General features: G+C 44.5%; 57 protein-coding genes and 1 riboswitch (2 of these 58 cut by a window edge). Of the genes, 13 read left to right on the forward strand and 44 right to left on the reverse strand.

Going from position 1 to position 57,671, the window contains the following annotated elements; genetic code table 11:
• The 12 genes from T546_RS0115770 to T546_RS0115825 all read right to left on the reverse strand — a co-directional run.
• Positions 1 to 256, reverse strand: the beginning of a protein-coding gene (locus tag T546_RS0115770; protein ID WP_026892451.1) for a M14 family metallopeptidase. It extends 680 nt beyond the left edge of the window; only the first 256 of its 936 coding nucleotides appear in the window; its start codon is at positions 254 to 256; the stop codon falls past the left edge of the window.
• Entirely contained in the window at positions 253 to 1,191 is a 939-nt protein-coding gene (locus tag T546_RS0115775) for a M14 family metallopeptidase (protein WP_026892452.1), read from the reverse strand. The genes T546_RS0115770 and T546_RS0115775 overlap by 4 nt, the downstream gene beginning before the upstream one ends.
• A 134-nt stretch (positions 1,192 to 1,325) precedes the next feature.
• A complete protein-coding gene (locus T546_RS0115780) occupies positions 1,326 to 1,934 on the reverse strand; it encodes a DUF1062 domain-containing protein (RefSeq protein ID WP_026892453.1) in 609 nt (202 codons plus the stop codon).
• Between the two features lie 158 nt (positions 1,935 to 2,092).
• Positions 2,093 to 2,389, reverse strand: a complete 297-nt coding sequence (locus T546_RS0115785; protein WP_026892454.1) for a CD3324 family protein — start codon at positions 2,387 to 2,389, stop codon at positions 2,093 to 2,095.
• 218 nt (positions 2,390 to 2,607) lie between these two features.
• A complete protein-coding gene (locus T546_RS0115790) occupies positions 2,608 to 3,267 on the reverse strand; it encodes a pentapeptide repeat-containing protein (RefSeq protein WP_026892455.1) in 660 nt (219 codons plus the stop codon).
• A gap of 84 nt (positions 3,268 to 3,351) precedes the next feature.
• Positions 3,352 to 5,484, reverse strand: coding sequence for a methyl-accepting chemotaxis protein (locus tag T546_RS23745; protein ID WP_051629892.1), 2,133 nt, complete (start codon positions 5,482 to 5,484; stop codon positions 3,352 to 3,354).
• A 224-nt stretch (positions 5,485 to 5,708) separates the two neighbouring features.
• A complete protein-coding gene (gene rlmH / locus T546_RS0115800) occupies positions 5,709 to 6,188 on the reverse strand; it encodes a 23S rRNA (pseudouridine(1915)-N(3))-methyltransferase RlmH (protein ID WP_024838719.1) in 480 nt (159 codons plus the stop codon).
• A 9-nt stretch (positions 6,189 to 6,197) separates the two neighbouring features.
• Entirely contained in the window at positions 6,198 to 7,226 is a 1,029-nt protein-coding gene (locus T546_RS0115805; protein ID WP_026892456.1) for an alpha/beta hydrolase, read from the reverse strand.
• Positions 7,227 to 7,250: 24 nt separating this feature from the next.
• Entirely contained in the window at positions 7,251 to 9,107 is a 1,857-nt protein-coding gene (locus tag T546_RS0115810) for a DUF6320 domain-containing protein (protein WP_026892457.1), read from the reverse strand.
• Between the two features lie 121 nt (positions 9,108 to 9,228).
• A complete protein-coding gene (locus T546_RS0115815) occupies positions 9,229 to 9,927 on the reverse strand; it encodes a response regulator transcription factor (RefSeq protein ID WP_024838722.1) in 699 nt (232 codons plus the stop codon).
• Positions 9,928 to 9,948: 21 nt separating this feature from the next.
• Positions 9,949 to 10,596: a ComEA family DNA-binding protein gene (locus tag T546_RS0115820; RefSeq protein WP_026892458.1), complete on the reverse strand. Its 648-nt coding sequence runs from the start codon at positions 10,594 to 10,596 to the stop codon at positions 9,949 to 9,951.
• Between the two features lie 102 nt (positions 10,597 to 10,698).
• Positions 10,699 to 11,124: a DMT family transporter gene (locus T546_RS0115825; RefSeq protein WP_026892459.1), complete on the reverse strand. Its 426-nt coding sequence runs from the start codon at positions 11,122 to 11,124 to the stop codon at positions 10,699 to 10,701.
• Between the two features lie 140 nt (positions 11,125 to 11,264).
• Positions 11,265 to 11,363: riboswitch (TPP riboswitch) on the forward strand.
• Between the two features lie 27 nt (positions 11,364 to 11,390).
• On the opposite strand from T546_RS0115825, the gene thiT reads away from it, so the two are divergent.
• Positions 11,391 to 12,062, forward strand: a complete 672-nt coding sequence (thiT, locus tag T546_RS0115830) for an energy-coupled thiamine transporter ThiT (RefSeq protein ID WP_026892460.1) — start codon at positions 11,391 to 11,393, stop codon at positions 12,060 to 12,062.
• 135 nt (positions 12,063 to 12,197) lie between these two features.
• Here thiT and T546_RS0115835 read toward each other — a convergent pair whose 3' ends face one another.
• Both T546_RS0115835 and T546_RS0115840 read right to left on the reverse strand, forming a co-directional pair.
• On the reverse strand, positions 12,198 to 13,649 hold the full coding sequence (locus tag T546_RS0115835) for an MFS transporter (RefSeq protein WP_026892461.1): 1,452 nt from the start codon (positions 13,647 to 13,649) through the stop codon (positions 12,198 to 12,200).
• 54 nt (positions 13,650 to 13,703) lie between these two features.
• Positions 13,704 to 14,156, reverse strand: coding sequence for a MarR family winged helix-turn-helix transcriptional regulator (locus T546_RS0115840; protein WP_026892462.1), 453 nt, complete (start codon positions 14,154 to 14,156; stop codon positions 13,704 to 13,706).
• A 158-nt stretch (positions 14,157 to 14,314) separates the two neighbouring features.
• Between T546_RS0115840 and T546_RS24705 the strand changes: the two genes are divergently transcribed.
• Positions 14,315 to 15,877 (forward strand): class I SAM-dependent methyltransferase, encoded by a 1,563-nt coding sequence (locus T546_RS24705; RefSeq protein WP_051629893.1) that lies wholly within the window; start codon positions 14,315 to 14,317, stop codon positions 15,875 to 15,877.
• 85 nt (positions 15,878 to 15,962) lie between these two features.
• Here the strand turns inward: T546_RS24705 and T546_RS0115850 are convergent, their stop codons facing one another.
• The 16 genes from T546_RS0115850 to argC form a co-directional block, all read right to left on the reverse strand.
• Positions 15,963 to 16,673 carry a response regulator transcription factor gene (locus T546_RS0115850; protein WP_026892463.1) on the reverse strand — a complete coding sequence of 237 codons (711 nt, stop codon included), beginning with the start codon at positions 16,671 to 16,673 and terminating at the stop codon, positions 15,963 to 15,965.
• 1 nt (position 16,674) lies between these two features.
• Complete coding sequence (locus T546_RS0115855; RefSeq protein ID WP_026892464.1) at positions 16,675 to 19,368, reverse strand: sensor histidine kinase; 2,694 nt, start codon at positions 19,366 to 19,368, stop codon at positions 16,675 to 16,677.
• 45 nt (positions 19,369 to 19,413) lie between these two features.
• Positions 19,414 to 19,971, reverse strand: coding sequence for a potassium-transporting ATPase subunit C (locus tag T546_RS0115860; RefSeq protein ID WP_026892465.1), 558 nt, complete (start codon positions 19,969 to 19,971; stop codon positions 19,414 to 19,416).
• A gap of 14 nt (positions 19,972 to 19,985) precedes the next feature.
• Positions 19,986 to 22,037: a potassium-transporting ATPase subunit KdpB gene (kdpB, locus tag T546_RS0115865; RefSeq protein WP_026892466.1), complete on the reverse strand. Its 2,052-nt coding sequence runs from the start codon at positions 22,035 to 22,037 to the stop codon at positions 19,986 to 19,988.
• Between the two features lie 20 nt (positions 22,038 to 22,057).
• Positions 22,058 to 23,743 (reverse strand): potassium-transporting ATPase subunit KdpA, encoded by a 1,686-nt coding sequence (gene kdpA / locus T546_RS0115870; protein WP_026892467.1) that lies wholly within the window; start codon positions 23,741 to 23,743, stop codon positions 22,058 to 22,060.
• Positions 23,740 to 23,829 carry a potassium-transporting ATPase subunit F gene (locus T546_RS26470; protein ID WP_034599612.1) on the reverse strand — a complete coding sequence of 30 codons (90 nt, stop codon included), beginning with the start codon at positions 23,827 to 23,829 and terminating at the stop codon, positions 23,740 to 23,742. Before T546_RS26470 ends, kdpA begins: the two co-directional genes overlap by 4 nt.
• Before the next feature lie 333 nt (positions 23,830 to 24,162).
• A complete protein-coding gene (locus tag T546_RS0115880) occupies positions 24,163 to 25,002 on the reverse strand; it encodes a bifunctional 5,10-methylenetetrahydrofolate dehydrogenase/5,10-methenyltetrahydrofolate cyclohydrolase (protein WP_207641330.1) in 840 nt (279 codons plus the stop codon).
• Between the two features lie 16 nt (positions 25,003 to 25,018).
• Positions 25,019 to 25,651, reverse strand: coding sequence for a cyclodeaminase/cyclohydrolase family protein (locus tag T546_RS0115885; protein WP_026892469.1), 633 nt, complete (start codon positions 25,649 to 25,651; stop codon positions 25,019 to 25,021).
• A 70-nt stretch (positions 25,652 to 25,721) separates the two neighbouring features.
• On the reverse strand, positions 25,722 to 26,606 hold the full coding sequence (locus T546_RS0115890) for a helix-turn-helix domain-containing protein (RefSeq protein ID WP_026892470.1): 885 nt from the start codon (positions 26,604 to 26,606) through the stop codon (positions 25,722 to 25,724).
• 256 nt (positions 26,607 to 26,862) lie between these two features.
• Positions 26,863 to 27,282 carry a GNAT family N-acetyltransferase gene (locus T546_RS0115895; RefSeq protein WP_026892471.1) on the reverse strand — a complete coding sequence of 140 codons (420 nt, stop codon included), beginning with the start codon at positions 27,280 to 27,282 and terminating at the stop codon, positions 26,863 to 26,865.
• A 246-nt stretch (positions 27,283 to 27,528) separates the two neighbouring features.
• On the reverse strand, positions 27,529 to 28,728 hold the full coding sequence (locus tag T546_RS0115900; RefSeq protein WP_330371938.1) for an aspartate aminotransferase family protein: 1,200 nt from the start codon (positions 28,726 to 28,728) through the stop codon (positions 27,529 to 27,531).
• Positions 28,718 to 29,614, reverse strand: coding sequence for an acetylglutamate kinase (gene argB, locus T546_RS0115905; RefSeq protein WP_026892473.1), 897 nt, complete (start codon positions 29,612 to 29,614; stop codon positions 28,718 to 28,720). The genes T546_RS0115900 and argB overlap by 11 nt, the downstream gene beginning before the upstream one ends.
• Before the next feature lie 27 nt (positions 29,615 to 29,641).
• A complete protein-coding gene (argJ, locus tag T546_RS0115910; protein ID WP_034599616.1) occupies positions 29,642 to 30,865 on the reverse strand; it encodes a bifunctional glutamate N-acetyltransferase/amino-acid acetyltransferase ArgJ in 1,224 nt (407 codons plus the stop codon).
• Between the two features lie 17 nt (positions 30,866 to 30,882).
• Entirely contained in the window at positions 30,883 to 31,257 is a 375-nt protein-coding gene (locus T546_RS0115915; RefSeq protein ID WP_026892475.1) for an ACT domain-containing protein, read from the reverse strand.
• A 10-nt stretch (positions 31,258 to 31,267) separates the two neighbouring features.
• Positions 31,268 to 31,714: a GNAT family N-acetyltransferase gene (locus T546_RS0115920; protein ID WP_026892476.1), complete on the reverse strand. Its 447-nt coding sequence runs from the start codon at positions 31,712 to 31,714 to the stop codon at positions 31,268 to 31,270.
• A gap of 32 nt (positions 31,715 to 31,746) precedes the next feature.
• Positions 31,747 to 32,787 (reverse strand): N-acetyl-gamma-glutamyl-phosphate reductase, encoded by a 1,041-nt coding sequence (argC, locus tag T546_RS0115925; protein WP_026892477.1) that lies wholly within the window; start codon positions 32,785 to 32,787, stop codon positions 31,747 to 31,749.
• Between the two features lie 223 nt (positions 32,788 to 33,010).
• On the opposite strand from argC, the gene T546_RS0115930 reads away from it, so the two are divergent.
• Positions 33,011 to 34,234, forward strand: a complete 1,224-nt coding sequence (locus tag T546_RS0115930; protein WP_026892478.1) for an argininosuccinate synthase — start codon at positions 33,011 to 33,013, stop codon at positions 34,232 to 34,234.
• 77 nt (positions 34,235 to 34,311) lie between these two features.
• Here the strand turns inward: T546_RS0115930 and T546_RS0115935 are convergent, their stop codons facing one another.
• The 6 genes from T546_RS0115935 to nifS form a co-directional block, all read right to left on the reverse strand.
• The gene (locus T546_RS0115935; RefSeq protein WP_026892479.1) at positions 34,312 to 34,785 is read right to left on the reverse strand and encodes a GNAT family N-acetyltransferase; all 474 of its coding nucleotides are present in this window, start codon (positions 34,783 to 34,785) and stop codon (positions 34,312 to 34,314) included.
• 43 nt (positions 34,786 to 34,828) lie between these two features.
• Positions 34,829 to 35,716 carry a patatin-like phospholipase family protein gene (locus T546_RS0115940; protein WP_026892480.1) on the reverse strand — a complete coding sequence of 296 codons (888 nt, stop codon included), beginning with the start codon at positions 35,714 to 35,716 and terminating at the stop codon, positions 34,829 to 34,831.
• Between the two features lie 159 nt (positions 35,717 to 35,875).
• The gene (locus T546_RS0115945) at positions 35,876 to 36,994 is read right to left on the reverse strand and encodes an N-acetylmuramoyl-L-alanine amidase (protein WP_026892481.1); all 1,119 of its coding nucleotides are present in this window, start codon (positions 36,992 to 36,994) and stop codon (positions 35,876 to 35,878) included.
• Positions 36,991 to 38,070, reverse strand: coding sequence for a tRNA 2-thiouridine(34) synthase MnmA (mnmA, locus tag T546_RS0115950; protein ID WP_026892482.1), 1,080 nt, complete (start codon positions 38,068 to 38,070; stop codon positions 36,991 to 36,993). The genes T546_RS0115945 and mnmA overlap by 4 nt, the downstream gene beginning before the upstream one ends.
• 98 nt (positions 38,071 to 38,168) lie before the next feature.
• Complete coding sequence (gene nifU, locus T546_RS0115955; RefSeq protein ID WP_026892483.1) at positions 38,169 to 38,606, reverse strand: Fe-S cluster assembly scaffold protein NifU; 438 nt, start codon at positions 38,604 to 38,606, stop codon at positions 38,169 to 38,171.
• Between the two features lie 63 nt (positions 38,607 to 38,669).
• The gene (gene nifS / locus T546_RS0115960) at positions 38,670 to 39,854 is read right to left on the reverse strand and encodes a cysteine desulfurase NifS (RefSeq protein ID WP_026892484.1); all 1,185 of its coding nucleotides are present in this window, start codon (positions 39,852 to 39,854) and stop codon (positions 38,670 to 38,672) included.
• Positions 39,855 to 40,022: 168 nt separating this feature from the next.
• Here nifS and T546_RS0115970 point away from each other — a divergent pair, with 168 nt between their 5' ends.
• The 6 genes from T546_RS0115970 to asrC all read left to right on the forward strand — a co-directional run bounded on the left by T546_RS0115970 (position 40,023) and on the right by asrC (position 45,940).
• A complete protein-coding gene (locus T546_RS0115970) occupies positions 40,023 to 41,570 on the forward strand; it encodes a putative polysaccharide biosynthesis protein (protein ID WP_026892485.1) in 1,548 nt (515 codons plus the stop codon).
• Between the two features lie 49 nt (positions 41,571 to 41,619).
• Entirely contained in the window at positions 41,620 to 42,306 is a 687-nt protein-coding gene (locus tag T546_RS0115975; RefSeq protein WP_026892486.1) for a Crp/Fnr family transcriptional regulator, read from the forward strand.
• Positions 42,307 to 42,389: 83 nt separating this feature from the next.
• Positions 42,390 to 43,157, forward strand: a complete 768-nt coding sequence (locus T546_RS0115980) for a formate/nitrite transporter family protein (protein ID WP_026892487.1) — start codon at positions 42,390 to 42,392, stop codon at positions 43,155 to 43,157.
• Position 43,158: 1 nt separating this feature from the next.
• A complete protein-coding gene (asrA, locus tag T546_RS0115985; protein WP_026892488.1) occupies positions 43,159 to 44,178 on the forward strand; it encodes an anaerobic sulfite reductase subunit AsrA in 1,020 nt (339 codons plus the stop codon).
• Complete coding sequence (gene asrB / locus T546_RS0115990) at positions 44,168 to 44,962, forward strand: anaerobic sulfite reductase subunit AsrB (RefSeq protein WP_026892489.1); 795 nt, start codon at positions 44,168 to 44,170, stop codon at positions 44,960 to 44,962. Before asrA ends, asrB begins: the two co-directional genes overlap by 11 nt.
• Positions 44,963 to 44,977: 15 nt before the next feature.
• On the forward strand, positions 44,978 to 45,940 hold the full coding sequence (gene asrC / locus T546_RS0115995; protein WP_026892490.1) for a sulfite reductase subunit C: 963 nt from the start codon (positions 44,978 to 44,980) through the stop codon (positions 45,938 to 45,940).
• A gap of 117 nt (positions 45,941 to 46,057) precedes the next feature.
• Here the strand turns inward: asrC and T546_RS0116000 are convergent, their stop codons facing one another.
• Both T546_RS0116000 and T546_RS0116005 read right to left on the reverse strand, forming a co-directional pair.
• Positions 46,058 to 46,390 carry a phage holin family protein gene (locus tag T546_RS0116000; RefSeq protein WP_242842247.1) on the reverse strand — a complete coding sequence of 111 codons (333 nt, stop codon included), beginning with the start codon at positions 46,388 to 46,390 and terminating at the stop codon, positions 46,058 to 46,060.
• A gap of 145 nt (positions 46,391 to 46,535) precedes the next feature.
• Positions 46,536 to 47,447, reverse strand: a complete 912-nt coding sequence (locus tag T546_RS0116005) for an AraC family transcriptional regulator (RefSeq protein WP_026892492.1) — start codon at positions 47,445 to 47,447, stop codon at positions 46,536 to 46,538.
• A 125-nt stretch (positions 47,448 to 47,572) separates the two neighbouring features.
• Between T546_RS0116005 and T546_RS0116010 the strand changes: the two genes are divergently transcribed.
• Positions 47,573 to 48,760, forward strand: coding sequence for an MFS transporter (locus T546_RS0116010; RefSeq protein ID WP_026892493.1), 1,188 nt, complete (start codon positions 47,573 to 47,575; stop codon positions 48,758 to 48,760).
• 2 nt (positions 48,761 to 48,762) lie between these two features.
• On the forward strand, positions 48,763 to 49,608 hold the full coding sequence (locus T546_RS0116015) for a histidinol-phosphatase HisJ family protein (RefSeq protein WP_026892494.1): 846 nt from the start codon (positions 48,763 to 48,765) through the stop codon (positions 49,606 to 49,608).
• Here the strand turns inward: T546_RS0116015 and T546_RS0116020 are convergent.
• Positions 49,600 to 50,694 (reverse strand): CdaR family transcriptional regulator, encoded by a 1,095-nt coding sequence (locus T546_RS0116020; RefSeq protein ID WP_026892495.1) that lies wholly within the window; start codon positions 50,692 to 50,694, stop codon positions 49,600 to 49,602. The genes T546_RS0116015 and T546_RS0116020 overlap by 9 nt on opposite strands.
• A 193-nt stretch (positions 50,695 to 50,887) precedes the next feature.
• Here T546_RS0116020 and T546_RS0116025 point away from each other — a divergent pair, with 193 nt between their 5' ends.
• Both T546_RS0116025 and T546_RS0116030 read left to right on the forward strand, forming a co-directional pair.
• On the forward strand, positions 50,888 to 52,033 hold the full coding sequence (locus T546_RS0116025; protein WP_026892496.1) for a glycerate kinase family protein: 1,146 nt from the start codon (positions 50,888 to 50,890) through the stop codon (positions 52,031 to 52,033).
• Positions 52,034 to 53,302 carry a GntP family permease gene (locus tag T546_RS0116030; RefSeq protein ID WP_026892497.1) on the forward strand — a complete coding sequence of 423 codons (1,269 nt, stop codon included), beginning with the start codon at positions 52,034 to 52,036 and terminating at the stop codon, positions 53,300 to 53,302.
• Positions 53,303 to 53,529: 227 nt separating this feature from the next.
• Here the strand turns inward: T546_RS0116030 and T546_RS0116035 are convergent, their stop codons facing one another.
• From T546_RS0116035 to T546_RS0116055, 5 genes are all read right to left on the reverse strand, one after another.
• A complete protein-coding gene (locus tag T546_RS0116035) occupies positions 53,530 to 54,729 on the reverse strand; it encodes an ATP-binding protein (RefSeq protein WP_026892498.1) in 1,200 nt (399 codons plus the stop codon).
• A gap of 337 nt (positions 54,730 to 55,066) precedes the next feature.
• Complete coding sequence (locus T546_RS23760) at positions 55,067 to 56,053, reverse strand: hypothetical protein (RefSeq protein WP_051629895.1); 987 nt, start codon at positions 56,051 to 56,053, stop codon at positions 55,067 to 55,069.
• A 15-nt stretch (positions 56,054 to 56,068) separates the two neighbouring features.
• Positions 56,069 to 56,680, reverse strand: coding sequence for a Fe-only nitrogenase accessory AnfO family protein (locus T546_RS0116045; RefSeq protein WP_026892499.1), 612 nt, complete (start codon positions 56,678 to 56,680; stop codon positions 56,069 to 56,071).
• An 18-nt stretch (positions 56,681 to 56,698) separates the two neighbouring features.
• Entirely contained in the window at positions 56,699 to 56,989 is a 291-nt protein-coding gene (locus T546_RS0116050; RefSeq protein WP_026892500.1) for a PqqD family protein, read from the reverse strand.
• A gap of 1 nt (position 56,990) precedes the next feature.
• A protein-coding gene (locus tag T546_RS0116055; RefSeq protein WP_026892501.1) for a TCP-1/cpn60 chaperonin family protein crosses the window boundary here: on the reverse strand, positions 56,991 to 57,671 show its 3' end. The gene runs 714 nt beyond the window's last position; 681 of the gene's 1,395 nt are visible here — the last part of the coding sequence; its start codon lies off the right edge, out of view; it ends in the stop codon at positions 56,991 to 56,993.

Below are 57,671 nucleotides of genomic sequence, written 5' to 3' on the forward strand. Positions count from 1 at the left end.
TTTTTCCCACATTCATGGACGCTGTATTAATGGTTGGGATTACTACGATCTCGTTGCCCTTAACAATGGCGCCTCTCTCCTCCAGTTCTTTTAGCTGGCGGATGAGCTGGGAGCATATATAGAGCTGCTGAACTTCATTTCCCCGGCATGCTCCCATGATGCAGACGGACTTGTCTCCCTTTCCAAAGTGATAGCCGTAGATGTCCATATGATCACGGTAGAGGTTGCTCACCGTAAAAATGGGTTCTTTTCTCATTCCTCTTCCCCTCCTAACACCCTGGCCAGCAGGGAACCGGTAGAAACCACCGGATATTCTCTTAAGGTGAAAACAAGACCGGAGATAGGAGATACCACTTCCTCCATGATCGTTCCGTCCAAAGGATTTAAGATCTGTCCCATTGGCTGGCCTTCTTTCACCACTCCCAGATGCTCTACAAAAGGCATGAAGATTCCAGCCTTTTCTGCATGGACAAGACCGAGCTTCCGGTTTAAGGATATCATAGGTTCCTTGGGAATAATGGTCTCTCCTGTCCACATGCCAAGCTCCTTCATCAGGCAGAAGATGCCCTCTGTTATCTGATGCCCGTAGCTTCTGGTGATCCGCATTCCCACGCCCATCTCTACCACAAAGGTAGGAACACCGATGCTGTTTAAGCCATGGGATAGAGTGGATTCAAGCACCGGAGCACTTTCATGAATCCACACAAGGTCCACGTTCATCTTTTTTGCATAGGAAAGCAAAGCCTCCGCCCGGCTTCCGCTCATTCTTATCTGAGGAATCTCTCTTAAGAATATATTGCTTGCATGAAGGTCTACACAAAAGTCTGAGCCTTCTATATCTGCCATGATCCGGGAGGCGATATGCTCTGTCACGGCGCCTTCCTCATCTCCTGGAAAAATACGGTTCATATCAATATCAAAGCCTGGCACTCCTCTGGTAACGGAATCTACCCCAAGAGGATTGAGGGCTGGATAAATATCTACAATTCCTTTTAAATGCTCTTTCTTTTCCCCAAGGAGCCGGTTCAGTTCATAGCAGACAAACTGCCCTTCCAGCTCATCACCATGAACCCCAGTGACAATGCTTAACCGCTTCTCATCTCCTGACAGCTTGTCCGGAGCGATTCTGTTCTTATATATATTCCAGCTCTCTCCTACAGGAAGCCCTACGGATACTACCTTTTCAATCATTCATCCACACCCTAACATTTCTATATTCTCATCAATAGCAATCATCTCCCATAAAATGCGGGTGATGCACCTTCTAAAAAAGGCAACGTATGCCCAAAATAGCGCCGCTGCCTAAGAAATAATATACCGTTTTTTTAAGAATTTGTCAATGAAGCCTGGTTCTCTAAAAGAATCTGAAGCACCATGGAGTCTCTGACTTTGCTTTTATGTGACAGGGGTTTTCCATTGGATCGGACAAGTCCATTTTCACACCATTTCTTTGCATGGTTTCTGGAAATGGAAAACTTCCGGACCAGCAGGGCATCCAATCTCAAATCGAATCCGGCAGGTACCCGTAATTCCACTTCCATGATTCCTTCCATATTGCTGGTGCATTCCATCTCCTTCTCGATTACCTGGTATTCCATCCGGTTCTGGGATATTTCTGCTTTATTCTTTATAAAAATTTCTTTGTCATTGCCATATTTCACTGCCAGGTCTTTGGAATTACTTAAAAACCCGTTGTATTCTTCCTTATTCACCCGCCCTGCATCTATCCGCTCCAGTACTGTCAGGTTATAGGTGGTATCACAGCATTCACACCGGAAGATCAGCCAGACATCAAGATGACTTCCATTGGCATTGACCCGGAATTTTTCGCTGTTTTTAAACTCCTTTTTTTCTTTGCACTTGGAACAGTTTTTTAAGATGGACGGCAGCTCTTTCGGCACAATGGTCCACTGGTTCCGTAAATTCTGATTCATAAGCTCCTCCAATCAGCATATCATTTACGGACTACTCTACCATGGCTGTCTTCCTGCTCCCACCTCATACTCGTTTCTGATGCAAAATGGAGAGTCTGGTTTGGATTACTCTGGTTCTATGCCCTAACCAATTACACAAAAAAAGACAGAGCATCATGTCATCTTTGATGCTTTGCCTTTTCCATATTTCTTTTTTCCTGCAGCACGATCCTCTGAATGCTTTTTTCCGATAGATAATATCGTTCTGCAAGGACACTGACGCAGGTGCCGGATGCGTAATCCCGAAAGATTGACCGGTCACGCCGGCATCTCTCTTCTCTGGCCCCGGTTCCCTCTCCCCAGGTCCTTTTGTTTTCCTGTTTTCTTGGAATATAAATATATTCCCCGTCTATATACTTCTGGATCATTTCCACCAGTTCCTCTGGCATGATCTCACTTGCTTTCTGATAGCGCATCGCTGCCTCCCAAACATATTTTTCTGTCCGGAATAGCAAAGGCTATACAATTACTTAATTCACTGCATAACCTGTGCTATGCAGTCTTTTTGGGTTCCATCATAGAATAATCGCCTCCTATTTTTTGTATCTATGGGCATTGATTGATTCTATTGTACCATAGGAGCACATAGATGAACACCTCAAATTCGAATCAGAACGAAGTTTGGGGCAGGATTTTAACTCTTAATGGTGACTCCAAGATATCTGGAAAGCTCTGCTGCCTGGTATAAATCAACAACAGCTCCACCTATCTCTTTCCCATCGTCAGAGAGAATCAGCCCTTTAATATTGCTGGTGGTAAAGTCGGTCCCTCTTAGCAGTGTCTTAAAAAAACTGGCTCTCTCTAAGTCCGCCCCATTCCAGATGACATCCTTAAAATGGCACTGGGTCAAAAAGCTGCCCCGCAGCTGGCTCTCTAAAAAACGGACATGCTCCAGCTTACAGGAATCTAAATTTGCATAATCAAGGTTACAGTCTGTAACCTTCATGTGAAGAATGGTGCTCCCGCCAAATATAGCCCCCATTCCTTTGCAGTGGCTAAACTCCGTCCGGTTAAAATAGCTGTCGGTAAATACACTGTTTGAAACATCACAGGAACGAAAGATCACATCGTTAAATTCTCCCCGCAAAAAGCTGCAGTCCTGAAAGCTGCAATTTTCAAATATAACGGAGTAAAAGCGCATATGAGAAAGCTCTTCCCCTGTCATATGAATATTTTTAATGAGCGTATGTCTGACCGCTTCTTCCTCCTCTTTTTGAAGAAAAAGCTGGTCAGCCTCTTCATACACCCATTCCATTTCTCCATTTAAAATGGGAGCAAGTAATTTCTGGGCCATGGATCATGGTTCTCCTTCCCTGTTTTCCTGCTATTATTATGCCATAATGAGGAAAGAGGGACAACCCTTTGATATCAATCTTTTTCAACCACGAAAATGAAATTTATCAACTTCCTCTTGTAGGTTTCCTGCCAGCTGGGACAGTTCCTCACTGGAGGAGGAAAATTCCTCTGCCGCTGCGGAATTGGTCTGTACCACACTGGATATCTGCTCCATTCCCTGAGTGATCTGATGAATGGCATCTGCCTGCTCTGCTGTCGCCTTTGTTATTTTATTCACAAATCGTTCCACCTCTTCTGCCCCTTTTACTGCCTCTGCGAGGATTTTGGCTTCCCGATCTGCGATCTGACTTCCTTTTTCCACTGCGCTCAGGGAATTTTCGATTAGAATGGCAGTACTTTTTGAGGCTTCGGAGGCTTTCAATGCCAGGCTCTGTACCTCTCCGGCTACCACTCCAAAGCCTTTTCCAAATTCTCCGGCATGAGTTGCCTCTACGGCTGCATTGAGGGCCAGGATCTTTGTCTGGTAGGCAATGTCTTCAATGGTTTTTATGATTTTCTTAATTTCCCCGGAGCTTACTTTAATCTCTGTCATGGCCTTTAACATTTCCTCCATCTGTTCGCTTCCTTTCATGATTTGTTGTCCGGTGTCTGAGACTCTTTGAGTGGCTTCCTTTGCATTTAAGGCATTCTCTTCTGACTGAAGGGATATTTCGCCAATTCCAGCCGCCTGCTCTTCCATGGAAGCGGCCTGTTCCGCTGCACCTTGGGCCAGGGCCTGGGCACCGGCTGATACCTGCTCTGCACTTGCGTAAAGCTGCATGGAGGAATGGTTCATTTCTTTTAAGGAATGTGTTAAGGTGCTGTTTAATTTACGAATAGACAACAGGATCTCGCTAAATTCTCCCTGGTAGCTTTCTTCTGCCTGGGTATCCAGATCGAAATTGCCGTCTGCCATTTCGCCTAAAAGGTACTGGATATCGGATAGCATGAGTTTTAGGTTATGGGACATTTTATCAAAGGTCTCTGCCAATGCTCCTATTTCATCGCCGGAGCGGTAGGTTACTTCTATGTCAAAATTCCCCTCCGATATTCCCGTTGCAGCGTCCACGACTGTTTTTAGTGAATCAAGGAGACGTCTTAATACCATAGGAAATACGATGAGAAGCATTACAAGAGCGGCGATACAAACAAGGCTTAGAAACAGCACTGTCTCATTGACTGACTGGTTCATATCCTTGACTGTTATGGTGGAAAGGGACCACCAGGTATCATTTCCTGCGTGAATGGGGTAGAAGAAACGCATCACTTCGGTTCCATCCTGCCTTACCGTTTTCATCTGAAAGGCATTTCCATTTCCCAGCATGGACTGGACCTTTGCATATTCATCCTCTAAGGGAATAAATTCCTGAAGGCTTTTTCCCATGTTGGCAGGGTCCTGGCTGTGGTAGACGATTGTTTGATTGCTGTCGAAGATTGAGGCGTACATGGAAGGGTATCTGTCGGTGGCTGCATCTACCTTTTTAAAATTCTCCAGGTTGATCTCTGCTACGCTGACGCCCTTTAACCGGTTCTTATAAAAAAAGGGTACGCCATAGGCAACCACAATATTACCGTCTTCTTTGATAGGTTCTGTTACATGAGGGGTACCGTATATGGCTGGTGTATGATAGTATTCCTGAGTGGAATACTGGTCGTATTCTCCATATGCCTCCAGCTCACCGGATTGGCTTTTCTTGCCTGCATAGATTCCGTAGTCTCTTAAATTGGGCTGAAACTGATAGGGCTCGAACAGAACAATCATGCTTTCTATATCGGGATTGCCTGCTACTGTGTTTCTAAGGGATTCACTTAAGTATTTTTCTGCGTCCCTTGCGATTGGAGTCAGGGTCTTATGATAGAACTGGCTTTCCAACTGTTTGACGTAGGTATCCGGTCCTGTAGGAATGACCGCCTGCATTGGTGTCTCTTCTGCAGACTCATAGGATCTTTCCATGTATTGCTTTACATTTACGGCTGCTTTATCGGCTTCATCAAAGATCTGCTGGATCTGAATGCCATTCATCTTTGCTTTGGTGTTCAACTCTCCCATAACGGTTTGAGATATGGCTTTTCTGGATAACACAGCTGTCATGGTGATTAGAAGTACAAAAACGGCCAGAAGTATGATTCCCAGAATGAATGACAGCTTTCGTGACAGATTTAATTTCTTTCCCATATTCCTTCCCCTTTGAATCCCAGATAAGGGATATTTGCATTGTGCTTGACCAGTTTGTTCAGGCTGCGCGGACGTTCATTGATTTTGGACGCGAAAAGGCCTGTATTCATATTACTTTAGGATATTCTATGGGGAATTGAGTTGTTACGGGGATGCGAAAGCTGATTCATAAAAAATGAGCAGGACTCTCTTTTACAGAAAGTTCTGCTCGTTTATACTTTTTATTATTTATGATAAGGCTCCCCACAAATAATCCGGTAGCTGCGGTAAATCTGTTCCAGCAATATCACCCGCATTAGCTGATGAGGAAATGTCATTCGGGAAAAGCTAAGCTTATAATCGGCCCGCTTTAGTACCGCATCTGACAGCCCAAGGGAGCCACCGATGACAAATACAATCTGGCTGGTTCCTCCGATTCCCAGAGAGTCGATTTTCTCAGATAGCTTGACGGAATCCAGCATCTCTCCTTCAATGGCAAGGGCAATCACATAAGCGCCATCTTTGATCGAGCCAAGGATCCGCTCCCCTTCCTTTTCCTTAATCTGGCGTTCCAGCACCTCGCCAGCATGATCCGGTGTTTTTTCATCCGGCAGCTGAATGATATCCAGCTTGCAGTAACGGCTCAGCCGCTTCGTATATTCTGAAATGGCGTCGGTGTAAAACTTTTCCTTGATCTTTCCGACTGTGACCAAAGTTATCTTCATGTAACTCTCCTATCCATCAAGCTCCTTTTTCATCATGGCGATGAGAAGCTTTGTTACGTCTCTTACTGTTTTTCTCTCTCCGTTTTGTACCTTACGGACTACTTTTCCATCCGGCTTTACGCTGATATGGTATATGATTCTTAAAAACTCCTCGGCTTCTTCCCAGGCTTCCCGGCTCTCTGGAATCAGGTCAAGGCCCATCTGAAATACATGGAACATGCCATCGTATACGGAAAGGCGGTGCTTGACTCCGGCTGCTTTCAGCTTTTTTGCGATGGAAAGGGTATCGCTTAAAAGGACCTCATAGCTTCCAGCCTGTAAAAGAACAGGAGGGAACTGGCTGAATTCGCCAAACAGAGGGGAAATGTAAGGATCGGCTGGATCGTTTTCTCCCACATAGGAAGAATCGTAAAGCATATTTCTGGTGGAATTTCCAAACAAAGGGTCTATCTCGTAGTTTGTCTTATAGCTTTCTCCGCTGTTTGTTAAATCTGTCCAGGCGGACATGGCAATGTAGCCGCCAGGGAGAGGCATATTGTGATCCTTTAAATAAAGACCAAGGGCAAGGCCTAAGCCTCCTCCCGCTGAATCCCCTGCGATTACAATGTTGGCAGGATCGTACTTTTTCTCCTCTATCAGCCATTGATAAGCAAACAGGGCATCCTTAAGAGCGGCTGGATAAGGATTTTCCGGTGCCACCCGGTAGTCCGGGGTCAGTACATCCCCTCCATAGCTGATCTTGGAATATCGGACGGCAAATCTCCGGTAAATGTTCTTCATGGGACCGATGTAGCCGCCGCCGTGAAGCTGTAAGATGACCCGGCCGGTAAAGACACCTACTGGCCTTAGATATTCCATTTTAAAATTCTCATTTTCTATGATTTCATATTCATAGCCAGCCGGACAGACCCAGGCAGGCTCTACGGGATTGCGTCTTAATTCCCCGGTCTGTATGGGCTCTTTTAAGGATGTTTCCATAACATTTTGCATCATTTCTCTCACCAGATTTCCTCTTACGCTTACATTTTTTCTTCTCAAAGCTATGAAGGCTCCTTTCTGCCCTTATATATGAAACCGCCGCTTTAATTCATTTTTGACGCTCCGGTCACCAAGTAAAATGGTGACAGCAAGGAGAATGACCGTCAAGGTAACAGCGACTATGGTAAGGGGCGGTCTGGTAATCAGGCCCGCTGCCCAAAAGATCAAAGGGATAAAGCTGAATACGGTGATAGCGATCTGATACATAAGATAGCTTTGCCAGTTCATTCGGTTTACCAGAATCAAAAAGACTACGGATAAATCAGCAAACAGAATGGTACTTGGAATACCGTAATTCACAGACCAGCCGCTGTAGCCGTTGGAATGATCGATGGCCACCCACAGCGCTTCTGCCGCCGCTGTCTGCAACAGAATCTTAGCACCCAGATTGGAATGATGCAGTAAGGAATATCGGACCGTAATCACCGCGTAAGCCATCAGACCTATGGCAATGACAGACCACATGGAACCGGAATAAGTAGCATAATTAATGATTCCCAGAATGAATGACATGAATATCATCAGGCCATAAAAAACATTGGCTATCTGCTTCATCTTCTCCTGATCGTAACGAATCTGGGGATACATTCCCTTATCGTCCCGCTTTTCCGGAACACCGTTGCTTTCCATTTTTACCGACACTCCTTCTGACTGTAAAAAGGCAAAGAAACGGTCCTGGAGTCTGGTATCCTGAAACACAGAGGTAAAGGTGACCACTACCTCACCACCATAGGAACAGACGGCACATTTTACCGGCTGCCGATTGGAGACTCCGATCAACATATGAAACCGTTCAACGTCTTCCCTGTATTCCTCTAACACATCAATAGGGCCTATGTTTGACAGAGTCATGGTATAGGCTTTATCATTTTTCCGGAACACGTAGTTAATGGCTCCCCATTTCACGAAGAGGGGAACAACCCGCAGATACCATTTTTTCTCGTTGGAAACATTATAGGAGATAACTTCCTCCATCCTTTCCTTTGTAATGTTATGATCCATCTGAGAGCTGACCCTTTCTAATATCTCCGAAAAGGTATGGTCTTTTCCGTCTGATAGATACTCAATCAGGGTAACTGCAAAAAAATTCGCCATGGTCTTGGAATCAAAAAAGGTTCTAAGATTAATGGGAATGCTGATTCCGATGGGAGCATTACTCGCTTTTTTCTCCAGAAATTCTTCATAGATAGACCAGATGAGAGCTGCCGTAAGAAACTTTGTAATACTGACATTGTAACGCTTTCCGGCCTCTTTAAGCTCCTTTAATCCCATATAGCCATGAAGGATATTTTCTTCATCAAGGGGAAGGGGCTCTCCTTTTATATGATAAGCCCTTTTTGAGCTGTATTTACGCTTTTCCGTCTTTTTGTAGTTTCTGACGTAGCTGTCTTCCACATTCATGGAAATATCCGGGGATATCTTCTGGGAAAAGCTATGCTCTGATTTCCAGCCTTTCTTTAAATCCAGATACCGATAGACTAATGCCTTTAAAAAATTCACGGCTCCCAGCCCATCTGTGACTGCATGAAAAACCTCCAGATTAATCCGTCTGTCATAATAGCTGACCCGGAATAAAAACTGGTGGCTGCTCCTTGGATCAATGTATTTACAGGGATAGGTGGTCTCCCTTTCGATGACAGGCATCCTCTTGTTATGTTCAAAATAGTACCAGAAAAATCCTCTTCCCAGCCTGACAGAAAATCCCTCAAACTCAGGAAGGACCTCTTCTAAGGCTGTCTGGAGGGTTCCAGGATCTATCTCTTCTTTTAATGTAGCTGAAATGCGAAACACGCTGCTTAAACTTTTGCTTGCTATAACCGGAAAGATCTTTGCCGTATTATCAAGTCTTCTCCATCTCTCTCCCTGGGGACTTCGTTTCATCCAGTCTGTGCCTCTCTTCTCGTTCCATATGGACGGTATATAATAGTGTTATCTTTTCCCATGATTTGGAAAAGACGGATTTCCCCGGTATGCGGCAGGAAATCCGTCTTATTATTCTACCCTAGACGCGGAAATAATAACCAACGCCCCACTTGGTATGCACATATTTCGGATCGCTTGGGCTGGGCTCTATCTTCTCTCTTAAACGGCGCACATGAACGTCAACGGTACGGACATCTCCTGTGTCCATGGCCTTATTCCCCCAAACAAACGTAAGAAGCTGTTCCCTGCTGTATACCTTTCCAGGATTGCAGGTCAAAAGCTCTAAAAGATCAAATTCCTTGGCGGTCAGGTTAATCTCCTTATCGCCAATAAAGACACGTCTGCTGTCCCGGTCCAGCTTTAAATCTCCGGCGGTAACAAGACGTCCTTCATCCTGACGGTCCCGTCTGCCCTTTTTGGCATTCCTTCGCATGATTGCCTTGATTCTTGCCTTTACTTCCAGAATATTAAAAGGCTTCGTAATATAATCATCAGCCCCGTACTCCAGTCCAAGAATCTTATCCATATCGTTGCCCTTTGCTGTCAGCATAATTATGGGCATCTCGGAAAACTCTCTGATCGCCTGACAGACCTCGTAACCATCAAACTTTGGAAGCATGACATCAAGTAAGACCACGTCATACTCCTTCTGCTTTGCCAGACTGATGGCTTCCTCTCCGTCATACGCACAATCGACGTCCATGCCATCCTGCTCCAGGCTGAATCTCATGCCCTTCACAATTAATTTTTCATCATCCACTACTAAAACACTTGCCATCTCACACCTCTGTCTTCTATCTTAAACCGTTATATCGTCTTTTATCTTTTGAAATGCTGCATCCTTGATTCCGGATATATTCATAATATCCTCGATCCGTTTAAATCCACCGTGGCTGTCCCGGTACTTTATGATGTCCCCCGCTTTGGCTTCTCCGACACCTCTTAAGGTCATCAGTTCTTCCTTTGAGGCAGTATTTAAATTAAGCTTGGAATCCTTCTTTCCGGTTTCTCCTGAATTCGGATTTCCAGCGGTCACTGCTTCTTCTCTGCTTAGGACCACAATCTTCATGCCGTCTCTGATCCGTTCCGCCATATTTAGCTGCTCCGGTGCTGCCTGGGGGGTGAAGCCTCCAGCCTTTTCCACGGCCTCAAATACTCTGCTTTCCTCTGAAAGCTGGTACACGCCAGGAGAAACCACCTCTCCGCAGATATGTATATAGCAGGGCAGACTCCCCTCAGCCTTAGTATCTGAGAAACTGCTGCCCTTAGATTCTTCTGATATCTTTTCCAGGGAAACAGTGCCTGAGGTTTCTTCCATCTCTTTTGTTGACGGTGATAATTTGGTACTATCTGTCCGTTGATAGGAAAACCTGCTTACGGAATAGCATATGCCTGAAATTAAAATACATAAAACGAGTAATATTAATTTCGCTTTCTTATATTTCATGATATCCCTCCTGTTACAAATTTTGGATAAAAAGGATACCATCTTCAGCCTATGTTATTATTCTACCGAAAGAAATACGTAAATACAAGCACTATTTCCAAATTAATTAAATATCATGATTCCGATGATAGCCACTACGGCACCAATCAGCTTTTTCCACTCAAATCCTACCTTTTCCACACCAAAGAGACCGAAAAGCTCAACGCCATAAGCCACGATGATCTGGGATACTACAATAACAAGGGCTGCTTTGGCAGGTCCTAAGGTACTCATGCTTCGAACTACCGTATAGGTGATGAACGCGCCGATGATACCTCCCACGAGCATGTATTTTGGATGCACATTAAGAAGGTCTGCAACATTCTCCCGGCCTGAAAAATACCATAAAACCAGACAGGTCAAAAATGCAGTGAGCTGCACCCAGCCTGTAGACACCCACATGCTGGTCTGTTTCGTCACACCTGTATTTAAGACTCCCTGGATGCTCATAAGTGCCCCTGATATGAGGGCGATTATAAAGCCTGTCATAAATAACCTCCTTTGTTCCTGTTTTCTTTTTCTGCTATATACTAGGTTGTGCCTTATTTTATTTTTTATGCAAATATTATCATTTGACACAACTTGACAAGGGATACCAATTGCGTTATACTCACAGCAACAAATAAATGTTCACACGCTAGGGGAGCCTCAGGCTGAGATTGGTCGTTACCTAACCCTCACTACTTGAACCGGTTAATACCGGCGTAAGGAAGCATCAGTAGTCCCCTCCTGCGCATATAAAAGGAGGTATTTTTATGTCTTTTTTTCTGAATTACTCCGCTGAGAATGCGGAATATATGCTGACCACGGCAGGATATGCAGCTGTGATCCTGTTGTTAGTGGCAGTCTTTTTTGGTTTTCAGTTCTTTTCAAAGTCCCAGGATATAACGCCTCATGTAAAGACCCAGCGTATGGTTTACTGTGCAGGCGCCATGGCTCTTTCTCTGGTGACTTCCTTTATTAAATTCGCCTCACTTCCATTTGGAGGCTCCATCACCCTGTTTTCCATGCTGTTCATCTGCCTCATTGGCTATGTCTTTGGATTAAGAACAGGAATCATGACAGGAGTTGCTTATGGAATTTTGCAGTTTATCATGAATCCATATATATTCGCTCCCATTCAGGTGCTCCTTGATTATCCTCTGGCATTCGGTGCCCTTGGGCTTTCTGGCTTCTTCCGCAATAAAAAGCATGGACTGGTGGCTGGATATATCACAGGCGTTATGGGACGATATCTCTTTCATGTAATTTCCGGTTACATATTTTTTGCTTCTTATGCTCCGGAAGGTACCAATTCCATGATTTATACCCTTGTATATAACGCCACTTATATTCTTCCAGAGTTAATTGTAACCGTTATTATTCTTTATATGCCTCCTATATTTAAGGCAATTACCCAGGTAAAGCGGCTGGCAGTGAATGAATAAACCATAGCTCATAGAAAAAGCTTTTTTAAAAAACAGGAAATAAAAAAAACACCTTGATCGGCCTTTGAAACTCCGTATCAAGGTGTTTTTTTATGTCAACTAATATTTATATCTATCTGTCGAAGCTCCAATTTCCTAATTTGTCTCCAAATTTACAGAGGTATTTCTCTTTCGCTTCTGATTAAAAAGGCGTACTGCTGTTAAAAATGCTCCGATCCCGCATACAGCTGCAGCAAGCAGATAAACACTTCTCATTCCATAGATAAAAACATCGTCACGTCCCTTGATATAATCAGATACATCATATCCTACCAAATGGCTCATTCGGCTATAGAGAATGATAACAGCAAATGTCACTCCGCTGATCAAACCAAGATTTCGAATAAGGGCATTGACGCTGCCGCAGATTCCCAGCATATTTTTCGGAGCCGTAGACATGGTGATGGAGTTATTGGGGGACTGGAACAGACCGTTTCCCACGGACATAACCGCCAGATACACCACTAAAACTGAAATCTCTGTTCGCTCCGTTAAGGTTGACATAAGACAAAGTCCTATTCCGGTCAGGCTAAGACCTGCAAAGGTAAGGATCTCTGACCCTATCTTATCTGACAGATATCCGCTGAGCGGAGCTACCACCGCCAGAATGACAGGAGAGACCATTAAAATAATTCCCGTAAATGCCGGAGAATACTTTAAAGTATCCTGAAGATAAAATGGCAGGATAATGGTAGCGCTGCTCAGTGCCACAAAGGATAAAAAGGCGCATAAGATACTGATGGAAAATAAGCTGTTGCGAAACAGGCTAAGTGGCAGAAGTGGAACCTCTGTCCGGCTCTCCAGATATAAAAACAGGAGAAATGACACCAGGAAAAAGAAAAATCCACCGAGAATCAAAGGACTCCCATATCCATAATTCCTGCCCATAATCAGGGAGAAGAACAGGGAAGCAATGGAAAAGAAGAAAAGAACACTTCCCCTTCTGTCAAATGGCTGTCCTGCTGCCTTCTTGGATCTGGGAAGAATCTTAATTCCCAGAATATAGACGATAATTCCAATGGGCACATTAATTAAGAAGATATACTCCCAGGCAAAGGAATGGATGATAAAGCCGCCCAGTGGCGGGCCTGCCATGGAGCCAAGGGCTACCGCAGTTCCTGAAATACCAAGAGCTTTTCCTCTCTCATTCACCGGAAAGACCTGAGTGATGATACCCTGATTGGTTCCCATAGCCGCCGCTGCTCCCAGGGCCTGAATTCCTCTGGAAATAATCAGCTGCATAAAGCTGTGGGAGATGCCGCAAAGCAGGGAGCCAGCGGTAAATACCAGGACTCCGTAAAGGAAAATCCTTGTCTTTCCTAAAAAATCACCCAGCCTTCCAAAAATTAAAATAGTTCCCACTACCACCAGAAGATAAATGGTGACCACCCAGGCAATTGCTTCCGAGCTTACCGATAACAGCTCTGACATCTGGGGCAGAGCCACGTTTACGATGCTGCTGTCTAAGGTCGCCATAAAGGTGAGCAGCACTACATTGATTAAGATCAGCATACGGTTTTTGTATACTTTTTCATTTGTTTGTTCCATAGATATTTCAGCTCCTCGATTCATATATTTAATTCTCTCTTCTTTCTTCCCCTTTTATTCCTCATCTTTCTGAATCCTTCGAAGATGTCTTGCTTCTTTTAAAACCACATCAAGCATCCTCATAAGTTCTTCCTTCTCCTTCTCATCAAGCCCTTTTGTGATGGCATCGTTCCAGAGGGTCATTTCCTTTTTGATTGCTGGAATCATGGATTTCCCCTCTTCCGTCAGATAAAGTTTGTACGCTCTTGTATCCTTATGGTCTGTCTCTTTTTTCACATATCCCATTTGGATCAGTTTTTTTACTTCTCTGGCTGACATTGCTTTATCCACGTTTAATTCCTTGCTCAGCTGGTTTTGGTTGATTCCATCTTTAAGAGCTAACGCCATTAAAAAGGAACCGCTCCCGCCGCATAATCCGTATGGTTTTAATACTTCATTGGTATAGGACAGGGTACAGCGATAAATACCTCCTGTATACTTACTGAGCTTTCTATATTCTTCTTTCATTCTATCTCCCTTTTCATCATATTCCCCATATTCATTCGGTGGATATTATAGTCCTTTTTAGTTGATATGTCAACTAAATAAGAATAGAAAAATTGTCAGTAGCACATCAGCATGTACTTAAGGAATATAATGAAATAAAAAGCTTAAAAGGAGATATTATGAACGATCAGGTGGAAGCCTTACATGAATTTAAAGCGCTTTTGGAAGAAGCCGGAAAGGACAGCCGGAATTTTAAGATTTATGATAAATTAGGTGAATACTATAAAAAGGAAGGGAATTTAAAACGGGCGTATTTTTGCTTTGTCCACAGTTTTTACCTTTGTGAAGATAAAGAAGAAGCTTCCAGGCTTTCAAACATCATTGATACTATGAAGAAAGATTCACCGGAGGATACCCCCCAGGTATCTCTTCTCATTCCATCGGTACCGGTACTGGCACAAATGAAAGCAATTTTAGCTGCCACACTGGCCCTTAAGGAAGATTCCAACCACGTTGTAATTCTTGACTGGGAGGAATCAAAGGAAGTTACTGACTGGCTGCTTGGCGAAAAAGAAATTACGGTACTGTCTGTCAAAGGACTCACCCTTCATAATGCCTATGAAAAAGCAGTGGAGCTGACAGGGAAAACGGATGATCTTATGATTTTAGATAAAGGCTCTGCTCTCCTTGCCCACGCCCTGTTCCTCCTTCGCATGTCTCTTTACAGAGATGACGAAATTGGCGCTGTCAATGCAGTCACCAACGGACCTGCCTACGGTCTTACAGAATTTGAAGCTCCCATTCGTGGGGCTGATGGTTATGCAATTGAACATAACCTGCCTGGAGATGATAAGATGGCTCCGGCTCTTGTCCCCTCCTGCGGCAGCATTCTGGTAAACAGAAAATGCTGGGATGAGGTCAAAGGCTTTCATCCTTCCTTCCTAACCTTGGAAGTGGCGGAAAAGGATTTAAGCTTCCAGCTTATTTCCTTAAAGAAACTGACCTTTATCTGCCACCACGGCTACGTCTATACCATTGTACAGAATCAGAATAATCCAGCCAGACTCCTGGATTTCAACCATTTTTATGATAAATGGAACGTGCGCCTTAATTATTCCATGTTCAGCCGCCCGGATATCCTTGCCCTCATTACAGATCCAGCCGATACTCCACTAAGAGTCTTAGATGTAGGCTGTGCCTGTGGAGCTTCTCTGCTATCCATAAAAAACAAGTACCCACTGGCAGAGCTTCACGGCATTGAGCTGGATCCCGGTTCATGGAGCATTGCTTCCAAGCTGTTTCCCGTAACTCAGGGAAATGTAGAACAGGATCTGGATTATCCAGGGGAATATTTTGACTATATTATATTTGGTGATGTACTGGAGCACTTAAACCAACCGGAGGCAGTGCTGGTAAATATGAAGCGTTATTTAAAACCAGGTGGTATGATTCTCGCAAGCATTCCAAATATCATGCACATTTCGGTCATCGGTGATCTGTTAAATGGTGCCTTTACCTATCAGGACAGCGGAATTTTGGACCGGACCCACCTTCGTTTCTTTACAAAGGCAGAGATCATCAAAATGTTCTCCCGGGCAGGATATGAAATCCTTGATGTAGGGAACACCAGAGTCTGGGTCAGCGATGATCAGCTGCATCTGATTGAGAAGCTGTGTGCTCTCAGTACCAGTCAGACTGAGGCATTTACCGCTTATCAGTATCTGGTAAAGGCGAAAAAATAAAGGCTGAGAAATAAATAAACAGGACGCATTGCAAAACTGGCTTTACAACCAGGATGCAATGCGTCCTTTTCTCTTACTTAAGTTTTTATGCCTCTCCCAGCTCTTCTACCATCCGGTATCCAACCCCCATCTCAGTCAGGATATACTGGGGGTTGCCAGGATTAATTTCTATTTTTCTTCGTATATTGGCCATATTCACCCGCAGAGTATGGCTCTCATCGGTATACAGTCCCCAAATTTCCCGGATGATAAAATCATGAGTCAATACTTTGCCTGCATTTTTGGAAAGAAGCACCAGAATCTTGTATTCAATGGGAGTTAAATGAACCCGCTCTCCAGCCTTTAATACGATTCGCTTTCCATAATCAATTTCCAGATTCCCTACCATGAATTTATCTGCTTCATGACCTCCCGTGCCTGCTGCCTCTGTGCTGTGGCGGATAGCCGTCCGAATCCGGGCAAGAAGCTCTGGTGTGCCAAAGGGCTTTACGATATAATCATCTGCCCCAAGATCAAGAGCTGCCACCTTCTCCCGTTCATGGCCTCTGGCCGATACTACAATGATCGGAATCTTTGACCAGCTACGGATCTTTTTCAGTATCTCCACCCCGTCCATATCAGGAAGACCAAGGTCTAATAAAATGATATCAGGGATGTGAGAAGTGAACATGGAAAGTCCTTCCCTTCCTGTTTTAGCTTTTATGACCTGATAATCGTTAGAAGTTAAAACTGCTGAGATGAAATTGCAGATGGCATCCTCATCTTCAATGATTAAGACCGTTGGTTTCATATCCATTTCATTCACTTCCTTTCAATGGCAGAGTAAGGCGAAATACGGCACCTTTCCCCTCCCTGTTTTCAGCCCTTAATTCGCCTCCATGAGCGTTTATGATGGTCTTGCAGATAGACAGTCCGATTCCAAGGCCTCTGGCTGAATCCGGGCTTCTATGTTCTGCCGGCTTATTTCCGGTAAAAAGATAAGGAAATTCCTCCTGGGAAATCCCCTTTCCCCGGTCCATGACCATAAATTCAGCCCTATCTCCATTCTTTTTTAAATGGAGCTCCACAGGGGTGTCCTCTGGGGAATACTTGATCCCATTTTCCAAAAGATTGATGAGCACCTGTACAATCAGCGTGCCATCCATGGGAACCTCCAAGTACTCCTCTGGTACATACACCATGATTTCCCGATGGGGAAACCTGTGCTTGATTCTGCTTACTGCCTCTCCCACTACCTCTTCCGCTGCCTCCGGTTTAGTTACTAAATTAGATGCACTTTCGTTAATTCTTGTAACCGAAAGAAGATTTTCCACCATGCGAATCAGCCACTGGGATTCCTCCTGAATATTGGCGATAAGGCTGTCTCTTGTAGCCTCGTCAAGCGCTTTTCTGTTTTCCAAAATTGCAGAGCTGGAGCCTAATATACCGGCAAGGGGTGTGCGCAGATCGTGAGAAATGGCCCGCAAAAGCGTGCTTCTCATTCTCTCCTTTTCTGACTCCACCACAATGCGGTTCTGCTCATCAGAAAGCTTCTGCCTCTCCAGAGCCATGGCTGCCTGGGAGGCGATCATCCGCAGGAAAAGACGGGTATCGTGATCTAACTTTCCCTTTTTACAGGAAATGCCCCAAACAGCAAGAACCTTCCCCTGGGAAACCACAGGCATATAAAAGGCGGCAGCTCCCATTAAAGTATCCGTTCCTGCCCCGGCACGTTTCTGATTGAGAAATACCCAGTGTGCCACTGCCTTTTCATCCGGAGAATTTAAGACAGAGGCATCCACATCGTCAAATGCCTGCATGACCGCTCCATCTTCCCCCTGCTCCGGGTCCAATGAAAAGAACACAATGGATCGGTCAAACAGCCTGGTAATGTAGTCATTGGTCAATGATACAATCGTTTCAAGTCCTCTGGCTGCCAAAAGCTTTTTGTTGATCTCATAAAGCACCTCCGTCCGGTGCTCCCTTTTTACCGCAAGCCTTGCTTCCGCTTTAATCCTAACAGTCATGGCACTTGTAATGAGAGCCACCAAAAGCATAACAAGAAAGGTCAGCGGATAACCGGTTTGTATGGCGTCCAGGGTAAAATAAGGCTCTGTAAAAAAGAAATTAAAGGTCAGGACGCTGATGACGGAAGAGGCAATACCATATACATACCCTTCTGTGACTCTTGAAATCAGTAAAACGGAAAAAATATAAACCATAATGATGTTCTGGTTCATGATATCCAGACCATGAAATCCAAAGGACAGTAAAGTAGCTGCCACCAAGATAGCAAAGGATTTCATGGAATCTCCTAAGGATAGATGGGGCATTTCCACGTTTAAATTTTTACGTGGTTTTCGATAGCTCCGTTTTCCCACAGTTCCAGGGATGATATGGACCTCTATGGCTGGCAGAAGGGAAATCAGCTTATCTTCTAAATCCTCTTCAAACAGACTTTTCAGTGTTGTTCGATTCCGGCTCTTACCCACCACTATATTTGTAATTCCCGACAACTTTGCGTATTCCGATATGACAATGGCTAGGTCATGGCCGGTCAGATTTACAATTTCAGCCCCCAGCTTTTCTGCCAGCTCTATATTCTCCTGAATGGTCTTTTGCTGCTGCTTTGTGACTCCTTTGCTTTTGGTATCTTCCACATAAAGAGCGCTCCAGCTTGCATGAAATGCTTCTGCTGCCCTGGCAGTCCAGCGGATACATTTGGCAGAGGAGGGCGAGGGTCCGATGCAGACCAGCATCTTTGTATTTGCCAGCTTATCGGATAAGCTGCGCTGGTTTTGATTTTCCAGACTGATCTTATCAGCCGTACACCTAAGAGCAATTTCCCGCAAAAGCCTTAGATTCTCCCGGCTGAAAAAGTTCTGCATTGCCAGCCTGGCACGGTCAGGGCCGTAGACCTTACCGCCTTCCAAACGGCGCAGAAGCTCTTCCGGCTCAAGATCCACCAGTTTAATTTCCTCTGCCCGGTCAAAAATGTAATCCGGTACGGTTTCCTGGACCCTGATTGTTGTGATGTTCTCTACGACATCATTTAAACTTTCCATGTGCTGGACATTCACCGTGGTGTAAACATCAATACCAGCTGCCAACAGCTCCTCAATATCCTGATACCGTTTTTTATTTCTTCCACCTTCCCCATTGGTGTGGGCCAGTTCATCTACTAAAATCAGCTCCGGCCTTCGCCTTAGGGCTTCATCCAAGTCGAATTCTTTTAACTCTATCTTCCGGTATGATACCGTTTTTGGAGGGAGAACAGGAAGTCCTTTAAGCTTTTCCATGGTTTCCGGGCGTGTATGAGGCTCGATATAGCCAACCAGAACATCCACTCCGCTTCTATAAAGCTCCTGAGCCGCATCAAGCATGGCATATGTTTTTCCAACACCAGCCGCGTATCCAAAAAAGATTTTAAGCTTGCCTGCCGGCTTTGATTCTCCGGCTTTGATCGTCTCTAAAATTTCATCGGGATCCGGCCTCTGGTCCATCAGATCCATTCCTGCATCACCACCTTTATCCAAGAATCATACCACTTTTTTTGATTATATCAACCCATCCAGCGCTAAATTTACCATGAATACATCAACCGCAGGCTCCCCCATAAATCCCAGCAGCCGGCCGCTAGTATAATTCTTAATAATATGGCGCACTTCCTCTTCTGTCATTCCTCTGTCCTTTGCAATCCGCGTTACCTGATACTCGGCTGCCTGGGGCGTGATGTGAGGGTCTACACCACTACCCGAACCAGTGACCAGATCCATAGGTATCTCCTTCTCATTCCCCGGATCCAAGGAATGCCACCAGTCAATCCGTTCCTGTACCAGCTTTTTCTCCTCTTTGCTGACTGGAGAAAGATTGGAGACTCCCGCTGGCCTTCCCACCAGATATTCCGTCTTTGTGAAGCTTTGGGCAAGGAGTCTGGAACCCATTTCTATTTTTGTACCATCTTTTTGATGCACGGCAATGATACTGCCATTTGCCTGGTCCTTGAACACAAGCTGGGAAATCCCTGTAATGGCTGCTGTATATAGAGCGCCGCAAAGAACCGTCATAATGCCAAAGCAAATGAGTGCTGGCCTTAATTCCTTTCTGAATTTCATAGGTAAACACCTCCTTATACCAGCCCGCTGGCTGTCAAAAGCATATCAATTATCTTAATAGCCAGAAATGGAGCTGTGATTCCCCCCAGTCCATAGATCAATAAGTTTCTTTGGAGCAGCTTACCGGCTGGCAGTTCACGGTATTTGACTCCCTTTAATGCCAGAGGAATCAACGCAATGATAATGACAGCGTTATAGATAATGGCTGAGAGCATGGCACTGGAAGCACTGGTCAGTCCCATAAAATTAAGGGTTGAAAGCTGAGGATAGATACCGAAAAACAGCACCGGTATAATGGCAAAATACTTTGCCACATCGTTTGCCACACTGAATGTAGTCAGAGAGCCTCTGGTCATTAACAGCTGTTTTCCTATCCGAACGATGTCAATCAGCTTTGTGGGACTGGAGTCTAAGTCAACCATGTTTCCGGCTTCCTTTGCCGCTTGTGTGCCTGTATTCATGGCAACGGCAACATCTGCCTGGGCCAGAGCGGGAGCATCGTTAGTTCCATCTCCTGTCATGGCTACCAGATGGCCTCCTGCCTGATACTCCCGGATAAGGGCAAGCTTTGCTTCCGGAGTTGCCTCGGCAAGGAAATCATCCACCCCTGCCTCCGCTGCGATAGCCGCTGCAGTCATTGGGTTATCTCCGGTTATCATAATGGTCTTAATGCCCATGATTCTAAGGTCCTCAAAGCGTTCCTTTACTCCGTTCTTTACAATATCCTTTAAATGAACCACGCCAAGGACCTGGCTGTTTTTTACTACCACCAGAGGGGTTCCTCCAGAGCCGGCAACCCGTTTCACCAGCCGTTCACATTCCTCTGGATATCTGCCGCCCTTTTTTATTACATACTCTTTTACCGTATCTGCGGCTCCTTTTCTAATCTCATTTCCCTGATAATCAATTCCACTCATCCTTGTTTTGGCTGTAAACTCTACAAAAACTGCATCAAGCCCGGAAAGCTCCCTGCCCCGTAATCCAAACCGTTCCTTGGCAAGCACTACTATGCTTCTGCCTTCCGCCGTTTCATCGGCTAGGGAGGATAGCTGGGCGGCATCTGCAAGCTCCTGTTCTGTCACACCGGGAACCGGAAGAAATTCGCTGGCCTGACGGTTTCCTAAGGTAATGGTTCCTGTCTTATCCAGCAGCAATACATCCACATCTCCAGCCGCCTCAATAGCACGGCCGCTCATAGCCAGAACATTGGCCTGATTTAATCGGCTCATACCTGCGATTCCAATGGAAGAAAGAAGGGCGCCGATGGTGGTAGGGGCAAGGCATACCAGTAGAGCAATGATGTTGGTAAGGGAAATCGCCGTGCCAGAACCTGCCTGTTTGCTTGCAAAATTTGTAAAGGGCAATAAAGCCGCCGTTACCACCAGAAAAATTATGGTTAAGGTAATGAGAAGAATCTGAAGGGCAATTTCATTGGGCGTCTTTTTTCTGGCTGCCCCTTCTACCATTGAAATCATCTTATCCAGAAAGCTTTCCCCGGCTTCTGCCGTCACCCTGATGATGAGCCAGTCGGATACCAGGGTAGTCCCCCCGGTTACTGCACTTCTGTCCCCTCCTGATTCCCGGATCACGGGTGCCGATTCCCCGGTAATGGCACTTTCGTCAACAGAGGCTGCTCCTTCTATGACTTCTCCATCCATTGGAATCTGCTCGTTCCCTTTCACGTATACAATATCCCCTTTTTTCAGGGTATTGGAAAGGACTTCTGTGTAATCAGAAAGGTCAGCAGCATTCTTAAGCTTTCTGGCCTTTACATCCTTTCTGGCACTGCGAAGGCTGGCTGCCTGGGCCCTTCCTCTTCCCTCTGCTATGGATTCTGCAAAATTAGCAAAGAGTACCGTAAACCATAGAATCAGTGAGATGGAAAGGGTATAGCCGGCCCTTTCATCGCTGATTCCAAAGAAGGAGAGAATATAGAACCCTGAGGTCATGATGGCCCCAAGATAAACCACAAACATCACCGGATTTTTTACCTGGGTGCGGGGAGACAGCTTTTTAAAGGACTGTCTGATGGCATCTACAAATATACTTTTTTTACTTTCTATCATTTCCATATTATCACCTTCTGTTATCTTGATGTTACAAAATCAGCAATGGGGCCAAGTGCCAGAGCAGGTAAAAAGCTAAGTGCACCCACAATCAGGATAACTCCGATCAAAAGGCCGATAAAGGTTACGTTGCTGGTTGATAAGGTTCCTTCACTGGAAGCTACGGTCTTCTTCTTTGCCATATTACCAGCAAGGAATATGGCAGCGCCCATGGGAATAAAACGGACCAAAAGCATGATGAGACCGCCGGTTACATTGGTAAACACTGTATTTCCGTTAAAGCCTCCAAAGCTGCTTCCGTTGTTGTTTGCCATAGAGGAAAAGGCGTACAAAATCTCTGAAAATCCGTGGGCACCTGAATTGGTAAGCCAGGTGGCCGCCTCTGGCATACAGACTGCTGCTGCCGTTCCAATGAGGGTCAAAAGCGGCGGTGTGAGAACGATCAAACACACCATCTTCATATCAAACGGTTCCACCTTTTTCCCTAAATACTCCGGCGTCCGCCCCACCATAAGCCCGGCGATAAATACCGTTAAGAGCACAAATGCCAGCATTCCATAAAGGCCACTTCCCACGCCTCCGAATACAATTTCCCCAAGCTGCATGAGAAACATGGTGACAAACCCTGCCATGGGAGTCAGGCTGTCATGCATGGCGTTAACAGAGCCATTGGAGGCGGCTGTCGTGACCACAGCCCATAACGAGGATCCTCCCACTCCGTGAATCACTTCTTTTCCCTCCATGCTTCCAGAGGCAGCCACTCCATTCCAGACAGGGCCAGCCAATTGCTCGCTCATGGTCGCCACCAGCAATGCGGCAACAAAGAAAATCATCATGACAGCATAGACGGTGCGCCCCTGCTTTCTGTCCTTAACCGCCTTTCCAAAGCTGACACAAAGGGATGCCGGTAGGAGAAGTATGGATAACAACTGAATGAAGTTTGATAAAATCGTAGGATTCTCCAGAGGATATGCAGAGTTCATTCCAAAGAAGCCGCCGCCATTGGTGCCAAGCTGTTTCATAGCGATCTGACTGGCTGCAGGGCCAAGAGGAATCACCTGTGCTGCCCCATGTTCCAGTGTGGAAACCTCTTTATATGGTTCAAAGGACTGGACAACGCCCTGAGAAACCAAAAGAAGAGCAATTACGATGGAAAGAGGCAGAAGAATATAAAGCACGCTCCTTGTTATATCCTCCCAAAAGTTCCCCAGAGTGGTTGTTTGCTTCCATATGAACCCTCGAATCAGCGCGTAAATAACGGCGATTCCAGTGGCCGCTGATACAAAGTTCTGAACCGTCAGGCCCAGAAGCTGGGTCAGATAAGACAGAGTGCTCTCCCCGGAATACGCCTGCCAGTTTGTATTGGATACAAAGCTTGCCGCCGTGTTAAAGGCCAGATGCCAGCTGGTTCCCTTCATTCCCTGGGGATTAAAGGGCAGAAACCCCTGTAAAACCAACATAAGGAACAGGAATATAAAGCCTGCTGCGCTGAAGAAAATGATGGACCAGGTATACTGCTTTGCAGTCATTTCCTCATGGTCACTCATTCCCATAAGCTTATAAAAATGTTTTTCCACAGGAGTAAGAAACGGACTTAAAAAAACCTTTTGTCCGCTCATTACCTTATGGATATAATTCCCCATTAAAATGGATAATCCTAGTAAAACAGCCACATAAAAAATATCCTGCATGATGATATATTTCATAATTCATCACCTCGAAATAATACGTAAAACAAATAAATCAGCAAGGCAAGGCCAACCATGCCTGTTACTGCTAAAAGAACGTTCATCTTATCATCTCCCTCATATCTCCTTCGTTTCTTCCTCTTTCATTGATGGATGTTGACCCACCACTGAATGATGCAAAGCATGGATAAAACAATGACAAGAATTAAAAGTACCAGTCCAAACCAATCCATAGCTCTCACCTCACGCTTAAATTTTTTAATTAGAAGTCTATCTCCTTACATCTGCAATCATATCAGAAATAGAATCAAAGGGGTGTCAAGATGGAACGGGTCCATGTCAAGAAATTGGCAAGAAAAAAGAGCCTGCTTTGGTTTCTGTTACAAAACCAAAACAAGCTCTTTCTATGCTTTTGTACTTAAATTAAATTTCTTTTCTTACCTCTGGGATAATGCAGCAATCACAAGATGCTTTGCCAACACAGCGGTAGTAACAGCGCCCACCCCGCCAGGAACTGGGGTTGCCATGGAAGCGATTCCTTCCAGGGAATCGAAATCCACATCGCCACAAAGTTTTCCATTTTCATCCACATTGATTCCCACATCAATAACAACGGCACCAGTTCCAACGTAGGAGCCGTCAAGCATCTTTGCCCGGCCTACGGCCGCAACCAGAATATCTCCCTGCTTACAGGTTTCCTTTAAATTCTCGGTACGGGTGTGGCAGATAGTAACTGTGGCATTTTCCTTTAACATCAGCATGGAAAGGGGACGGCCAACCACCATACTTCTTCCAACCACAATTACCTTTTTACCTGTCATGGGGATCTCATTGGCCTTTAGAACCTCAACCACGGCTTCTGCTGTACAAGGTGCAAATCCGGATTCATCTCCTGCAAAGACCTTGGCAATGTTAACAGGGGAAATGCCGTCTAAATCCTTTTTCGGCTGGATCATTTCCTCGATATCTTTTTCCTTAATCTGCTCTGGCAGGGGGCGAAGAAGCAGAATTCCCTGAATCTCAGGATTGTCATTGATTTTAGAAAATTCCCGTTTAAAATCCTCATCGCTGATATCACCTGGAAAGGCAAAGCTTTCTGCCAGAAGGCCGAATGCCTCCATCTTTTTTAAAGCTCCCCGCTCATAGGAAAGATCATCGGGCCGCTCTCCTACTCTTACAATTGCCAGTTTCGGTGTACTTCCTGTCATTCCCTTACAAAGCTCATCCACCTGTTCCCTGATTTTAGCAGATACCTCTGCACCCTTTAATGTTATCACGGCTATTTTGCCTCCTTTATTCTGTCTTTAACGCCGCTTCCACCTGCGTATAAATTTGATCTGCCCAAAGGATTCCTTCCTCTGAAACGTACTGAGCCCTTGCATTTAATTCTCTGGCTTTTTCCCGGTTGACCATTGTTTTTGTATTGATCAAAACGTTCATCTTGGCTCCAAGGAGGGAAGCACGGATCATCTGTACCCCTACTCCCACATCACTGACCGCCAGGCGGCTACCTTTGACTGCCAGAACCTCCATATGATCCAGAGCTTTTAAGCAAAGCTCCATGACTGAAAGAGGCACCTGGGCAGCTGAAACAAGGAGACCTTCCAGGATTTCAGTTTTTTTCGTCTTTTCATCCTCCGTTTTAGACGGAAGGGCATAAGCTTCGGCCAAAGGTGCAAATACAGCTGCATCCTCATCGGCAAGTCTCATAAATTCTTCTCTGATCTGGGAAAGGGAGCGAATGATTGACTGCATCTCCTCTTCCACCTCTGCATACTTCTTTTTTCCCAGAGTTAAATTTACCACCATCTCACCGAGAGCCGTTCCAACCGCTCCTCCAAGACCAGCTGCACCGCCTCCCCCTGGTGTGGGGCTTTTGGAGGAAAGCTGTTCTAGGAAGGAAGAAACTGTAAAATCCTGTATCATTTGTCTATACCGCCTTTCAGACTGAAAATTTTATTTAACATTATATAAGGCTTTCTAAAAAAACACAAGTTTAACTTGTAAGGTGTGGATAGGAAAGATCGTCAAGCTCTGATCTGAGCCTCATATCTCCATACTTTGCCGCAAGGGGAGAAAAGATTCTCACCGTCTCTTCTGCCCGCCTCTTCCAGGTAGCCGGATCTACAAATTCTATCGTCCGCATATTGTGAAGACGGTCCGCCAATGCAATCAAAGCACCGCGGTCATCGGTACATGTTCCTGTTTTTTGAAACTCTTCGTAGGAAAGGAGTATCTCTTTGATGATTCCTTCTTCCTCCCATTCCCCTGCATCATGAAGAAGTCCAGCGCATACCGTCTCTAAGTCTGCCCCCATGTCTGCTAGGAGTATGGCTACCTTTAAGGGATGGGTAATGTATTCCTCTCCGGAATACCGCTTTTGTCCCTGGTGAAAATGAGATGCCTTTTCATATAGGTTTCTCAGTTTTTCCGGTTCATATTCTGTACCATTTTCATTTAACGTATTTAAAAGCTCTTTATAAAGTTCTTCTGGCTCCTTGCAGTTTTCTGTATTTTTTAAAGATAATCCCATGGTGTCTCCTTTCCATGATTGATCACGGATATGAAACGCTCTTAACAGCACGGGAGAATAGCCGAACTGGCTGATAAAGGCTTTGGCAAAGCCGCCATGGGTATCCCAGCCATAATCGAGAGCGACATCTAAGATTCTCCGGCCTCCGGCTATTTCTCCAGCTGCCGCAAAAAGACGTCTCTGCTTTAAGTATTCCATGGGAGACGCTCCCACCTTTTCCTTAAAACATCTGGAAAAATACCAGGGGGAATAGCCTGCCCATGTGCTTAAAGCTTCCACCGTCAGATCTTCTTTTAAATGCTCTTCCATATAGAGGGTACATGACACGGCCCATTCTCCTCTTTTCATTCCGCTGCCTCCTGTAATTGGTTTCCCACGTGGTAACCTGATTATAGCAGAATGAAAAGAGGCTTGCTGCTCCAAATTTGCCTTTTTTATTTTATATTATTCCTTGGTGCATGAATGCTCTGTGTTTTTGTTTATCTATGTGCGGTGGTACTTCGCAGCAGCTTGCGGTCTATTATGATTGTGGAAGGTCTATGGCGAATTATCTATTATGTTTCAAGGACGTTTAGGATAAAATAATCATTTTTTTAGCATCTGTTTATCTCAACTCTTTCTTCATCCAAACATGTGGGCATCCTTCATCAACATGAACTTCGTCCGATGCAATATAACCATTTTTCTTATAAAACTCAGATACTCTGACTTGTGCAGATAATTGGACAGTTCTCCCTTGCATTTTTACAATTTCTTGTTCTGCCATTTTAATCAATTCAGCTCCATAATTCTTGCCTCTGAATTTCTTTAGAACTGCAATGCGTCCTATGACATAGCTTTGTCTTTCATCATTATAATAAAGCCTGCAAGTAGCAACGGGATCAGATGATTCATATATCAAAATATGTGTAGACATATCATCAATATCATCAAATTCGTTTTCAAATCCTTGCTCCTCAATAAACACGCTTCTGCGGATGTATTTTGCATCCTCTGGTAATTGTTCGTACACTTTAATATCCATACTTCTTCCTTTCCAAAAAAATAGGCATCCAAGACTAAATCTTATAGTGTCGAAACACCGTACCTACGATTAAGTCTTGGATGCCTTATAGTCACTCATCCGGTGATGAGTGAAAGCATTTATTTAATTTGTAAATCAGATTATATTATAGTTCCAATATCATGTCAAGAAAGTACTTGCCTTGTCCCCAACAACTTTCGATTTGTGGATATCGATCTCTTACCTGGAATACTAGAATAGGGTTTGTTATTTATAAACCTTTAATAAGGATTCCAGTTTTACAAGCATATCATCTATATGTTCCTTCTCTATGACCAGAGGAGGAATCAGTCGGATCACATTCGTACCTGCGCTGATGATGATGAGCTTCTCCTCCAGAATGGCCTTTTCCGCAATAGGAGCCACGGGTATGGAAAACTCCAGTCCCTGGATTAATCCCACTCCTCTGTGTCCGGTTATAACCGGATACTTTTTAACAAGCTCCTCGACCTTTTCCCAAAGATAATCTCCCACCTCTTTCACATGGTTCACAATATCCCTGTTCTCAAAGATTTCAAGGACCTTTGCTGCCGCAGCTGTTACAAATGGATTGCCGCCGTAGGTGGTTCCATGATCTCCTGGTGCCATGGCTGTGGCAGCCTTTCCTGATGCTAAAAAAGCACCGATTGGCACACCGTTTCCAAGAGCCTTTGCAGCGGTCATCACATCAGGTTTAACCCCGTATTTCTGCCAGGCAAACATATCTCCTGTCCGCCCCATGCCGCACTGAATCTCATCCAGAATAAGAAGCATATCGTGTTCATCACAAAGGGCTCTCACGCCTTTTAAGAATTCTTCTGTAGCAGGATAGATTCCTCCTTCTCCCTGAATCGTTTCCATGATTATGGCACATGTTTTCTCACTGACCAGCGACTTAACACTTTCTAAGTCATTGAAATCTGCGAATTTGATTCCTGGAATCAGAGGCTTAAATGGCTCCTGGTATTTATTATTTCCGGTCACGGAAAGAGCTCCAAGACTTCTTCCATGGAAGGAGTGGTTCATGGCAATGATCTCATGGTCATGGCTGTTATCCTTGTTATAGGCATATCTTCTGGCGATCTTTAATGCCCCTTCAATGGCTTCTGTTCCACTGTTGGTGAAAAACACCTTATCCATCTGAGAAACCTTTAAAAGCCGTTCTCCTGCCTCTACTACCGGTACGTTATAAAACAGATTTGAGGTGTGAATCAGCTTATCCACCTGAGACTTTAAGGCATCGTCATATTCCTTATCATGGTAACCAAGGCCCATGACTGCAATTCCAGCGGTAAAGTCAAGATACTCGGTTCCATCGGTATCGTAAAGATGAACACCCTCTCCATGGTCAAATACCACGGGAAAACGGTTATAGGTCTTATAGATATGTTCTTCTGACTGATCAATATACTCCTGTTTACTCAGCATGATAAAAACGCTCCTCTCCCGGACTAATAATTGCAGTTCCGATTCCTTTATTGGTGAATATCTCAAGAAGCAGGCAGTGTGGGATACGTCCGTCCATAATATGTACCCTGGATACTCCCTCCTTCATGGCATCAATACAGTTTTGAAGCTTTGGGAGCATTCCACCCCCAAGAGTTCCGCTGCCCACAAAATTCTCCGCTTCTTCAATGGACATTTCGGAGATGAGGGAGTCTTTGTCTTTAAAATCCCGGTAGACCCCCTCAACGTCCGTCAAAAAAGCCAGTTTCTCTGCTTTCACGGCTGTGGCAATGGCGCAGGCTGCGTCATCGGCATTGATGTTGTATGTCTTAAAGTCCTCGTCAAAACCAACGGGGCAGATGATGGGAAGAAAATCCTTTTCCAACAAATCGTAGATAATCTGTGGATCTACCTCGGTAATGTCTCCTACAAAGCCGATGTCCTCTCCATTGGAGAAACGCTTTTTGCATTTTAGCATCATTCCGTCTTTTCCGCTGATTCCCACCGCCTTGATTCCAAGCTCATTTACAAGCTGCACCAAGCTTTTGTTCACCCGGTTAAGAACCATTTCTGCAATCTCCATGGTTGGCTCATCCGTCACCCGAAGACCATTCACAAACTGAGGTTCCATACCAGCCATCTCCACCCAGCGGCTGATTTCTTTTCCGCCTCCATGGACGATAATGGGCTTAAAGCCAACAAGCCTTAATAAAACCACATCCTGAATGACCTGACGCTTTAATTCCTCATCCACCATTGCGCTTCCGCCGTATTTCACTACAATGATTTTTTTATTGAATCTCTGGATATAAGGTAGGGCCTCAATGAGTACTTCTGCCTTCTGCATGATGCTTTGATCTAAATCCATAATATTTTTTTCCTCCCTTATTTCCAGTTACGAACGGTAATCTGCGTTGATTTTTACATAGTCAAAGGTTAAATCACAGCCCCAGGCTGTGGCGGTCGCCTCTCCCATTTTGATGTCTGCGGTAGCGGTTACTTCCGGCTCAGATAATATCTTGGTGGCTTCTTCTTCGCTGTAGGGAAGGGCCACGCCATCTTCTATAATTTTAAGCTTTCCAGCTGCGCTTTCAAAATATAAATCTACCTTTTCCGGATCAAACTGTGCCCCGGAATAACCCATGGCACAAAGGATTCTGCCCCAGTTGGCATCGTGGCCGAAGATTGCTGCCTTTGTCAGGCTTGAAGTAATGACTGACTTTGAAAGTGTTTTTGCCTGCTCCTTGGTTTCTGCGCCGATGATCTTCACTTCAAACAGTGCGGTACAGCCTTCTCCGTCTCCTGCCATCTTTTTTGCCAGCGTCTCATTGACTACGTGGAGTGCTTTTAAAAAGGTGTGGTAATCCTCATTTTTTTCTGTGATTTCAGGATTTTCTGCCAGGCCGTTGGCAAGGAGTAGTACGGTATCATTGGTGGAGGTATCTCCGTCAACGGAAATCATGTTATATGTGTCTTTAATGTCCTCCCGTAAGGCCTCTACCAGAAGCTCCTTTGAAATGGCGGCATCTGTGGTAATGAAGCTTAGCATGGTACACATATCCGGATGGATCATACCGGAGCCTTTGCACATGCCTCCGATGGTAACGATTTTACCTCCTAGCTCGATCTGAACAGCCACTTCCTTTTTCACCGTATCCGTAGTCATGATGGCAGTCGCTGCATCGGTTCCGCTCTCTATGGCTCGGGATAAAGCAGGAGCCATAGCTTTAATTCCTGCCCGTATCCGGTCCATGGGAAGCTGCATGCCAATGACTCCGGTGGAAGCTACTAATACGGCGTCTGCCGGAATGGAGAGACACTCTGCGGCTTCCTTTGCGGTTTCCTGACAGTAGGAGTAACCTTCCTGACCGGTACAGGCATTGGCAATTCCTGCATTCACTACAATGGCCTGAATGAATTTGGAATGGTCCACCATTTCCTTATCCCATTTGACTGGTGCTGCCTTTACGATGTTGGTAGTGTAGGTTCCTGCTGCCTTACAGGGAACTTCGCTGTAGATCATTGCCATATCTTTTCTGTCTTTATATTTAATTCCTGCTGCTGTGCAGGATGCTTTAAATCCCTTTGCTGCTGTTACTCCGCCGACGATTTCTTTCATATAATATCCTCCCTGTTCTATGGAAACGTATATCCTGCTTCTATGAGTTTTTCCATTGCTTTTTTATAATTTTCTTTTTTCACCAATATGTAATCCGTTTGAAAGGTTGAGACTGCAAAGATTCCGATTCCATGGTCTGCCAAAACAGTGGACAGTCTTGATAGTATCCCAGTCAGGGAAAAATCCAAAGTTCCCTCAATACGGAACGCCCGAAAACCATCTTCGCGCTCCATGGACTCTTTGGGAACCAGAGCGGTTTCACACACCAGGGAAAGTTCTTCGTCCGTTTTTCCAAAGAACCAAAACTGGGAAGCCTGGATCTCCTGGGTCAGCTCTGAAAACCCGGAGATCTTGCAAACGGTATAATCCCCTTGTATCTCTTTTAGCTCCATCTTACTCCTCCTATGGATTTACCATGGATTTATTTCCTTCATTTAATATATAATCATAGGAATTAGCGTCTTTTCGCAGAGTAAAGCCTAAGTCCTGCCAGAACTTATTTCCCACTTCATTGGAGCAGAACGCAATCAAACTAACCTTGTTGATTCCTTCTTTTTTCAGTCTCAACACGGCCTCCGAAACCATCTCATGCCCCACGCCCCTGCCTCTGTAATCACTGGCTACACATACGTGGTAAAAGCTTGCCTGTCTTCCATCGTGGCCGCTTAAAATGGTACCGATAATCCTGCCGTCTTCCTCTGCAACTACGCTGGTGTCTGGATTTCTTTTTAAAAACCGGTCCACGCCCTCCCTGGAATCATCAAAACTGCGAAGTGCAAAGCCTTTGATTCCGGCCCAAAGCTCATAGACCTTTTCATAATCACCAGGTGTCATGGTTCGAATGATCATCATCTGCTCCTTACTAAATTCAATGTTGTCTTTTATGGAAACATGGGAACCAGCTTAAGACCCTTTTGTTCCGGAAGTCCAAAGAGAAGGTTCATATTTTGAACCGCCTGTCCTGCGGCTCCTTTGACCAGGTTATCCATGGCCCCCATCATAATGACCCGGTTAGTTCTCTGATCCACCACCGCATTCACATCTACGAAGTTGCTGCCTTCCACCCATTTCGTCTGAGGCGTAATGTCATCGTTTAATACCCGGACAAAATATTCCTTCTCGTAATACTTATGGTAAATTTCTTTGATTTCCTCATTGGAGGCCTTTTTTGTAAGAGTTCCATATGCAGTCACCAGAATTCCCCGGTTCATTGGTACGAGATGAGGCGTAAAGCTGATGGTAACCGGATTTCCGGCTCCGTAGGAAAGCTGTTCTTCTATTTCCGGTGTATGTCTGTGAGTTCCTACGCCGTAAGCCTTGATGTTTTCATTGACTTCACAGTAAAGATTATCCACCTTAGCCCCTCTCCCTGCGCCGGAGGTTCCTGATTTTGCATCAATGATGATGCTGGCCGGGTCTATAAGACCTTCCTTTACCAGAGGATATATGCTTAAAATAGAACAAGTAGGATAACAGCCTGGATTGGCGATCAGCCTTGCTTCCTTAATTTTTTCCCTGTTAAGTTCAGGGAGTCCATAAACTGCTTCCTTAATATAATGAGGTGTTTTGTGGACCATTTTATACCACTCTTCGTATACTGCAACGTCTTTGATCCGGTAATCTGCACTTAAATCAATGACTTTTGTCTTTGATAAGATAGTTTCATTCAGCAGAGATGCCAGATAACCCTGAGGCGTTGCCGTAAAGATTACATCTGCTTGTTCTGCCAAAGCTTCTATATTATCATCCAGACAGCTGTCTTCTACGATTTTAAACATGTTCTGATATACAGAAGCGTATTTCTGATCTACATAGCTTTTGGAACCGTACCATATGATTTCCACATCGTCTCTCTGGAGCAAAAGTCTTGCAAGCTCTCCTCCTGCATATCCAGTCGAGCCAATGATACCTGCTTTTATCATATCCATCTCTCCTTTTTCTACCTATCATATTACTTTCATTCTTTGCATAAAAAGCACGTTTCATGCCTTTGGATTTATTAGTTCATAATTATACATCTATTTTGTATATTATGCAAGTTATTTTTAATTTTTATATTTTATGCTTGCATTATACCCGGTTTTGGTGTATATTTATGAAAGTTCAATTAATAAAAATCCATTTAAGGCAGAGGAGGAACATAGAATGAAAGAAAAAGTTATTTTAGCTTATTCCGGAGGACTGGATACCACAGCAATTATCCCTTGGTTAAAGGAACATTTTGATTACGATGTTGTTTGCTGCTGCATCGACTGCGGCCAGGGAAATGAATTAGACGGTCTGGAAGAGAGAGCCAAATTATCCGGCGCTTCTAAATTATATATTGAAGATCTCGTTGATGATTTCAGCGACAATTACATTATTCCCTGTGTCCAGGCAAATGCCATATACGAGAATAAATACCTGTTAGGCACTTCTATGGCACGTCCTGCCATTGCAAAAAGACTGGTTGAAATTGCAAGAAAAGAAGGAGCCACTGCTATTTGCCACGGAGCTACCGGAAAAGGAAATGACCAGATCCGTTTTGAGCTCGGCATCAAAGCACTTGCACCTGATTTAAAGATCATCGCCCCATGGCGTATGACTGATGTATGGACCATGCAGTCCAGAGAAGATGAGATCGAGTACTGCAAGCAGCATGGAATAGACCTTCCCTTCTCCGCAGACAGCAGCTACAGCCGTGACCGTAACTTATGGCACATCAGCCACGAGGGCTTAGAGCTTGAGGATCCGGCCAATGAACCTAATTATGATCATCTTTTAGTACTTGGCGTTTCCCCAGAGCAGGCACCAGATGAAGGCGAATATGTAACTATGACCTTTGAAAAGGGAGTTCCAGTAAGCGTTAACGGGAAAAAGATGAAGGTTTCTGATATTATCACCACCTTAAATGAGCTGGGCGGAAAACATGGAATCGGTATTATCGACATCGTAGAAAACCGTGTGGTTGGAATGAAATCAAGAGGTGTTTATGAAACTCCAGGCGGCACCATCTTATTAGAAGCTCATCAGCAGTTAGAGGAGCTTGTATTAGACCGTGCTACCATGGAAGTGAAAAAAGATATGGGAAATAAATTTGCTCAGATCGTTTACGAAGGAAAATGGTTTACCCCTCTTCGTGAAGCCATTCAGGCATTTGTAACTTCCACTCAGGAGTATGTGACTGGTGAAGTTAAATTCAAGCTTTATAAAGGAAATATCATTAAGGCTGGAACTACCTCTCCTTATTCCTTATACAGTGAATCCCTTGCTTCCTTTACCACCGGAGATCTTTACGATCACCATGATGCAGATGGATTCATTACACTGTTCGGCCTTCCATTAAAGGTTCGTGCTATGAAGATGCAGGAAGCAGAGAAGAAGAATTAAAAAGAAATAAAAAAAGAACAAAAAAAGGGTGCTGCAAAACGGAAAGAATTAACTTTTCATTTTGCATCACCCTCTTCTTATTCCGCTAATTCCTTTAAGGAATCCCCGGTAACCCGGTAAACGGTCCATTCATCCATGGAAACCGCCCCCATGGAACGGTAAAAGTCTATGCTTTTCTGATTCCAGTCAAGACATGACCACTCCAGTCTTCCGCAGTCACGCTCTACGGTTATGGATGCCAGTTTTTTAAGAAGCGCTTTTCCTACTCCAGACCCCCGGTATTCTGATCTAACAAAAAGGTCTTCCAGATAGATGCCGGCTCTTCCAAGGAAGGTGGAGAAGTTATGGAAGAACAGGATAAAGCCTGCCTCCTTTCCGTCTGCCTGGGCCAGAATGACCTCTGCTTTTTTCTGGTCAAATATCCACTCTTCTAAAATTTCCTCTGTTGCTACTACTTCATCCTGTAGCTTTTCGTATTCAGCCAGTTCCTTAATATATTCGAGAATCAATCCTAAGTCCTGTCTGTCAGCATATCGAAAAGTAATCTCCATTTCATTTTCCTCCTGAATGTATTTTTGGTTTAATGCTTTATATTCAATGCTTCTCCAGCACTTTCTTAATGCGGGGAATCATCTGTTTTGTATAAATATAACCATTTTCCATGCATTCCTCCATGCAGTCAAAGGTAAGAAGTCCTGCTTCCTTTGGTAAAGGCGGCTTTAAGAGCATGACCTCGCCTCCGCTTCCGCAGTCCTTTAAATCCCGGCTCATGACGGAGAAGGAATGATAGGCTATTTCTATAATGGAATCGTCGTGAGGCTTCTCATACTTTTCTCCAATATCCACGCCTAACACTCTGGGTACTCCGGCGGCAATTAAAAGGTCTACGGGAAGGTTGTTGGTTACTCCTCCGTCTACCAATAGGTAATTCTTCAATGGTCTTGGGCGGAAGATGGCGGGAACAGAAGAACTTGCCATCATCACCTCACACAAGGTACCGCTTCTCTCCCATTTTACATGCTCCAGTTTTAAGGCTGAGAGAGGAATCTGTTCCTGAAATAGATTGGTGAATACAATGGTATCTCCGCTGTTAATATCCACAGCCGGAATTAGAATCCCCCTGCATTTCCCCTGTATCCCTAAATTATTGGTGAGATCACAAAGAAAATTTTGTAACCGGTTTCCCTTAATGAGACCGCTAAGTGATGTCTGCTTTCCCAATATGATCTGGGGAAGAAATAACGCAATCCCAAGTACATCCGGATCAATCAGGCTTTTTCCATGTTTGGCTAACCACCGCACGGTCTCTCTCATTTCCCCAATGTCCATACCTGCTGCGTAAAGCCCTGCTACAATGCTTCCAGCGCTGGCTCCTGCGATATAATCCGGTAGAAGTCCATTCTCCTCCAAGGCTGTTAAAACACCCACATGGGCAGCCCCTCTGGTACCGCCCCCTGCCAGCGCCAGTCCGTAATCTGCCATTCTTCTCTCCTCGCGTTTCAGCTAGGTTTCAGAAAAATTTATGCCCTTAAGAAGAAATATATACCTGTCCGCAGGATACAAAGAAGAACAGATTTTAAGGCATCCCTCCATCTTGAGAGAACTGCTTAAAAACTGTTCTTCCTATCTTATTTCAGTAAATTATTTCGCATAATACGCATCTACGCCGTCTGCAATGCCCTTGGCGATCTTATCCCGGTAATCTTCCGTAGCCATCTTCTGGTCTTCCTCTGGATTACTTAAAAATCCCATCTCTACAATGGTCACCGGAATCTTGCACCAGTTGATGCCGCTCATGGAATCGGTCTCCTGGATTCCCTTGTTCTTAAATCCAGTCTGTGCTGCAATTCCGTCCACGACTGTCTTAGAAAGAGCATGGCTCTTATCGTATAGATTGCCGTTGTATGGATTTTTCGATGTCTGGCTCATAGTCAGAACCCCATGAACACTGCTGTCATTTAAAGAATTGGCATGAACCCGGATAAAGATATCGGCTCCGCTTTTGTTTGCCATCTCGGCTCTCTCCGCATTGCTGATATTCACATCGTCGGACTCACGGATCATGTAGACCTGATATCCTCTGTCCGTCAGCTCTTTTTTAAGCTTTAAGGATACGGCAAGGGTAAGCTTATATTCCGGGATTCCGGTCTTAACGCCGGTTGCACCTGATGCCACCTTCGCCTTCATCTGGGAAGAGCCTGGGGCAACTGGTTCCTTCTCAGAATTTCCCTTTGCCTGATGACCTGCATCAATGGCTATAATCTTACCTGCTCCCTTTGAAGAAACAGAAGACGCTTTGCTCGGTTCCTCTTCCTTTGGCTTGTCCTTTGACAAGTACTGGGAAGAAACATAGCTGATCGTTCCATCAAGCACCACCCGGCTCCAGGAGCTGCTGTAGCCGGTCCGCTTTAAGGAAGTGCCTTTGTTAAGCTTTGTAAGAATCTCACCACTGGAAGAAGGAGACTTTCTTACATTTACCGATGTGGCAGTCACGTATACGGTTTCATCTTCTCCCTGAAATGCGGGAGCTGTTTCCTTTGTGACCGATGCCTCATTAGAGCTTGATTCCGCTTTCCCTGAACTGTCTTCTATGGAAACAGGAGCTGTCTCCTTATCTCCCTCAGGCAGACCGCCCTGGGCTTCTTCCACCGAAGGAGCATCCAGAGCCTGGTACTTTTTCTGACAGCCCATAAGGACTGAAACACAAAGAAGAAGCATAAAAAGGAGTAACCAGACCTTACTTTTTCTTAGATTTCTCACAGTATGGTTCCTCCTCCTACTACGTAGTCACCATCATAAAATACCACTGCCTGTCCAGGTGTGATTGCGCGCTGAGGTTCCTCAAAGCGGCATTCTACGATTCCATCTTCCACTTCCTTTATGGTACAGGATGCACCCTTGTGGCTGTAACGGATTTTGGCAGTAACCTTCCTCTCTTCTCCATGAAGCCCGTCCACTGACATCCAGTTCAGGGTGCCGGCACGAAGGGTATCTGAAAATACATCTTCTCCCTTTCCAATGACTACTTCATTGGTTTCCGGGCGGATCTCCACTACAAAGACAGGATATCCCATGGATAAGTTAAGACCTTTTCTCTGACCCACGGTATAATGGGTAATGCCTTTATGACGTCCAATCACCTTGCCGTCTAAATCTACAAAATTACCTTCCGGCGCTTTTTCTCCTGCATTCTCTTCAATAAAGCCTGCATAATCATTATCCGGAATAAAGCAGATTTCCTGGCTGTCCGGCTTATGAGCCACACGAAGGCTGATCTGAGTGGCTATCTCTCTGATCTGGTCCTTGGAGTAAGCGCCTACCGGCATTAAGGTACGGGAAAGCTGCTCCTGGGTCAGATTATAAAGGGCATAGGTCTGGTCCTTCGCAGCAGTGACTGATTTCTTTAAGGCAAACCGTCCGTTTGGCAGCTTGTCTATCTGGGCGTAGTGACCGGTCGCAATGTAATCGGCACCAATGTCCAGACTCCGTTTTAAGAGAGATTCCCATTTAACATAGCGGTTACAGGCGATGCAGGGATTGGGCGTTCTTCCCTTTTGGTATTCCTCTACAAAATAATCGATAACACTTGATTTAAATTCCTCTTTGAAATTCATGACATAATAAGGAATCGAAAGATCCCAGGCAACACGTCTGGCATCGTCTACAGCACTGAGTCCGCAGCAGCCTCCGTTTTCTTCCTGGGTATTATTATCCTCATCCTGCCATATCTGCATGGTCACTCCGATCACGTCGTAACCCTGCTCTTTTAAAAGCCAGGCGGCGACTGAGGAATCCACGCCTCCTGACATTCCAACTACTACTTTCGCTTTACTCATTGCTTCACGCTTCCACTTTCCGCCCACGTTTTGGGGTATCTAAGTATACCCGATGGGTGTTTTTATATCTTCCGCCGGGTAAGCTAAAGCCGGGCATCTTAATATTCCTCTTCAACCTCTTCTTCACCAATATCAGACTTTGGTTTCTTAAGGCCGTCAATTTTAATCCCGTTCTTATTTGCATAATCCCATAACGCGGCATGAATTGCTTCCTCTGCCAATAAGGAACAATGTATCTTTACTGGAGGAAGTCCGTCGAGTGCCTCACAAACGGCCTGGTTGGTAATCTCCATGGCCTCCTGTACTGTCTTTCCCTTTACAAGCTCGGTTGCCATACTGCTGGTAGCAACAGCTGCCCCGCAGCCAAAGGTTTTAAATTTTACATCCTGAATGATCTGGTTCTCATCAATGTCCAGGTACATTCTCATGATATCTCCGCACTTTGCATTTCCTACGGTACCCATACCGCTTGCGTTCTCTATTTCTCCAACATTTCTTGGATGCTCGAAATGATCCATTACTTTTTCAGTATACATATTCTATATTCTCCATTTCCAGGTAATGATTCCCAATTGTGATCGTTCTGTCGATTGAATGTTTTATTTGGCCTGATGTCTCATATAATCTTCATAAAGAGGTGACATGCTACGAAGCTTATCTACGATCTCTTTAATGGACTCCACTACATAATCCATCTCTTCTCTGGTATTTACCTGATCCAGGGTAAGGCGAAGGGATCCATGAGCAATCTCATGAGGCAGCCCAATGGCTAAAAGTACATGGGAAGGATCTAACGATCCGGAAGTACAGGCGGAACCGCTGGAGCCGCAGATACCCTTCATATCCAGCATGATGAGAAGAGATTCTCCCTCAATGAACTGGAATGCAAAATTAACATTATTGGAAAGTCTGTTTTTTCTATGACCATTAATCCTGGTATAAGGAACCTCATCCATGACGCGGTTCATTAAATATTCCCGGAGATCGGTTTCCTTCTGGATTCTTTCATCCATCTCTGAAGTGGCAAGCTCAACCGCTTTTCCAAAGCCAACGATTCCTGGAACATTCTCAGTTCCTGCACGGCGCTTTCTCTCCTGTCCGCCTCCGTGTACAAAGGAACGGGATTTGATTCCGGTTCTTATATATAGGAAGCCAATGCCCTTTGGTCCGTTGACTTTATGACCGCTGGCACTGAGCATATCGATATTGTATTCGTCTACGTTAATCGGCACGTGACCGAAAGCCTGGACTGCATCCGTATGGAAGAGAACTCCGTGTTCCTTTGCAATCTGTCCAATTTCTTTGATCGGCTCTATGGTACCAATTTCGTTATTGGCAAACATAATGGAAATGAGAATGGTATCCGGACGAATGGCTTTTTTTAATTCCTCCAGTTTTATCACACCGGTCTCATCTACATCTAAATAAGTAACTTCAAAGCCTCGTTTTTCCAAATATTCACAAGTGTGAAGCACCGCATGATGTTCAATCTTGCTTGTAATGATGTGTTTTCCTTTTGATTCGTAGGCTTCTGCCGTAGCAATCAGTGCCCAGTTATCAGCCTCCGAGCCGCCTGCGGTAAAATAAATCTCATTGGATTTTGCACCCAGGGCGTTAGCAATGGTCTCTCTGGCTCCTGTAATAGCCTTCTTTGAGATCCCGGAAAACTCATATACGGAAGATGGATTTCCATAAGATTCCGTAAAATAAGGCAGCATGGTCTCCACGACCTCTGGTCGCGTCTTTGTCGTCGCTGCATTGTCAAGATAAATAAACTGCTTCATAGTTGTTAGTTCCGCCTTTCTGTAGTTCTAAAGTTAAAAGCTTCATCTACAAATTCTATTATACACACATTTCCTAGAATTTCAATAGGAATGATTCTCATTATGAATATGTCATGAAGAAAGAATGCCTTCCATATATTATAATAATTCTCATTTCCAGGAGATTTCATGAATGAATCTTTAAAGATCCCACGAAAACTCTCTCCAACAAAATATGCACTTTTGACCGGCACGATTCTCCTTACTTCTGCCGGACTGATTACCAGAGTGCTGGGCTTTTTTTACCGCATCTTTCTCTCCAGAACCATCGGTGCTGAGGGTCTTGGAGTCTTTAATCTGATTCACCCGGTCTTTGGTATCTGCTTTGCCTTATGCGCAGGCTCGATTCAGACCGCCATATCCCAGTCCGTAGCCGCAAATGCCAGAAAAGGACGGTCTATTTTCCGTACCGGCCTTGTGATTTCCGTGGGAATTTCCATGGTTTTGGCATACGGTATCATTCAGTTTAAGGATATCATAGCTAATAACATCCTTATGGAACCAAGATGCGCCCCTCTTTTAATCTTTGTGGCTGTGTCCGTTCCCTGTGCTGCCATTCATGCCTGCATCAACGGTTACTATTATGGTATGCAACGACCTCAGGTTCCGGCCTTCGCACAGATCATGGAACAGTCCGTCCGGATTGGTGCTGTGTTCCTGATTGCTGATATTATGATAAAATCCGGGATGCAAATCACCGTTCAGCTTGCTGTACTGGGCCACTTAATTGGAGAAGTGGCATCTTCCCTTTATACCATTACTGCCTACCGGTTCTTTCCGCCTAAGATGGCATCAGACGCTGCTCCCATACACTCTGGCTTTCGGGATACCGCACCAGAGCTTATGGGATTCGCCCTTCCTCTTATGGGAAACCGCCTTATTTTAAATGTCCTGGCAAGTGCAGAGGCAATCTTAATTCCCAGCAGACTCCAGATGTCAGGTCTTTCTGACTCCGCTGCGCTATCCGTATACGGTGTCCTGACCGGAATGGCTCTGCCCTTTATCTTGTTCCCTTCTACGGTATTTAATTCCCTTGCTGTTCTCCTGCTTCCAACGGTTGCAGAAGCCCAGTCAGAGGGAAATGAACGGAGAATTGGATCAGCTATCTCCATGTCACTGCGCTACTGCCTGTACGTAGGCATCCTTTGCATTGGTATATTTACCATGTTTGGGGATGACCTTGGTGTCAGCGTGTTCAAAGACAATACAGCCGGAAGCTATATGACGATCCTTGCCTGGCTCTGCCCATTTTTATACCTTGTGACCACAATGGGCAGTATATTAAATGGTCTTGGAAGAACCTCTGTTACCTTTGTCCAGAATGTAATCTCCATGGTGGTACGCCTCCTCTTTGTCCTTTTTGGCATTCCAAGGTTTGGAATTTTGGCCTATCTGGTCGGTACATTATTAAGTGAGATTTTACTAGCCTCCATGCATGTTCTCACCTTAAAGAAAAAAGTGGATTTTGTCTGGAACGCCCTGGATATGATTGTAAAGCCATCGGTTCTCATGATACTGGCGATCGGAATTTATTATGCTGCCATTTCCTTTACGGATCCTTTTGACGGCCTGCCCCTGTTTCTTAAAACACTCCTACATATTATAGCCTTATGTATCTTTTATTTGGGGTTACTCTTAGGTGCTCACGTTATGAAAAAAGATGGGACCGAGACTTGACTTCAAACTCCTTATTGATATAATGATAAAAAAGGAGTGAGTCGATTCCATGGATGTGAAAGAAGCGTGTTCCCAAATTGAATTGTTTCAGATGATATCGGAAAAATCAACCGCTGCGCTGGAAGCCTGCGGAAGTCTGCGCCGCATTCCAAAGGGAACTCATCTCTTTTGGGATAAGGAAATGAACCAGACTCTTTATATAGTAGTTACCGGATTTGTATCCCTTTATAAAATCAATTCCCAGGGGGAAAGAAAAACTGTGTTTCTTCTTGGAAAGGGTGATGTGGTCAATGAGGAGGTCTTACAGAACATGCCAGCTTCCATTAACTGCGAAGCCTTTGAATCTTCCCTGGTACTATGTTTTAGTAAAATGGATTTTCTGGCAATCATGCGCCAGGACTTTTCCCTGACAAAAGCCATGTTCGATTCCCTGGCCTTAAAAAACCGCCGTCTGTACCGCCAGTTAAAAAACACGTCCAATTCCCTCCACGGGGAAAAACGGGTGGCTGCAAAGCTTTGGAGACTCTCTAAGGATTACGGCGTTTCAGCGTCTGACGGAACCTTAATCAATATGGAGCTAAGCGTTACCTATCTGGCGGATATGCTGGGCTCAAGACGGGAAACCGTGTCCCGCCATCTAAAGCATCTCAACGAACAAGGTCTCATCCGATCTCAGAATGGAAAAATAGTCATTCCTGACAGGGATGCCCTCTCTGTTTTTTTCAAGTCACCGTGATATAAATCACGGTGATTTTTTTATTTATTGATTATACTGTCATTACAGGAAGATTGATAAAAAATAAACAAAGGAGGCATTTTATGTTTCAGGAGGAATATTCAGCGTTAGCAAAAGCAGCAGAAATGAAATCAAATTTCTTTAAAAGCAACCCGGTTGGTTACTGGATTGCATCGATGCTGGCAGGTATTTATGTGGGGTTTGGAATACTGCTGATTAACTCTGCGGGAGGTATGATTTCGGGTCAGCCTTATGTAAAGATTATTATGGGAATGTCCTTTGGTATCGCCTTAAGCCTTGTTATCATGGCTGGTGCCGAACTCTTTACCGGTAATAATCTAGTCATGTTAGGAGGGGTTTTTAATGGTACGGTTACGTTTTCAGATACCGTAAAGGTATGGGTCATCTGTTTTCTTGGAAACTGGGCTGGTTCCTTTCTTCTTGCTCTTATTTTCTGGGGAGCCGGACTGACAAAGGGTCCAGTCGGAGAATTCATGGCAAACGCAGCCGCAGCAAAGATGGCAATCCCAGTGATTCCTCTCTTTTTAAGAGGGGTACTCTGTAATGTATTAGTCTGTCTTGCCATCTGGTGCAGCTTCCGCTGCAAATCAGAAAGCGGAAAGCTGATTATGATATTCTGGTGTCTCTTTGCTTTTATTACCAGCGGCTATGAGCACAGCATTGCCAATATGACCTTACTCTCCGTAGGCATCTTAAATCCAGGGGATGCGGCAGTATCCCTCTCTGGTTATTTTTACAACATCATCGTAGTGACTCTGGGAAATATGGCAGGAGGAATCCTGTTTACTGCAATTCCATACTATTTGATTTCCAGAAAGAAGGAGGTTTAGCATGGGTTACATTTTAGGTCTGAAGGAAATCAACGAGGTGCTTCTTCACTGGAAAAAGGATTACGTCATCTATGCACCGAAGCTGATCCCCGATGGCGGGGCATGTTCTGATACAGACTCCATTCACTACGGTGAGATTCAGTCCATAGAAGAGATTGTCTTTGACAGAAAGTCAGACTTTTCCTTTAAGGAAATTCTTCTCCCCATCTCTGAAACTTTATTCTATTTCACAGAGGATTCCGTCATGGAACCGGCTGCACCAGAAAAACAGGCCATCGTCTTTCTTCGAAGCTGTGACCTTCACGCAGTAAAGCGTCTGGATACCATGTATCTACATAACGGTGGGGAGGACCCTTATTATAAGAGGCTTCGGGATCGGGTGAAATTTATTCTGATGGGCTGTGAAGAGTCCTTTGAAAGCTGCTTTTGTGTGGATATGGAAACCAACCGTACGGAAGATTATCATGCTTCCCTGGATCTTTCCGAAGAAGGTGTCCGCATTGATAACAAAAATTCCGATTGGGATGAGGTTTTTGCTTCCAGATGTCTGGAAGAGAGGGATGTCATTCCTAATTATGTAACTGAGACCGAGACCCGGGTCAGTATTCCAGACAATCTCTCCTTAGACATTATGAAATCAACCATGTGGAATCAATATGACAGCCGCTGCATTGGCTGCGGACGGTGTAATTTCGTGTGTCCTACCTGTACCTGTTTTACCATGCAGGATATTTTCTATACGGATAATGGCAAGGCTGGAGAACGCCGCAGAGTCTGGGCCTCCTGTATGACAGACGGCTTTACGGATGTGGCCGGAGGCGGCAGCTACCGTAAGAATAACGGGCAGCGTATGCGTTTTAAGGTGCTTCACAAGGTTTATGATTATAAGAAACGAAATGGGATTCCTATGTGTGTTGGCTGCGGGCGGTGCGACGATGTCTGTCCCGAGTATATCTCTTTTTCCCACTGCATCAATCAGCTTGAACATGGTATGAAGGAGGTAAATGAAGATGAAGCATAATGAATATCTTCCCTTTCGGTCCCAGATCAAAGAGGTCATTAAGCATACGGATATTGAATATACCTTCCGCATGGCCTATGAGGGCGATGTAAAGCCGGGTCAGTTCTTTGAGGTTTCTATTCCGAAGTTTGGGGAAGCCCCCATTTCCGTCAGCGGCGTCCGTAAGGATTCTGTGGACTTAACCATTCGCCGGGTAGGAAAGGTGACAGGAGAAATCTTTGAGCGGTATGAAGGTGACAGTCTCTTTTTAAGAGGTCCTTACGGCAATGGATTTGACGTTGAGAACTACCGGGGAAAGGAACTGCTTGTCATTGCCGGAGGTACCGGACTTTCTCCTGTGAAGGGCGTGGTCGACTACTTTTCCGATCATATCGAGGAAACCAATGGAATGACACTGGTCGCCGGATTTAAAACGCCAAAGGATATTCTCTTTTTAGAGGATTTCGGCAAATGGAAACAGGCCATGGAGGTCATCCTGACCGTTGACTGTGCCGATGATGACACTGCCTGCCAGATCGGACTGGTCACTCAGTACATTCCAGGCTTAAAGCTTAAGAATAAGGAAGAGACTACTGCAATTGTTGTGGGGCCTCCTGCCATGATGCGCTTTACCACTCAGGGACTTTTGGATATTGGGCTCAAAGAAGAAAATATCTGGATCTCCCATGAGCGGAAAATGTGCTGCGGAATCGGCAAATGCGGACACTGTAAAATTGATGACACCTATGTGTGCCTGGACGGACCTGTCTTTCCATTTACCAAAGGCCGCAAACTCTTGGACTAGAAAGGGGAACGTCTTATGGATATTAACACAAAGGAACTGAAAAAAAATGCCTTCCGAATCACCAAGCACAGGGGGCTGACTGCTTCCCGAATCCGGGTCCCTGGCGGCTACTTAGATGCAAAATTGCTGTCGATGATACAGAACATTGCAGAAACCTACGGAAATGGTACCGTACAAATCACCTCCAGACAGGGCTTTGAGATTCCTGGCATTCCATTTGCCGATATTCCAAAGGTCAATGCCCTGTTACAGCCTATCATTGAAGAACTGGATATCAACCAGGCGGAAAAGGGACTGGGCTACAGCGCTGCCGGCACCAGAAATATCACCGCCTGCATCGGCAATAACGTATGTCCCTATGCCTGCTATAACACAACTAATTTTGCAAAAAGAATTGAAAAAGCAATTTTCCCCAACAATCTTCATTTTAAGGTGGCCTTGACCGGCTGTCCCAATGACTGTGCCAAGGTGCGGATGCACGACTTTGGAATTATGGGAATGACACTCCCCCACTACGATGCCGACCGATGCGTTAACTGCGGCGCTTGTATCAAGGCGTGCAAGAGAAAATCAACCGGCGCTCTTACATCCGTAAACGGTAAGGTTGCGCGCAATCATGAGTCCTGTATCGGCTGCGGAGAATGTGTCCTTGCCTGTCCTACCCGCGCCTGGACCAGAAGCCGGGAGAAGTTTTACCGTCTTACCCTCCTTGGGCGTACCGGTAAGAAAAATCCCCGTCTCGGTGAGGATTTCATAAAATGGGCAGACGAAGACAGCATTCTTAAGATCATTTTAAACACCTATGACTATGTAGCAAAATACATTGATCTCACCGCTCCTGGCGGAAAGGAACACATTGGCTATATCGTGGACCGGACCGGCTTTGAAGAATTCTACCACTGGGCCATGAAGGATGTTTCTCTGCCGGAGGAGGCCGATGTTTATAAGCCGCTTTACTGGAAAGGTGTCAAATACTAGTCTCTATGCTGTGCTTGTAATGCTATCAAAATAGTAAAAGGACTTGAATCCATCTCACGATTCAAGTCCTTTTTTATTCCTTACAAGAAATCTGGTAATCAGCCTGACGGCTTACCTCTAATCTCTATCCTTGAACAGACCATTTAAGATTGCTATGATGAAAGCGGCAAGGAGTGAGTTTATAAAACCACCCATGCTTATATTCTCAACAAAATAATCTGCAATCATAATCGTCCAGGCATTGACTACAAAGCTAAACAAGCCCAGGGTAAGCAGATTGACAGGTAATGTTATGAGCATCAAAATCGGCTTTAGAATAAGATTTACGAGCAATAACACCATTCCCATAATCAGAAGCGCCCCAAAGCTTCCTATATAAATGGTGTTTAATACCAATGACAGTAGATAGATTGCTAATACAATGGATATATATTTTACGAACAGTTTCATTATCATACCTCCAATCAACATGTTTCCATTATTTTAAGTAGTGTCCCAATGCCAGTCAATAGCCTTAAGAGAATTATATGATGATTTTACATAAGAATTAACAAATATCTGCCCATTATCCTCTCACTATTGTTTCTTATCATGATTATGCTGGTCCCCGTTTCGTTGTAAATGATTTTCTATATTCCAATGGGGAAACCCCTTTCCATTCACGAAAGCACTTTGAGAAATAGCTGATATCGGAAAATCCGCAGCTTATGGCAATTTCGTTGGCCTTTTCCTCAGTTTCTGTTAACCGCTCCGCTGCTTTTTCAATGCGGTACTGAACCAGGTAGCGAATGGGTGTGGTTCCAATTACCTGGCGAAAACAGCGCAGACAAACACTTTTGCTTACGTAAGCGCTGTCAGCAATGTCATCCAGAGAAAGCTCCTCTGCATAATGTTCTTCCATATACTGTATCATGACCTTAGTCCTTTCCGCTGATAACCGTTCTCGGGGACTGGTTTTAACCCCCTGCACCTGCCGATTGTTATTTAAAAGCCGAAATGCTTTTGACAAATGATAGCGAGTAAGGTTTTCATAATCATCGATCTCATCCACTACAGCCTGCCATGCTACTGCCATGGTTTTAATTACATCTGCCTGCCAGGATATGGAATGGTCCATGTGCAGATACCGAAAGGATTTATCCTGTATCATGGGAGTGACGAGCTTCTGCCAAAAAATACTGTCAATACTGCCGCCTATCAGTCTGGCATGAAACACCAGAGAACGGTATTTGGCTTCTATTACTTTGCTACTATCAATATTGTGGAGGACACCAGAATTGATAAATATGGCATCTCCCTCCATCAGCTGAATGGTTGTTTCTTCTACCTGGATCGGAGCAATTCCTTCTGTTATCATGATAAATTCAAACTCATCGTGCCAATGCCATGGCACCGTAGTTTTTGATAAATCGTCTTCATAGCAGGCTATGGGAAACATAACAAGCCCATGCCTTTTAAGCTCTTTTCTGGTTCTATCAATGGTAACGTCACACGCTGATAATGCCACACTCACTCACTCCTTTCCGTTTTAGATAAAAACGAAGATATAATCATAGGATATCGACGATTTCATTCTATATTTTATACCTTTGCGCTGATATAATCATATCAACAAACAAGGAGGATTGCAAGATGACGCATTTACTTTTAGCAATTATCTATATTGCTTTCATCAGTCTTGGACTGCCAGATTCTCTACTGGGTTCTGCATGGCCGTCCATCTATACGGAATTCGGTGTGCCCCTTTCTTATGCAGGAATCATATCCATGATCATCGCATTTGGAACCATTATTTCGAGTCTGCAAAGTGACAGATTAACACGGAAATTGGGAACCGGAAAGGTAACTGCCATCAGTGTTGTCATGACCGCTCTTGCACTATTTGGTTTTTCTGTTTCTCATTCCTTTGCAATGCTCTGTCTTTGGGCCATCCCTTATGGTCTGGGCGCAGGCAGCGTTGATGCTTCCTTAAATAATTATGTTGCCCTGCATTATGAAAGCAAGCACATGAGCTGGTTACATTGTATGTGGGGATTGGGTGCAACTCTGGGGCCTTATATTATGGGCTTTGCACTAACCGGGGGAAATGGCTGGAATATGGGCTATTGTTATATTGGTATTTTGCAGATCGTGTTGACCGCTGTATTATTTTTCAGCCTTCCACTATGGAAAGGTTCAAAGACCACTGCTTCTGATTCCACGGATACAAGCAGAAAACCTCTTTCACTGCTTGAAATCATCCGCATTCCTGGTGCAAAAGAGGTTATGCTATGCTTTTTTTGCTACTGTGCCTTAGAGCAGACTACAGGGCTTTGGGCCAGCAGCTATTTAACGCTGTACAAGGGCATTCTTCCTGAAACCGCAGCCAGCTTTGCCAGTCTGTTCTTTATTGGAATTACCATTGGCCGGGCACTGAGTGGATTTGTGACAATGAAGCTGAGTAATGTTCAGATGATTCGCCTGGGCCAGGTTTTGATTGCAGTGGGAATTATCACTATGCTGCTTCCTGGGCTCCAGGTATTTTCCCTCATTGGCCTGATTATCATTGGTCTTGGATGCGCCCCTATTTATCCTTGCATTATCCATTCCACTCCGACACATTTTGGGGCGGAGCGTTCTCAGGCAATCATTGGGGTACAGATGGCAAGTGCCTATATTGGAACCTGTCTCATGCCGCCATTGTTTGGGATCTTGGCAAATAGGATTACAGTCGCATTATTGCCATTGTATCTGCTGGCTGTATTGCTTATTATGGTCCTTATGCATGAGCTATTAACACGTAAGACCGGCTCTTTCGCAGGTCAAGAAAGTGGGGGTTGAAATTGTTTGCAGATTATCATGTTCATACTGATTTTAGTGATGATTCGGATTACCCGATGGAAGCGGTTGTTGAGGACGCCATTCAGATGGGAATGGACGAGATTTGCTTTACCGATCATGTAGATTATGGGATTAAATGTGACTGGGACTCTGGCCCCGGGATTCCTTATCGGGATGGGAAATTGCTGGCAAATGTTGATTATCCTCTCTATGCAGAAACCATTCGGCAGTTTCAGTATATCTATGGAAGTAAAATCACCATACGAATGGGGATGGAATTTGGCATGCAGACCCATACGATTCCCCAATATGAAAGGCTTTTTAAACAATATCCATTTGATTTTATCATTCTGTCGGTTCATGAAGTGGAGGATAAGGAGTTTTGGACACAGGAGTTTCAAAAAGGACGAACACAAAAGGAATACAACGAACGCTATTATCTGGAGCTTTTTGAGCTGGTGAAAAGATATAAAGATTACAGTGTATTGGGCCATCTGGATTTAATTACTCGTTACGATTCAAATGGAATTTATCCGTTTGAAGAGGTACGTCCCATGATCACTGAAATTTTGAAAATCGTAATCAAGGATGGAAAAGGGATTGAAGTAAACACCTCCAGCCACCGTTATGGCTTAAAGGATCTGACTCCCTCCAGAGACATTTTGAAGTTATACCGTGAGTTAGGAGGAACTATCCTTACCATTGGAAGTGACAGCCATGAAAAGAAGCACCTTGGGGCTTATATTACGGATACCAAGCGTGAACTTCTTTCTCTGGGATTTCATCGGTACTGTACCTTCCATAAGATGGAACCATGTTACCATCTCATAAGCAAAGATTTACAGTAGATTTACATTCAGCCACAGGGCAACATACAAAATGACTCCATGTCTGAATTCGCGTGGATTATAACCTGACAGCCTGTGAATGCGGTCTAATTTATATTGAAGGGTATTCTTATGGAGAAATAAAATCTCGCAGGTTTTCGCCAGGGACATCCCCTGCTCGTAATAGGTCCATAGCAGATTTAAATCTTCTTCACTGAGAGCTGATAATGTCTTTTTTAAATATTCTTCCCGTGATTTTAAATCAATACTGCCAAGAATGATCTCTATGTCCAGTAAATCAAACTCTGCATAGTTGCTTTTTGCCACTTGCAGACTTTTTAAGGCAATATAGCTATTGTCATAGGAAATCTTAAGCTGATTCATCTCCTGGCTGCTTCCTACTCCAATGGATAATATCTGCTCATAATCTGCCGCAAGCTGTTTTAATACAGGAACCGTTTGCTGCAGATTTTTTTCGTAGATCACTGCAATAAATTCATTGGGGTAGGTATAAGTAAAAAGGGGAGCTTCTATGGATTCCAGGGTTCGGAATAGTTTCTGCTCAATCAGGGATATATTCACCACATTATATCTGTTGTTCAGGAGAAGGACGACTGTCCGCATTTTCTCCGTGGTATCTACCTTCACTTCGTTTAAGCACTGGGTTAGGTACGTTCTGTTTGTAAAATCTCCCGTAATAAGACTTCTCACAATATAATTCACTTTTTCTTTCTGTGTAAAAATAGCGGCGTCCATCTCCTGCTCGCGAATCAAAAGCTGGGTGATTCGAATGGCAAGATGGGCATATTTGCGTACCTCATCCGGATCCCCGGTGATTCCGATGACCGCCACAAAAAGCGCATTATGAAAGATCGGTATATTTACCCCTTTTTGTGACCCCTTAAATTGTTGTTCGCCTGTTGTCTCAATCACTTCTCCTGTCATCGCAGCCCGGTAGCCGATCTCGTGAAAATCACCGATTCTGTGATGATTGGTGCTGGCAAATATGATTCCGCTTGCATCAATAAAATTAATATGATAGCCACTCACGTCCTTCACGGTATCTACGATTTGCTGCGCCAGCTTTTTGCTGATTTTAGTAATCATATGGCTCCAATCTGAATTCTCTCGTGTGAAAATTACACTAGTCTGTCCTTTTTGTTAAGTGTAACATATTTTCATGGTCTAAGAAAGAAATATATGTTACCAGATATATATATTTCTTATAAAAATATTGTATAATTACGATTATAAGAAAATAAGTATTATCCTTGATGAAATAGATACCTGGAGGTTTATCATGAATATAGTTATTGCAATTGATTCCTTTAAAGGCAGCCTTTCTTCCATGGAAGCAGGGGAAGCGATTGGAGAAGGAATTAAACGAGTCAATCCGGAAGAGCATATCACGATCTGTCCTCTGGCTGACGGAGGAGAAGGAACCGTAGAAGCATTGGCACATGGAATGAAGGGAACACTTCTTTCCTTACAGGTGACTGGTCCCTTAGGAAAACCAGTGAGCTGTACCTATGGAATCATAGAGCAAACAAAGACTGCCATTATTGAGATGTCGGGAGCCGCCGGAATCACTCTCGTGCCGGAAACCGAAAAAAATCCTTTGTATACCACCACCTACGGCGTTGGAGAGGTGATTAAAGATGCTATAACAAGAGGATGCCGCAGGTTCATTATTGGAATCGGAGGAAGTGCCACCAACGATGGAGGCGCAGGAATGTTACAGGCATTGGGGTATGAGTTTTTGGATTCTGATGGGAAAGAGATTCCCTTTGGAGCCATTGGACTTTCAAAGCTTAAAACAATTTCTGACCGGAATGTGATTCCTCAACTAAAGGAATGCACCTTTTATGTTGCCTGTGATGTGACGAATCCCCTTTGCGGTGAGCTTGGATGCAGTGCGATTTATGGACCGCAAAAAGGGGCAACTCCTGAAATGATTCAGAACATGGACAAATGGCTGGGAGAATATGCCCTCTTGTCAAAGAATTCATATCCTAAGGCAGATGCAGACCAGCCCGGAACAGGGGCAGCCGGGGGTATGGGATTTGCGTTTCTCACCTTTACAAATGCAGTGCTGGAATCGGGAATAAAAATTGTACTGGAAGAAACAAGGCTTGAGGAGAAGGTAAGGGACGCTGACCTTGTAATCACAGGGGAAGGACGATTGGACGGGCAGACTGCCATGGGGAAAGCACCAATCGGCGTTGCAAAGCTTGCCAAACAATATGGGAAAACCGTCATTGCATTTGCAGGAAGTGTGACCAGGGATGCAAGGGAATGCAACCAGTATGGAATTGACGCTTATTTCCCCATCTTGCGCACCATTACAACACTAGAGGAAGCTATGAAATCAGAGAATGCCAAGAGAAACCTTTCCGATACCGCAGAACAGGTTTACAGGCTTTACAGGAAAGGGACGGAAGGATAAATGACAGTTACATTTACAACCATAGGGGCTTTGATCGGGCTGGTCACAGCAATCGCACTCATAAATTTAAAGGTACAGCCTGCTTATAGTTTGATTCTGGGAGCTTTGATTGGAGGTGTTATTGGCGGCGGCGGACTGGATACCACCATTGCTGCAATGATTACGGGATGCCAGGGTATGGTGTCTGCTGTTTTAAGAATCTTGACATCTGGTATTTTAGCTGGGGCGCTTATTATGACAGGCTCCGCTGAAAAAATAGCCGATGAGATCGTCAACAGACTTGGATCGAAACGTGCATTTCTTGCCATTGGACTGGCGGCTATGATTATATGTGGAGTAGGTGTTTTTATCACCGTTACCGTAATTACGGTAGCTCCCATTGCTCTTGCCATTGGTAAAAAAGCGGGATTTCCAAAGGAAGCCATTGTATTGGCTATTATTGGAGGAGGTAAAGCTGGTAATATTATTTCTCCCAATTCCAATACCATTGCTGTAGCAGAGGCATTTCAGGTGAATTTAACATCTCTGATGATGAAAAATATGATTCCTGCCATTGTTGCTGTGCTTGTTACGGCACTGCTTGCAGCTCTCCTTTCAAAGAAACCGGGCATCGCAATTACAGACGCCGATTTAGAACATGGCACCAGCCATAGTACAACACTTCCTTCCATCTGGGCAGCTTTAAGCGGTCCGGCTGTGGTTATCTTCTTACTGGCTATGAGACCGTTGTTTCAGATCACCGTTGATCCTTTGATTGCGCTCCCCATTGGCGGAGTTATGTGTACCATCGCATGCGGTCACACAAGACAGTTTTTAAAATATGCGGAATTTGGACTGAACAAGGTAATGGGAGTTTCTATTCTTTTGTTGGGCACCGGGGCCATTGCAGGGATTATCAAAGCCTCTTCCCTGCCCTCTGATGTACTTGGCTGGCTCCAGATGATGAATCTGCCTACTTTCCTACTAGCTCCGGTCTCTGGTATATTAATGGCTGCTGCCACAGCTTCCACAACAGCAGGTTCTACCGTTGCATCACAGACCTTTGCAGGTGTACTGACTGGTGTGGGCATTTCAGCCCTTTCTGCCGGAGCCATGGTGCACTGCGGTGCCATTGTTATTGATTCCCTGCCACACGGTTCCTTCTTTCATGCATCCTGCGAGCCGGTGAACCTGACCATTAAGCAGAGAACGAAATTAATTGGGTATGAAGCAATTATTGGACTTAGTGCCACATTAACGGCGGTATTGCTTTACCTCTCTGGGCATTAACAGGAACAGAAATCAGTCTATATAAAACATGAAATTCGGGAACTGCCAGATATCAACTGGCAGTCCCTTCCATATGTAACGGCATTACGAACAAGAACGCTTTGTTCCAAGCCGATGTCGGACAGCATTTTGGCTCCATTTGCACTCTCGCTTTGTTTTGATTGTGTGACAGTAAAAAATAAACCGCTGCCTGCTATGTAATTTCACAAAGCAGGCAGCGGTTATCGTTAATAGCTTTCACTTAATAGAAAATCTGCAAGGTGCATGATTTTTACCCCGTTGACATTGCCGGTGGCCAGCTCATCCAACGTGACCACATACTTGGGATAATGGTCTTTTATTTCCAGTAAATTGGCCACCTCCCGGTCGGATTCCTCGGGTAGCCTGCGGCAGACCTGCACATAAATGCGCTCGTCACGCTGCACTGCTACAAAGTCCACCTCTTTGGTTTCATTTTTACCGACATACACCTCATAACCTTTTCTGCACAATTCAAAATACACAAGGTTTTCGAGCATAGCCGCAATGGATTTGGGATTGAATCCCATTATGCTGTACTTCAGAGAGGCATCCGCCAGATAAAATTTCTCCTGTGTTTTCAGTACCGACTTACCCTGCAAATCATATCTGGAACAGCGATAGATGACAAAAGCCTTTTCCAGCCATTCCAAATAATTATACACCGTTTCTACCGACAAAGCACGCCCTTCGCTTTTTAAGAACTTCACAATGGCATTGGCGGAAAAGGTCTTGCCCACGTTCTCCACAATGTACCTTACAACACGGTTAAATAAATCGAAGTTCTTCACCTGATGACGCTTTGTAATATCGCTAGTAATCACAGAAGTATAGATACCTTCCACAATTTGATAGGAGGTTCTCTCATCAAAATTACCCAAAGCAACAATCGGGAACCCACCCAAACGAATGTATTCGTTTAGCAACTCCTTTTCAGAGAGTTTATTGCCTTTTTTAAACTCCAAATATTCGGCAAAAGACAACGTATAAACAGGAATCGAAATATACCTACCGGTCAGATAGGTGGATATTTCACCGGACATCAGCTTGGAATTGGAGCCCGTCACATAAATATCTGTGTTTGCATCCTCAAGCAGGCTGTTGACTGCCTTTTCCCAACCATCAATCTCCTGCACCTCATCCAGCAGAAGATAGTAACGGGCATCATCTTTTATCTTTTCTTTGATTCCCTGGTACATTTCCTTGGAACGCATCCCATCTTCAAAGTTTTCAGAGGTGTACCGCATACTGATGATGTGATCCTCTGCAATGCCGCTGCTTACCAACTCCTTAGCCAGCATTTCCAAAATGGTGGATTTGCCGCAGCGTCTAATCCCAGCAAGTATTTTCACAAGCGGTACATCACGATAGGTTCTGAAAATCTCTAAATAGCGTGGTCTTAGTATCATGACATTTCCCTCCTTCTTTAAATATCAGTGAAAACATTAATATTTATAATAGTTTTTGCTTTAAACAAGTAAATACTTTTTAATATTTCTAAGTATATCTTTATTTTATGCAAAAAGCAAGGGAAATATGTAGATAACTCCTCAAAACAGTTGGCGATGTATTGGAAATTGATATGATTGAATACGGAGGGTATTTTGATGTGGTTTTTATGGAGGGCGGAATCCTTCACTATTTCCATGACATTGACCAGTTTATGAAAGTTATGTTCAATCTAAGGGGACTGCCAGAAAAAAATGGCAGTCCCCTTATTATTTTATTTCAGATAATTCTTTTCGATTATTCTGCCATAGATTTGTTGCACAAGGAACAGCTTGCACAGTCGGCTGGACTGCAGTGCATTCCCGGACGCAAAAAAGGCTCAATGGTGAATCCGCAGGATTTTATGTAGTATCTGTCCCCTTCAATCATCACTTCTCCGGAATTCGGAAGAAATTTTACCGGAATACCCGAAACAGTCTGAACCTCATCGTACAGGGGATGCGCCTTTACATGCGGAGAATATTTCTTCATCTCCCCTTCCTCCGTCTGCACATAGATGGAATGGTCACACGTAATTAATCCCTTTATTTCTCCAGCCTCCGTAAAGGAAAGAGAATTGCTGTCTGCATTTATTCCATTCTGATCTGGGTCATAGGCTGTGATTCTTCCAATAGGGGTAGATACAAGGACCGGATCTCCAGGTTCTATGGACTCCAGATTCCCTGACTCATATAAGGACAATCCCACCTTAGTCTCCACCATTCCCATAGGTGTCTTTATGACGGCCTTTTCCTTTGGAAACAGGGTGATACTTTTTATGTTCCCGTTTTCATAAAAACAAATGCCATTAATCATTGCTTTAAACTCTGAAAATCCCAGGTCAAAGGTCAGTGAGATGTTCAGCTCCCGCTCATCCTCTTCTGTCCAGAAGCCGCTTAGCTGTCCATCGAGGATAAATACTCTGTGAAGCTCTCCTGAGGGATAAAATTTGATCAGCTCTGCCGGAAGCTCTCCAATGGGGGTATATACCTCCTGCTGTTCTTCCAGAGCCACGCTGATGATCATTCCCTGTTTATTAAATTCCACAGACGGCTTCTTTTTTCTTCTGCCTGTTTCTGTATAAGCAGGCACTAACTCTCCTGCCTGGGTGACTATCATATTTTTTTCGAAGAGATTCACTCCTGAAAGCTCTCCTTTGGGGTGACAGTAAAAGGATCCCACTCCCCCAAGAATGCCGTAAGGAGTCTGAATGGTTTCTTTGTCAAGTACCATATAATTTTGCATTGCTTACACCTCCTGTTAACATTGTGATTTGGTTATGGTTACATACAGCCCACCCTCTTCTTTTTTTATCTTCTTTTCGTAGGCCGAATCCGCTATCAGCCAGGGCGGAATGTGGGCACAGACCAGATGAAGCTCTAAAAAGGGAGTATCAAAAAGAAAGGAAGCGAGTGCCTTTTTAGAGGAAATCTCCGGACACTCTTTTTGCAGCTCCAATAGATTTAAGAAATAGACCCCAGGAGTCTGGGTTTGTACAGGTCCTGCATTCTTTACCATCTCGGCCCGGATTCTCTTTTTTTCATCACTCTCTTCCAGATCGGAAAGTACGCCTTCAAAGGTCTCTTCATCCGCTTCTTCCGTACAGAAAATTCCGTATCCTTTTCGGTCAAATACAGAGTATGGAATTCCAGTGATATCCTTGCATAGAATGGCTTTTGCTCCTTCTGCAAAAGCAGCGGCACTTTGTACCTCTTCTCTTTGCTCCTTTACTGTTGTTCCTTTTATGGGTGCAAAGGAAGCTTCACTGGCAGGTTTCCAGCCGTTCTCCTGTTTCTCATAAATAGTGACTGTATTGCAATCATAAAAAGGTGCCAGCTCTCCTTCTCTGGTATAAACTGCGATTCGATCCATCTGCCGTTCCTCCTTTCTTTATTTCTCAATCTCAACTACATTTCCATGAATCAGCTTTGCCAGAAATTCCTCCAGCTCCAGCGTAGCATCTTCCTCATCTAAATTCTTTTCCTCTGCCAAAAGTGAAACCAGCTCCGTTACCTTCGTTCCCCGTTCCAGGCTGTTCCAGAGAAAGATACAGGTCTCATTGACAGAAGGAAGTCCGTCTAAAGAACCGTTTTGGCTGTCTCTTTCATCGAATATACAAAATTCTCCTCCCAGTTCCTTTAATACGAAACCAGGCTTTAACCTTACATGTTTGATCACCATTTCAGCCCCTCAGCCTTTCTACATCGATCCCGCTTTTTATCAATTCCAAGTCCTCCCTGTCATAGCCTGCACTTACCATGACTGCTCCGGTTGTGAGCCACAGATACATGAGACTTGAGGATTTTCGTATTATTAAGGCCAGGAGCCACGCACTGATCTCCGGCTCCTTTACACTTTGATTCATCATCTGGGCCAGAATCGCTTCTATCTCAGTCACCCATTTCTGTTTCAAGATATCTTCTTTCCTGCAAATACCGTACTGCTCTATGGTCTGGGCATAGGCCACGGCATATTCAAGTCTTGTTTTTTCTTCCCTGCTTTCCAGCAGGGTATCCCCTCCAGCCAATATGACTGGTGCGCTCATGGTCAGGCCCGCAATCCGTTCTCTTAGTTTCTGTTTATCATAGTAATTGGTTTCCGGAGCGTTGATTTTACTTTGTATGGATGTGACCCGTCTGCGAATCTCTTCGGAATCCGGATCGCCAGCCAGTATGGTATAGTCGCCTGTCATCGTAAGGGTTTTTACTTTCCCAAGCATCTCCAAGGTAATGTCCTTGATTTCACAGGGATATATTCCGTCAAACACTCTGGTTTTTGTCAGCGCTGCCGCATCTTCCATAATGTCTGTTTTTCTCCGCCCCAGTCCTGGCCCTTTCATGGCCCATAGGTGGAGACGGTCTTG

It is taken from the genome of [Clostridium] aerotolerans DSM 5434, assembly GCF_000687555.1.
Classification (GTDB): domain Bacteria; phylum Bacillota; class Clostridia; order Lachnospirales; family Lachnospiraceae; genus Lacrimispora; species Lacrimispora aerotolerans.

Excerpts from the sequence above, each read along its gene's own strand:
- T546_RS0116035 (WP_026892498.1), bottom strand. The coding sequence starts at position 54,729 with ATGATACTAAGACCACGCTATTTAGAGATTTTCAGAACCTATCGTGAT.
- T546_RS0116045 (WP_026892499.1), bottom strand. The coding sequence starts at position 56,680 with ATGGATCGAATCGCAGTTTATACCAGAGAAGGAGAGCTGGCACCTTTT.
- T546_RS0115860 (WP_026892465.1), bottom strand. The coding sequence starts at position 19,971 with ATGAAATTCAGAAAGGAATTAAGGCCAGCACTCATTTGCTTTGGCATT.
- T546_RS0115935 (WP_026892479.1), bottom strand. The coding sequence starts at position 34,785 with ATGGAGATTACTTTTCGATATGCTGACAGACAGGACTTAGGATTGATT.
- T546_RS0115815 (WP_024838722.1), bottom strand. The coding sequence starts at position 9,927 with ATGGCAAGTGTTTTAGTAGTGGATGATGAAAAATTAATTGTGAAGGGC.
- T546_RS0115810 (WP_026892457.1), bottom strand. The coding sequence starts at position 9,107 with ATGAAACGAAGTCCCCAGGGAGAGAGATGGAGAAGACTTGATAATACG.
- T546_RS23745 (WP_051629892.1), bottom strand. The coding sequence starts at position 5,484 with ATGGGAAAGAAATTAAATCTGTCACGAAAGCTGTCATTCATTCTGGGA.
- T546_RS0115920 (WP_026892476.1), bottom strand. The coding sequence starts at position 31,714 with ATGATCATTCGAACCATGACACCTGGTGATTATGAAAAGGTCTATGAG.
- T546_RS0115970 (WP_026892485.1), top strand. The coding sequence starts at position 40,023 with ATGAATGAATCTTTAAAGATCCCACGAAAACTCTCTCCAACAAAATAT.
- argB (WP_026892473.1), bottom strand. The coding sequence starts at position 29,614 with ATGGATTTAGATCAAAGCATCATGCAGAAGGCAGAAGTACTCATTGAG.
- T546_RS0115940 (WP_026892480.1), bottom strand. The coding sequence starts at position 35,716 with ATGGCAGATTACGGACTGGCGCTGGCAGGGGGCGGTACCAGAGGGGCT.
- mnmA (WP_026892482.1), bottom strand. The coding sequence starts at position 38,070 with ATGAGTAAAGCGAAAGTAGTAGTTGGAATGTCAGGAGGCGTGGATTCC.
- T546_RS0115785 (WP_026892454.1), bottom strand. The coding sequence starts at position 2,389 with ATGCGCTATCAGAAAGCAAGTGAGATCATGCCAGAGGAACTGGTGGAA.
- T546_RS23760 (WP_051629895.1), bottom strand. The coding sequence starts at position 56,053 with ATGCAAAATTATATGGTACTTGACAAAGAAACCATTCAGACTCCTTAC.
- thiT (WP_026892460.1), top strand. The coding sequence starts at position 11,391 with ATGTCTTTTTTTCTGAATTACTCCGCTGAGAATGCGGAATATATGCTG.
- kdpB (WP_026892466.1), bottom strand. The coding sequence starts at position 22,037 with ATGATAGAAAGTAAAAAAAGTATATTTGTAGATGCCATCAGACAGTCC.
- T546_RS0115840 (WP_026892462.1), bottom strand. The coding sequence starts at position 14,156 with ATGAAAGAAGAATATAGAAAGCTCAGTAAGTATACAGGAGGTATTTAT.
- T546_RS0115820 (WP_026892458.1), bottom strand. The coding sequence starts at position 10,596 with ATGAAATATAAGAAAGCGAAATTAATATTACTCGTTTTATGTATTTTA.
- T546_RS0115835 (WP_026892461.1), bottom strand. The coding sequence starts at position 13,649 with ATGGAACAAACAAATGAAAAAGTATACAAAAACCGTATGCTGATCTTA.
- nifU (WP_026892483.1), bottom strand. The coding sequence starts at position 38,606 with ATGTATACTGAAAAAGTAATGGATCATTTCGAGCATCCAAGAAATGTT.
- T546_RS0116010 (WP_026892493.1), top strand. The coding sequence starts at position 47,573 with ATGACGCATTTACTTTTAGCAATTATCTATATTGCTTTCATCAGTCTT.
- T546_RS0115900 (WP_330371938.1), bottom strand. The coding sequence starts at position 28,728 with ATGCTGAGTAAACAGGAGTATATTGATCAGTCAGAAGAACATATCTAT.
- T546_RS0115930 (WP_026892478.1), top strand. The coding sequence starts at position 33,011 with ATGAAAGAAAAAGTTATTTTAGCTTATTCCGGAGGACTGGATACCACA.
- T546_RS0115850 (WP_026892463.1), bottom strand. The coding sequence starts at position 16,673 with ATGGATATGAAACCAACGGTCTTAATCATTGAAGATGAGGATGCCATC.
- T546_RS0115775 (WP_026892452.1), bottom strand. The coding sequence starts at position 1,191 with ATGATTGAAAAGGTAGTATCCGTAGGGCTTCCTGTAGGAGAGAGCTGG.
- asrA (WP_026892488.1), top strand. The coding sequence starts at position 43,159 with ATGGGTTACATTTTAGGTCTGAAGGAAATCAACGAGGTGCTTCTTCAC.
- argJ (WP_034599616.1), bottom strand. The coding sequence starts at position 30,865 with ATGAAAGAAATCGTCGGCGGAGTAACAGCAGCAAAGGGATTTAAAGCA.
- T546_RS0116025 (WP_026892496.1), top strand. The coding sequence starts at position 50,888 with ATGAATATAGTTATTGCAATTGATTCCTTTAAAGGCAGCCTTTCTTCC.
- rlmH (WP_024838719.1), bottom strand. The coding sequence starts at position 6,188 with ATGAAGATAACTTTGGTCACAGTCGGAAAGATCAAGGAAAAGTTTTAC.
- T546_RS0115890 (WP_026892470.1), bottom strand. The coding sequence starts at position 26,606 with ATGAAAAGAGGAGAATGGGCCGTGTCATGTACCCTCTATATGGAAGAG.
- T546_RS0116030 (WP_026892497.1), top strand. The coding sequence starts at position 52,034 with ATGACAGTTACATTTACAACCATAGGGGCTTTGATCGGGCTGGTCACA.
- T546_RS0115980 (WP_026892487.1), top strand. The coding sequence starts at position 42,390 with ATGTTTCAGGAGGAATATTCAGCGTTAGCAAAAGCAGCAGAAATGAAA.
- T546_RS0115915 (WP_026892475.1), bottom strand. The coding sequence starts at position 31,257 with ATGGAGCTAAAAGAGATACAAGGGGATTATACCGTTTGCAAGATCTCC.
- asrC (WP_026892490.1), top strand. The coding sequence starts at position 44,978 with ATGGATATTAACACAAAGGAACTGAAAAAAAATGCCTTCCGAATCACC.
- T546_RS0116000 (WP_242842247.1), bottom strand. The coding sequence starts at position 46,390 with ATGAAACTGTTCGTAAAATATATATCCATTGTATTAGCAATCTATCTA.
- argC (WP_026892477.1), bottom strand. The coding sequence starts at position 32,787 with ATGATAAAAGCAGGTATCATTGGCTCGACTGGATATGCAGGAGGAGAG.
- T546_RS0115855 (WP_026892464.1), bottom strand. The coding sequence starts at position 19,368 with ATGGATCTGATGGACCAGAGGCCGGATCCCGATGAAATTTTAGAGACG.
- T546_RS26470 (WP_034599612.1), bottom strand. The coding sequence starts at position 23,829 with ATGAACGTTCTTTTAGCAGTAACAGGCATGGTTGGCCTTGCCTTGCTG.
- kdpA (WP_026892467.1), bottom strand. The coding sequence starts at position 23,743 with ATGAAATATATCATCATGCAGGATATTTTTTATGTGGCTGTTTTACTA.
- T546_RS0116050 (WP_026892500.1), bottom strand. The coding sequence starts at position 56,989 with ATGGTGATCAAACATGTAAGGTTAAAGCCTGGTTTCGTATTAAAGGAA.
- nifS (WP_026892484.1), bottom strand. The coding sequence starts at position 39,854 with ATGAAGCAGTTTATTTATCTTGACAATGCAGCGACGACAAAGACGCGA.
- T546_RS0115780 (WP_026892453.1), bottom strand. The coding sequence starts at position 1,934 with ATGAATCAGAATTTACGGAACCAGTGGACCATTGTGCCGAAAGAGCTG.
- T546_RS0115825 (WP_026892459.1), bottom strand. The coding sequence starts at position 11,124 with ATGACAGGCTTTATAATCGCCCTCATATCAGGGGCACTTATGAGCATC.
- T546_RS0115975 (WP_026892486.1), top strand. The coding sequence starts at position 41,620 with ATGGATGTGAAAGAAGCGTGTTCCCAAATTGAATTGTTTCAGATGATA.
- asrB (WP_026892489.1), top strand. The coding sequence starts at position 44,168 with ATGAAGCATAATGAATATCTTCCCTTTCGGTCCCAGATCAAAGAGGTC.
- T546_RS0115885 (WP_026892469.1), bottom strand. The coding sequence starts at position 25,651 with ATGATACAGGATTTTACAGTTTCTTCCTTCCTAGAACAGCTTTCCTCC.
- T546_RS0116020 (WP_026892495.1), bottom strand. The coding sequence starts at position 50,694 with ATGATTACTAAAATCAGCAAAAAGCTGGCGCAGCAAATCGTAGATACC.
- T546_RS0115790 (WP_026892455.1), bottom strand. The coding sequence starts at position 3,267 with ATGGCCCAGAAATTACTTGCTCCCATTTTAAATGGAGAAATGGAATGG.
- T546_RS24705 (WP_051629893.1), top strand. The coding sequence starts at position 14,315 with ATGAACGATCAGGTGGAAGCCTTACATGAATTTAAAGCGCTTTTGGAA.
- T546_RS0115895 (WP_026892471.1), bottom strand. The coding sequence starts at position 27,282 with ATGGATATTAAAGTGTACGAACAATTACCAGAGGATGCAAAATACATC.